The organism is Mesobacillus harenae, from assembly GCF_013343715.1.
Taxonomy (GTDB): Bacteria; Bacillota; Bacilli; order Bacillales; family Cytobacillaceae; genus Mesobacillus_A; species Mesobacillus_A harenae.
In genome coordinates, this window is sequence record NZ_JABUNR010000003.1 from 115,343 (window position 1) to 173,013 (window position 57,671).

The window sequence follows — 57,671 nt, forward strand, 5'->3', positions numbered from 1 at the left end:
TTCCCTGGTGCTTCCTGAATTAAAAGGCAAACTTCACGGAATGTCACTTAGGGTGCCTACTCCAAATGTATCACTTGTAGATCTTGTTGTTGATTTGAAATGTGACGTAACAATCGATGAAATAAACGATGTGTTTAAGGCAGCTTCGCAAGGAAGCTTAAAAGGTATTTTAGATATCACTGATGAACCCCTCGTTTCGATCGACTTTAATACAAATGAACACTCAGCAGTTATCGATGGATTATCGACGATGGTAATAGGAGCTAAAAAGGTAAAGGTACTTGCTTGGTATGATAATGAATGGGGTTATTCTTGCAGAGTCGTAGATCTTATGAAATATGTCGCCAGGGAATTGCTGCATTCCAAAACAGCAAGAGTAGGTTAAAGGTTAGATTGTAAAATTAGAGCCCGCCAAGTTTGGCGGGTGTTTTTCTGTGCATACAACAGGAAAGAAGAGAATCCGCATAATCTAGTAATCTCATGAGATAAGCATTTTTAAAAAAGTTCCCTGCATGTGTTGCAAAAGTAATATAAACTTAGTATACTAGTCATCGTGAACTTCTTAATAAAGGTACCAAATTAGCTACTTAAAGGGTTAGGACCTCTTTGGACTAACTTTCCCCCGTGGTAGCCTAAGTTACCGTTGAAAATGGGAAGTTTATGAGTAAATCCGGTTAAGGGGGAAATTGAATATGGAAACAATGGGACGTCACGTAATATCTGAATTATGGGGCTGCGATTTTGACAAACTTAACGATATGAATTTTATTGAACAAACATTTGTAGGGGCCGCACTAAAATCTGGTGCAGAAATAAGAGAAGTTGCCTTCCATAAATTTGCACCTCAAGGTGTAAGCGGAGTGGTTATCATTTCTGAATCTCACTTAACAATTCATAGCTTCCCTGAACACGGGTACGCGAGCATTGATGTATACACATGCGGCGACCTGGATCCAAATATTGCAGCTGACTTTATTGCTGATGCTTTAGGGGCACAAACACGCGAAAACATTGAAATTCCTCGTGGTATGGGTCCGGTACAAGTAAAGCAGGCAAAAGTGAAAGCACTATAAAAATGAATGAAGTTTAAGAGAGGTGTATTTATACACCTCTCTTTTAATTTTATCTGTAGTAATTAAGGTTTGACCAAAGTCCGTTAGCTTTGTAGATACAATTTTTATACTTTAAGGCACTTGCACTTTTGTTATTTCTTTCAGGGTTGTTGTAAAATGGTCTATAGAGGCACGATACATAGCTTTATATCATGGGCTGGGAGGATACGATATGTCTTTTGTTAGCGCTTTAACCACTCGGTATCAGAAATCTGGCGGGACAGAAGAAAACCATGCGGATCCAGAACTGAAAACTAGATATTATAAAGGAAAGTTTAATTCCTTATTCGAATCTGTTGAGAAGGTATTAAAGGAAGATAGCGCCTATACGATAAATTCGATATCAGCAGATCATGGTGAAATTTCTGCGGAATTAAACAGAGGCTGCCGAGGATTTGTTATAATAACAGTTATAACCACAAAGCCATTTGAAATAGCAGTGGATTTCCATATATCAACAGAAAGATTTTCCGTAACTGGTATTTATCCATCTCTTAAACAAGAAATCTTGAGATTTTATGAAGAGCTTAATAAGAAGAATACTTATATAGGATCTGGAGTAAACGGTCAGAAATAGGCCCTTTTTATTCTGGTTTCGTAAAAAAAACGCTGTTTATTTCCGGTGCAATTGCTCGCGTTTCCGCTGGCGATTCCAGGAGCCTGTCTAGTTGCGCCTCCTTGAAACTAGGCAAACTTCACTTTCTTCGTCAGAAGCAAAAACGCTTCTTTGTCTTCGAAATGCAGGAAGTACAAGTACCGATGAGCGCCTCAGGGGTTTCCTGCGTCTCGGTTCTTCCACAGTAAATTGGTTTGACATCCCTCGAATTAACCCGCACACGCAGAGAAATGTGATGCAATTGATAAGTCGAGCACTTCGCTACAAGCAGCACAGCAGCAAATAGTAACACTATTCGTAAGTCATCAGGATCACTCTCGTTCGGCGGACGCACTATTTAAAATTGGAGCTCTTAGTAAAGCACTAAAAATATATTAAATGTAGGATCTGGAGCTGATATCATGAAATGTCCAACTTGCCAGAATCAGTCTACCCGTGTGCTTGATTCCCGTCCTGTTGATGAAAACAAGTCCATACGGAGAAGACGGGAATGTGAAGCATGCGGCTACCGTTTTACAACATTCGAAAAAGTAGAGGAAACTCCTCTAATTGTAGTTAAAAAAGAGGGAACAAGAGAAGAGTTCAGCCGGCAAAAAATGTTGCGTGGATTAATTAAAGCTTGTGAAAAACGCCCAGTCGCCCTAAAGGAGCTAGAGGATATAGCGTCAGAAGTGGAAAAGGAACTTCGTAACCAAGGCGTTTCAGAAATTAAAAGCGAAGCAATTGGGGAAATGGTAATGGACAGGCTGGCCAAAGTTGACGAAGTGGCGTATGTTAGGTTTGCATCCGTGTACCGGCAATTTAAGGATATAAATGTCTTTATTGATGAACTAAAAGAGTTAATAAAAAAAGAACAATCATAGGGTTCTCAGATGGCTATAAAATTTTGATTTTTTTCAAGTGATTAGTTGTCTTTTAGTGTCCTTTCACTAACGAGAAACCTCTTCCTAAGCGGAATAAATTGAGTAACCCAGAATAGGTTTTGGTAAATAATAGGTAAGAAAGGTTTGAAGGAAATGGCAAAGCACTGGCAGGAAATACTTCCTGTTGACAGGTATCGGGTTGCAATAAACGGCCTTTTGCATGAATATGACCGTAAAGTACTTACCTTTTTATACCAGCCGCTTGTTGGTACAGCTTGTTTTAGCTTATATATGACATTATGGGCTGAGGTAGAGGAAAACAGGCTATGGTCAGGCGCTGCTTCCCATCACGGCTTAATGAATTTAACAGATCTTAATTTAAAAGACATTTATCATGCGAGGCTGAAGCTTGAAGGAATTGGTCTTTTAAAAACCTTTACTCAAACTGAACCGGAGGGCCGTTCGTTTATATATGAATTACAGCCACCATTGTCACCAGAGCAATTCTTCCTGGATGGTATGCTTAATATTTACTTATACCGAAAAATCGGGAAAAACCAATTTCTAAGACTTAAGCGATTCTTCACTGACCAAACTAAGATCGATGACGGCTCTTACAAGGAAATTACAAGGTCCTTCCAGGACGTGTATGAGTCTGCTCCCCAGGATGCTCTTAAGTATGACAGGGATACAGCGATAGATCTTGGTGCCGGGCAAGACCAGGCCTTCATTGGAAGAAAGGTTTCTTCGGAAATTAAAATCGATGAATCTCTATTTGACTTTGATGTCCTGTTGGCGGGGTTAAGGGATTCACTCGTTCCTAAAAGAGCCTTGTCAGCTAAAGTGAAGGGAGCAATCAGCACCCTTGCATTTTTATATGGAATTGATGCACTACAAATGAAAAACTTGGTTCTCAGCGCTTTGACTGCTGATAATGAAATTGAAATTGAGGAGCTTAGAAAAGCGGCAAGAGACTGGTATCAATTCGAAAATCAGGATCAGCTTCCAGACTTGTTGGACAGGCTGCAGCCTATGCAGCATAAAAGGGACAGGAATGTGCCGGAAACAAAGGAAGAGAAACTAATCCATTATTTTGATACGACCTCTCCACGTCAGTTATTAATTGATATTTCAGGGGGAGCAGAGGCATCAAAATCAGACTTGCAGATTATTGAGGATATCATGTTTACTCAGAAACTTTTGCCTGGAGTAGTGAATGTACTCGTGCAATACGTCATGCTCAAAACGGATATGAAGCTGCAAAAGGGCTATATTGAAAAGATAGCGAGCCACTGGGCGAGGAAAAAAATTAAAACGGTTAAAGAAGCGATGGAACTAGCCAAAAATGAACATCGGCAGTATTTGGACTGGGCAGAAGGTAAGAAGGGGCAGTCTGGAAGTCAGACTGCTCCGTATAAACAGGAGCCTTTACCGGATTGGGTCAAGAAAAAGCCGTCCTCTCGAAAACTTGAGACTGATGTTGAGGGTCAGGACACATTTGAGGAAGAAAAGCGAAAATTAGACGAAGAGCTAAAACGGTTTAAATCCGGAAAATAGCTGTCATCCTTACTACTATTAAGAGCCGTCCACATATGTGGCGGCTCTTTACTGTTAGTAAATGCAGAAATTGATTTATGCATTAAACCGGAATTTTCAGACAGACTTTTCCAGCTTGCTTCTAATTTGAACAAGTCCCCCATATATATAAAATCAGAGATTTGATAATAAGGGGGGATTTGGTTGATTGAAATCATCTTCCAAAAGAGCCAGGATGCCCAAAGTTTATACGATCAATTGCTCGACTGTTTTCACAATGAGCAGGAAAAACAAACTATTCTTCTTATTGAAGATCGAAATAAAGTCAAGTTAAACATAAATACAATGTCTTATGAAAGTATAAAAAAGGTGAAACAGGCATTTTATGAATTTATTATTACTACTAGAAGAGAAGATTGGTTTAAAAAAATACTGTCGGATCACTATTTTTATGATGATTCTGATGAACAGCAGCAAATTTTGGAGATCATTTATTCTATTCTGGATGGAAACAGAGAAGAACTAGCCTGTTTCCTGAAAGGGTTGGATGACGACGCATTAATTTTTGCAGCAATTGAGGATTTGTTCAGCGATAATATCTCGTTCTCCTTCGACTCATTTGTTATGTTCCGCTTAAAGTCGTTCATTGAAAAACTTGGCCGCTATGTTGAGTTGGCAATTGACGAGTACAAAATGGAACAAGAATACCAGATGTTTGTCCAAATCTTAAGAGACTTTTTAGACGGAAGAGAGCCTCAGGCTGACCATCTTCATTTAGTATTAGAAGATGGGGCTGTATTTTTTAATGCGGACTTTACAGAGATCAAACGCAGTGAACTTGTACGGGCCATTGACCGAAAGCTTATCGTGAATCATCCTGTCTATATTGATTCTGTAACGATTGCCCCCCTGCTTTCGATTGCCCCTTCCACTATATACCTTTATACAGACGAGCCTGATCAACCTTTAATACGAACGATAAAAAATATATTTGAAGAGCGAGTCAACAAGCGGAAAATTAAAGAGTTCTACGCCAGAAAGAATGCTCATTTTCAAATCAGCCATAAAAATTAGAGAGAGCTACTTGATTTTCAAACAATTACAAACTATAATTACGTACATAATAAATGCCAATTATCAGTAACATATGAAAAAGTTACGATGAGGACATGGGTGTTCTTTCAAGGTTTCCAGAGAGGGAAGGCGGGGCTGCAAACTTCCTAACACAAGAAGAATACTTACCACCTCTGAACTCCGGCTGTGAAAACAGGATGATGTGCTTTAGCCTTTCCTCCTGATAGTAGCTGCTGGCGGTGACAGCCGTTATCTGACCAAGTCGCAACAAACAGAGAAGCTATGCCTGTTTTTGCGAAAAATTGGGTGGAACCACGTGTTTAAAAACTCGTCCCTTTTCCAGGGACGAGTTTTTTTATTTTTGGCTGTGTTTAAGCCCCACGGTAAACGAAGTGCCTGGAGTGGAAACCAACAGACAATCTTAAAACAGTCTTATTTTAAAAAAACCAAAAGCTGCTAGACATGGAGGGAAGTACTTCCCCAGGCTAACAAATGATTACTTTTGGATTAGGAGGAAAAAGTGATGGCAGATGTAGTAAAAATTTCATTTCCAGATGGTTCTCTAAAGGAGTTTGATAGAGGGACCACAACTGAAGGAATCGCTGCTTCAATTAGCCCAGGTTTGAAGAAAAAAGCCATTGCGGGAAAATTGAATGGTGAAATGTATGATTTGCGCCGTCCGATCGAACAAGATGGGGCGATTGAAATTATAACTCCTGACAGGGAAGAAGCACTTGAGGTGCTCCGCCATAGTAATGCCCACCTTATGGCACAGGCTATTAAACGTCTTTACAAGAATGTAAAGTTTGGTGTAGGCCCAGTAATTGAAGGCGGCTTTTATTATGATGTTGATTTGGAAGAATCATTAACCCCAGAAGATTTGCCTCTAATTGAAAAAGAAATGGCTAAAATAGTAAATGAAAATCTTGAGATCGTTCGTAAAGAGGTAAGCCGTAATGAGGCAATCCAATTTTTTAAAGAAATTGGCGATGAATATAAGCTTGAATTAATTGAGGCGATCCCTGAAGGGGAAACCGTTACTCTTTATGAGCAGGGTGAATTCGCGGACCTTTGCCGCGGGGTTCATGTTCCGTCCACAGGCAAAATTAAAGAATTTAAGCTATTAAGCATTGCTGGCGCATACTGGCGCGGAAATAGTGATAATAAAATGCTTCAGCGGATTTATGGAACAGCTTTCTTTAAAAAGGAAGACCTTGCAGAGCATTTGCGCTTGCTTGAAGAAGCGAAGGAACGCGACCACCGTAAAATCGGCAAAGAGCTAAGCCTTTTTACTAATTCTCAGAAGGTTGGCCAAGGGATGCCTTTATGGCTTCCAAAAGGGGCAACCATCCGCCGGATTATCGAACGCTATATCGTTGATAAAGAAATAAGCCTCGGTTACGATCATGTTTATACTCCAGTTATGGGAAGTGTTGATTTATACAAAACTTCAGGACATTGGGATCACTACCAGGAAGATATGTTCCCAGTTATGGATATGGACAACGAGCAGCTTGTTCTCCGCCCAATGAACTGCCCGCATCATATGATGATTTATAAGAATAGCATCCATAGTTATAGAGAACTGCCAATCAGGATTGCTGAGCTGGGAACAATGCACCGCTACGAAATGTCCGGGGCGCTTTCAGGGCTGCAGCGTGTTCGGGGAATGACTTTAAATGATGCTCACATTTTTGTTCGTCCCGATCAAATCAAAGAAGAGTTCAAGCGTGTAGTTGACTTAGTGCTTGCAGTTTATAAAGATTTTAACTTAACTGACTATTCATTCCGTCTATCATACCGGGATCCCGCTGATACTGAAAAATATTATGATGATGACCAAATGTGGGAAAAAGCGCAAGAAATGCTGAAAGAAGCAATGGACGAGCTTGGACTCGATTACTTTGAAGCAGAAGGGGAAGCTGCTTTCTACGGACCGAAGCTTGATGTCCAGGTTAAAACAGCTCTTGGAAAAGAGGAGACTCTTTCAACTGTCCAACTTGACTTCTTGCTGCCAGAAAAATTCGAATTAACATATGTTGGGGAAGATGGCAAACAACACCGGCCAGTCGTTATTCATCGCGGAGTGGTGTCAACGATGGAACGTTTTGTCGCCTTCCTAATTGAAGAGTACAAGGGCGCATTTCCAACCTGGCTCGCTCCAGTCCAAGTTCAGGTCATTCCGGTTTCTCCCGATGTGCACTTTGATTATGCAAGAGAAGTGCAGCAAAATCTTAAAGCAGCAGGATTTAGGGTTGAGCTCGATGGACGTGAAGAAAAAATTGGCTACAAGATCCGTGAGGCCCAAATGCAAAAAATACCTTATATGCTTGTTGTTGGGGATAAGGAAGTTGGAGAGAGTGCTGTCAATGTCCGCAAATACGGGGAGCAAGCATCAGAAACTGTTCCGTTTAAGACATTCATGGAATCTCTTAAAGAAGAAGTAAAACACTAAGGAAAAGGCTGGATTTAGGAAAACTAGATCTGATCCAGCCTTTTTGTTTTAAAAAGTACTTGCTTCCTTCTTGTCTATTTGATAAAATACATTTCGTTGCAGTAAAAGTAATTCATTTGACATATCTTTTAATATTATGCTATATTAGCTTAAGTGAACTGAATACAAGTTTGAGGAAAAGAAGGAGCACCCGCTTCTCACCTGATTGACGCATCATTGCAGTTGCCAGGTTTACGGAACAAACCATTTGTGATGTTTTCGTAGTGTGGGTGTTTTTGCACCCACACTTTTTTATTGTGCGACAAGCTTGGCAAGCTGTATTATACAGAGTCTTGCCTGGCAAGGCTGAATAACCATGTTTGGAAATTCAGCTAGTACAAAAAAACAATCTTCATCCGAAACTAGTATTCGATTATCCCTTGGAGGTGGCTAACTATTAGCAAAGATATGTTGTTGAACGAAGGCATTCGTGCCCGTGAAGTTCGTCTCATTGACCAGAATGGCGAGCAGCTTGGAATTAAAACAAAAATTGAAGCACTTGAAATTGCTACACGTGTTAACCTTGATCTTGTTCTTGTTGCCCCAAATGCGAAACCCCCTGTAGCCAGAATCATGGACTACGGAAAGTTCAAATTTGAGCAGCAGAAGAAAGAGAAGGAAGCGCGTAAGAATCAAAAGATTATTAACATTAAAGAAGTTCGTCTTAGTCCGACTATTGATGAGCATGACTTTAATACAAAGCTTCGCAATGCAATCAAATTCCTTGAAAAAGGCGATAAAGTGAAAGCTTCTATCCGCTTTAAAGGTCGTGCTATTACTCATAAGGAAATCGGCCAGCGCGTTTTAGACCGTTTTTCTGCAGCATGCAAGGAAGTTGCTACGATTGAGTCCCACCCGAAAATGGAAGGACGTAGCATGTTCCTGGTTTTAGCCCCTAAAATCGAGAAGTAATGAGGAGGAAATCCAATGCCAAAAATGAAAACTCACCGCGGCGCTGCAAAGCGTTTTAAAAGAACTGGATCTGGTAAACTAAAGCGTTCGCACGCATATAGAAGCCATATGTTCGCTAACAAGTCTCAAAAGCAGAAGCGTAAACTTCGTAAAGCAACTTTAGTTTCTAAAGGTGATTTCAAGCGTATCCGTTTCTTATTAACAAACCTTAAGTAATCGTTCGATCCATATATAGGAGGGAAAAAACATGCCACGTGTAAAAGGCGGTACAGTTACTCGCAAACGTCGTAAAAAAGTTATAAAATTAGCCAAAGGTTATTACGGTTCAAAACATACATTATATAAAGTTGCTAACCAGCAGGTTATGAAATCTTTAATGTATGCATTCCGTGACCGTCGCCAGAAAAAGCGCGATTTCCGTAAACTTTGGATCGCTCGTATCAATGCAGCTGCACGCATGAACGGCCTTTCATACAGCCGTTTAATGCATGGCTTAAAGCTTGCTGGTATTGACGTTAACCGTAAAATGCTAGCTGAGCTTGCTGTTAGCGATGAAAAGGCATTTGCTGAATTAGCAAATGCAGCTAAGCAACAGTTTAATAAATAAATGAAATAAGCGTAAGCGCCTGGAACAGCCAGGCACTGAAACTTTGTTAAATAGGTAAAGCCATTCTCTGCAGAGAATGGCTTTTTCTATAGGAAGGCAGGGATTCGTATGAATTTTGGAGTTGTTTCAGGAGTATGGTTGGTCCTGAATTTAATCGGATTTTATATAATGGGAAGAGACAAGCGGCTGGCTAAAAAACATAAACACAGAGTAGCCGAGAGAGAGTTGTGGTGGCTTGCTTTCCTAGGGGGAGCAGCAGGAATGACGGCCGGAATGAGATTTTATCGTCATAAAACGAAGCATTTTCAGTTTAGCGCGGGGCTGCCAATTCTTGCTCTGCTTCAAGCAGCGGGTTTTGTCTATTTCTTTAAAATCCTGACATAACTGCCTGGACCTTTCTATAAGCTGTAATAGACAATAAGTATTACAGCGAAGGAAGGTGCATCATGAACGAAAAGCTGTCGTTGCTGCTTATCATCGCTGAATCTAGTGGTCTCTTAGCTCCGCTTTTATTTATTTTGCTGCATGTTTTAAGGCAGTTTTTATTGATTCCACCAGCAGTTCTATGCATAGCTGGGGGGATCTTGTTTGGAACTGTTTTCGGTACAGCCTATTCCTTCATCGGGTTGTTTATTTCAAGTTTATTGTTTTACTCGATGTTTGAAAAAATGCCGGGCGTCACGCAGAAGCTATCTAAGCTAAAGGCAAGACTATTTGGCGAGTACAGATATTTAACAGTGCCGCAGGTGGCTGTGCTAAGGCTGATTCCATTTATTCATTATCACCTGTTAAGCTATTGCCTGCTTGAGAGGAATAAGGGCTTAAAAGCTTATACAAAAGGGTCTCTCGCATCTAATTTGCCACTCGCCTTTTTTTATACTGTTTTTGGGCAGTTTATTACTAGCTTTACACCAACACTGATCCTTATCCTCCTGTTCTCGCTTGCCATGCTCACTTATCTTCTAAGAGAAAAAATGACAACCATAAAGTGGAGAGACTTTTTTCACGCAACATAAAAAAGTTCGGCTAACCGAACTTTTTAGGGTGAGGTGTTTGCTATTTTTCTAGAAACTCCTTTATCGGGCTTTTCCAATCAATATCGGCATTCGGATATCGGCTGTGAACCTGATCCTCAATATATTTAAAATCTTCCCTTTCAAGTCCCTGAAGTGAGGCTGTTTTCTTAGGCCAGATAAAAATAGATACCACTTCAAATGCTGCATCTGTTGTCCCCAAGTACTTTTCGCCCTCAAATAATACCCCTTTATGAGTTAACATGAAGTTTTTTCTAATATTTTCACGGTCATCAACAAAATAGAAACGCTTTTGCTCATGAGCAAGCTCAAGCTTTCTCTTTGGGCTGAAAAGATATTTAACGGCGCTGTAAACTATAAAAATGATTAGAGCTAATAACAGAAGCCTCAGGACCCACATCATATATGAACCTCCATTGATTTTTTAGATAATACTTATAATAAGTTACGTCAGTTTAGTAGGTTGACTTATTTTACGAACGAATAGGGGCAAAGGTTTCACTCCTATGGCAAATTGTTTTATAATTTTACATAAAGCTGTGGCCATGGTGCCTATATCCTTTTTTGCTTAAAAGCTCTATTTTTAATTAGTGTGAATTATTGGAGGTAATGATGAATATAAAAAAATTGTACGATATGCAGAGAGAGTTGGATAGACATATCGAAGGCCAGCATGGTCTGGACAAGGAGGATTTGTTTGATCGAAAATTGCTGGCCCTGCTGGTGGAAGCGGGTGAACTTGCAAATGAAACCAGATGTTTTAAATTTTGGAGTGTAAAATCAGCTTCAGAAAAGCAGATTATTTTAGAAGAATATGTAGATGGAATTCACTTTATTTTATCCTTGGGACTTGATTTGGGGTACGAATATTCAAGTGAGGGGCACAAAGGTGAGCCTGGTGACCATAATTTAACTGTCCAGTTTTTAAAGGTAGCTGAATCGATTATCAAGTTCCGTTCAACTAAATCAAAGGATGATTATGAAGCATTATTTTCCCAATATATTTTGCTTGGCGGCCAGCTCCATTTCTCTTGGCAAGAAATAGAAGAGGGATATATTATGAAAAATGAAGTAAATTATGAAAGACAGAGACAGGGGTATTAACCAGAATTTTTGCGCATCTATTCTGGGTTTAGTATAATGAAGGCGCAAAGTACATATTAAGGGAGTCGAAATAATGGCGAAATTAGATGAAACGTTAACTATGCTGAAAGACTTAACAGATGCTAAGGGCATCCCGGGAAATGAGCGGGAGCCGCGCGAAGTCATGAAGAAATATATTGCTCCATTTGCTGATGAAGTAACAACAGATGGTCTTGGAAGCTTAATTGCGAAAAAGACCGGAAAAGATGGCGGCCCTAGAATCATGGTTGCTGGGCACCTTGATGAAGTAGGATTCATGGTTACAAGCATCGACGATAAAGGATTTATCCGCTTTCAAACTGTTGGGGGCTGGTGGTCCCAGGTTATGCTGGCTCAAAGAGTTACCATTGTTACCCGTACAGGTGAAGTAACTGGAGTAATTGGCTCTAAACCGCCGCATATCCTTCCTCCAGAGGCTCGTAAAAAACCTGTAGACATTAAAGAGATGTTCATTGATATCGGTGCATCTAGCCGGGATGAGGTGAAAGAATGGGGAGTAAGGCCAGGAGATATGGTTGTTCCTTATTTTGAATTCACGGTCATGAACAATGAAAAAATGCTGCTCGCTAAGGCTTGGGATAACCGTATCGGCTGTGCTATTGCAATTGATGTCCTTAAGCAGCTTAAGGGTGAAGACCATCCTAACGTAGTTTATGGAGTAGGCACAGTGCAGGAGGAAGTGGGCTTGCGCGGTGCACGCACATCGGCTCAATTAATTGAGCCTGATATCGCTTTTGGTGTGGATGTAGGAATTGCCGGAGACACACCTGGTATCTCAGAAAAAGAAGCCCTTGGAAAAATGGGTGAAGGTCCGCAAATTATCCTTTATGACGCTTCGATGGTTTCCCATAAAGGGCTCCGTGATTTTGTCACAGATGTAGCGGATGAGCTTAGCATCCCTTATCAGTTTGACGTTATGGCTGGGGGCGGTACAGATTCAGGAGCGATTCATGTAACTCATAAGGGTGTACCAGCCTTATCGATCACTATTGCAACTCGCTACATTCATTCTCATGCAGCAATGCTTCACCGTGACGATTATGAAAATGCCGTAAAGTTAATTGTTGAAGTAATCAAGCGCTTTGACAAAGAAACAGTCGACAAACTTACTTTTGATTAAGCCGTTGCCTCCGCTCCTAGCGGAGGTTTTTATGTAAAGCTGAGGCAGAGTTAGAGAAAAATAAAATAACCTGCCTAAAGGGACAGGTTATTTTATCAATGATAAGCTTACTTCTTTAAGCTGCTCTCGAGTGTTGCCAGCATTTCTTTTTTATCAGGTTCAGAAGCATTGTTCCAAAGGACCTCAAACAATACACCGAGACCAGGGAGCATTTTTTCCTCTCCATTTTCAATTGCATCAACAATTGTATGTTCGAGTTCATCCTTTGTGTTGCCTGTTACATTGGTTATGACAGCATGGCGCAGGTTTAAATCCATACCAACACTCCTTTCTGTTTCCATTTCAATCTTATCATTTCAATGTTTTCAATTTATTATGTATAACAATTAGTCTATAATGAAAAAACTGCAGGAAAGTGGACTGATAATAATCTCTGAAGGAGAGACCGTGTTGAAGCACATTCACTCAGAAAAAAACCCACAAGTTAAACAATGGAAAAAATTATTATCCAGAAAGGAAAGAGACAGGTCAGGTACCTTTCTGGTAGAAGGCATTCATCTTGTAGAAGAAGCCGTATCCGGTAATATGGAAGTTTTAGGGATTATTATGAATGAAAGCTTTGAGCTGCCTCACAGCTTGGATTATGGTTCAATCCCAGTAACCACTGTCACTGACGCCATCACTAAAGAATTAACCGATACAGAAACACCACAAGGGATTTTTGCAGTTTGCAAACAGTCAGAGCCGAGAGAAGTAAATGGAAAAACCTTTTTGATGATCGACTCGGTTCAAGATCCAGGCAATCTGGGAACAATGATTCGAACAGCCGACGCATCTGGCGTCGATGCCGTTATAGTTGGCGACGGCAGTGTGGATATATACAACCCAAAGGTATTAAGGTCAGCACAAGGAAGTCATTTCCACCTTCCTGTAATTAGGGGAAGCCTTTCCGACTGGATTGATAAACTTAAAACAGCCGGAATACCTGTATTTGGAACAGCGCTTGAGAATGCGAGTGTATATCATGAAGCATCATCTGCCCTAGACAGATTTGCTTTAATTGTAGGAAATGAAGGCAGTGGAATAAATAAGGAAATCCTCGCAATAACTGATCAGAATTTATATGTTCCGATCTATGGTAAAAGTGAGTCGTTAAACGTAGCTGTAGCTGCAGGTATCCTTCTTTATTATTTAAAAGCAGGAAAATAGCAGATTTTTGTATGAAAGATTGAAACGAATGGGATATTGTACTATAATAAACAGCAAAAATACTATGATAAAAAAACAGTGACGGAGAAGAGTAGCTGGTTAAGCCATCCAGGGAGAAAATGCCTTAGATTGAGAGCATTTTTATGTGAGGGGCCAGTGAAGTTCAACTCCAGAGTTGGCATCGGGACCATGGAAACATGTAAAGATGCACCGGCAGCGCCGTTATCCGAATGAAGTGAACTCCTGCCTCTATTGGCTGGAGTTAATAAGGGTGGTACCGCGAACTAAGACCTCGTCCCTTTACCGGGATGGGGTCTTTTTGTTTTTTTATAAGTTAGTTTTCACCTATTTATTGCTTGAACAACGCCTAGCTTAATTGAACTAAGGAGGATTTTAAAATGCAGGATCGGTTAAAAGAACTTGAGGGAGAAGCTATTAGCAAAGTCGAGAGTGCTTCCAGCCTGAAAGAATTAAATGAAGTCAGAGTGTCATTCTTAGGGAAGAAGGGTCCTATTACTGAGGTTCTAAAAGGCATGGGAAAACTTTCTGCTGAAGAACGTCCAAAAATGGGAGCCCTAGCTAATGAGGTCAGGGATGTAATTTCTATGCGGATCGAGTCGAAGCAGCAGGAACTTGAAGAAGCTGCTGTCAACGAAAAGCTTGCATCAGAAACAATTGATATCACGCTGCCTGGAAGGCCGGTACGTACTGGAAGCCACCACCCATTAACTAAAATTGTAGAAGAACTTGAGGATCTGTTTATCGGAATGGGTTATACGGTAGCAGAAGGCCCAGAAGTGGAAAAGGATTATTATAATTTTGAAGCGTTAAACCTTCCAAAGGGACATCCCGCACGCGATATGCAAGATTCCTTTTACATAACAGAAGAGTTTTTGCTGCGAACACACACATCACCTGTACAAGCTCGGACGATGGAGAAAAATAACGGCCAAGGCCCTGTTAAAATTATTTGCCCTGGGAAAGTTTACCGCCGCGATAACGATGATGCAACACACTCTCATCAGTTTATGCAGATTGAGGGATTAGTTGTTGATGAAAATATCCGAATGAGTGACCTTAAAGGAACTCTCGAGGTATTTGCAAAAAAGATGTTTGGTGATGACAGGGAAATTCGCCTGCGCCCTAGTTTCTTCCCTTTTACGGAACCATCAGTTGAAATGGATATTTCCTGCAAAATATGCGGAGGAGCTGGCTGCAGTGTTTGTAAAAAAACAGGCTGGATTGAAATTCTTGGAGCTGGAATGGTTCATCCTAACGTGCTGGAGATGGCTGGATACGATTCGAAAAAATATACTGGCTTTGCCTTCGGAATGGGCGCAGAGAGGATTGCGATGCTGAAGTATGGAATTGATGATATTCGCCATTTCTATACAGATGACATTCGATTCTTAACACAGTTTTCGGTGCCAGAAGAATAAGGCAAAAGAGATACAGTTATAAATTACATAGCTGTGTTCAGCAGAATATCTAAGAACTATTAGGAGGTATAGAACCAAATGTTGGTATCTTATAAATGGCTAAAGGAATATGTCGATCTTGATGGCGTTTCTGCAGCTGAATTGGCAGAAAAAATTACGAAAAGCGGTATTGAAGTAGAAGGGGTCGAAACTCTAAATGAAGGTATTCGGGGAGTTGTGGTTGGACACGTACTAAGCTGTGAACAACATCCGAATGCTGATAAGCTGAATAAGTGTCTTGTGGACACAGGCGAAGCTGATCCTGTCCAAATTATTTGCGGAGCCCCGAATGTAGCAGCGGGACAAAAAGTGGCGGTAGCGAAAACTGGAGCCGTCCTTCCGGGGAATTTCAAAATCAAGAAAGCCAAGCTTCGCGGAGAAGAGTCCAATGGGATGATTTGCTCTCTGCAAGAGCTTGGCATTGAGGGAAAGCTTGTCGCAAAGGAATTTTCTGAAGGCATATACGTTTTTCCAAATGCAGCCGAAGTTGGCACCGATGCTTTGGAATTGTTAAATCGTGATGATCAAATACTAGAGCTTGGTTTGACGCCAAATCGTGCTGATTGCCTTAGTATGCTTGGGGTAGCTTATGAAGTCGGAGCTATCTTAGGAAAAGAAGTAAAGCTCCCTGAAACTAATACGGCTCCAGAAAATGAGAAGGCTTCTGATTACATAAAGGTTTCGGTAGCAGCTAAAGAAGATAATCCTCTTTATGTAGCCAAAGTGATTAAAAACGTAAAAATCGGTCCTTCACCACAGTGGATGCAGTCTAGGCTGATGGGTGCCGGAATTCGTCCGCATAACAATATCGTAGATATTACCAATTATATTTTATTGGAATATGGGCAGCCGCTGCATGCGTTTGATTATGATCGTCTTGGTTCAAGGGAAATTCTAGTTCGCCGAGCGGCAGACGGAGAAGAAATTGTCACACTTGATGATACTAAAAGAATATTGTCGACAGACCACCTTGTAATCACTAATGGCACGGAGCCTGTTGCTCTTGCAGGTGTCATGGGAGGGGCAAACTCAGAAGTTAATAGTCAAACCGAAAATGTCCTGCTAGAATCAGCCTATTTTACTGGTCCTGCAATTAGGAAGGCATCGAAAGACCATGGACTGCGCAGTGAGGCTAGCACTCGTTATGAAAAAGGTGTAGATCCTGCCCGTGTTAGAGCAGCAGCAGAGCGTGCGGCTGAATTGATGGCTGCATACGCACAAGGAGAGGTTCTGGCCGGAAGTGTTGAAGCTGATTCACTGGAGATCACCCCTGTAATCGTATCGGTGACACTCGAAAAAGTGAATCGGGTATTAGGAACAGACCTGAGTGAAGAAGTGGTAGCTGATATTTTCAGCCGGTTAAAATTTGACGTGTTAACCGATAATGGCACTTTTACAGTTACGGTTCCTACGAGACGCGGTGATATTACAATTGAAGAAGACCTAATAGAGGAAGTCGCAAGATTATATGGCTATGATCTCCTTCCAAAGACTCTACCGATTGGCACGTCTACACAGGGAGGCCTGACAGACTATCAGAAAAAGCGCCGAACTGTTCGCCAATTCCTTGAAGGTGCAGGACTAATGCAAGCGATCACCTACTCGCTGACCAGCGCTGAGAAGGCTGCCCAGTATGCTCTCGATAAACGGGAACCAATTACACTGGCTATGCCGATGAGCGAGGAGCGCAGTGTACTTCGATTAAGCATCGTTCCTCAGTTGCTTGATGCATTGAAATATAATCAGGCTCGCCAAAATGACAATCTGGCTTTATATGAAACAGGCGCAGTTTTCTTAAAGACAGGCAGCAGCGAGCTTCCAGAAGAACGTGAACATCTTGCGGCAGCCATCACTGGTTTATGGGAAAACCATCCTTGGCAGGGGGCTAAAGAGCCGGTTGATTTTTATGTAGTAAAGGGAATTTTGGAAGGATTGTTTACCCAGCTTGGAATCGAAGAAATGGTTAGCTTTAAGCAGGGTGCTGTTGAAGGAATGCATCCGGGAAGAACAGCGTTATTGAGTATTGCCGGTAAGCAAGTCGGTTTTGTCGGTCAAGTTCATCCAACCGTCCAAAAATCGCTTGATTTAAAAGAAACATATGTTTTTGAATTATCATTAAAAGCAATTCTTTCAGTAGAAATTCCAGCTTTAAGATACAAAACGATTCCGCGTTATCCTTCAATCACAAGGGATATCGCGCTTGTTGTCGGTGCAGAAACACCTGCAGGTGATTTGCAGGATATTATCATTGAAGCTGGCGGGTCCCTGTTAACTGATGTTAATCTCTTTGATTTATATGAGGGTGAACATATGGAAGCCGGGAAAAAGTCACTCGCTTTTTCATTAAAGTACCTTAATCCCGAAAAGACGTTAACTGATGAAGATGTTATGAAGGCGCATGATAAAGTCCTTACGGCATTAAAAGAAAAAGCAAACGCAGTTTTAAGAGGGTAAAAGAACAAAGGCAGCCAAAAATTAACGGATTCTGTTTTGAAGTACAAAATATGAATTCGTATAGTATTTTCGCACTAGAGTTAAAAGATTGATAAGTAAATTAGCAAGAAAATGCTTGGAGACATATGCTCCAAGCATTTTTTTATATCCGTCTTATGGAAGATAAGCACCCCGGCAGTTCGATTGGATTCCATAATTTTTCAAGAATCGTAATAGGTACTAATTCAGCTATTTTTACAAGACTGGGTAATGAATAACAAAATTCTTTAAACAACTCAGCGATCGCCTTATGCCTGTCGCCCCTGTGCAGTCGGCTGCGCTTTTCTTGTCTAGCTGCGCCTCCTTGAAACTCGGCAAACTTCAATTCCTCCGGCGAAGCACAAACCGCTTCTTTGTCGGAATCTCCAGTTTGCTCGTTTCAGTGCAGTCGGCTTTGCTTTTCTTGTCTAGCTGCGCCTCCTTGAAACTCGGCAAACTTCAATTTCTCCGGCGAAGCACAAACCGCTTCTTTGTCGGAATCTCCAGTTTGCTCGTTTCAATGCAGTCGGCTTCGCTTTTCTTATACCCTGGCGATTTTCATTGCTTTTTGTGTATTGGCAAAATGAAGTTTTACAAATCCAGGAAGGCATTCGGGCCCTTTTTCAATAATCAGGCGTGCTGCTGCTTTATCTACTGCGGGGCCTGCACCTTTTGGAATCGTGAAACCAGCTGATGAGCTCAGCTTTTCAAAATGTCGGACAAAAGCGTATCGTGCGATCATTGAGGCTGCAGCTACAGCTGTATGGATTCCCTCGGCTTTTGTGCTGAAGAACACGCCTTCTCTCAAGATACTTTTTTGTCCCTTTAGATAATTGTAATAAATCTGTTCCTTTGCAAATTGGTCAATTAATATTGCCTCTGGCCTCACAGGATCAATTTTTTTCAAGACATGCTGGAGAGCCTGATTGTGTAAGAGAGCCTTTATCTTGCCTTGGGACATTCCTGATTTTTGAAGAGTGTTATACTTTTCGTTATGTAGTGACAAGAGGCTATGTGGCACAATGTCAATGATCTGCTTTGCAATGGCGATGATTTTATCATCCTTTAAGTTTTTAGAATCCTGTACACCGAGTTCCTTAAGAAGCTGAATATCTTCTTTTTTAACATAGGCAGCAACAACAGTGATGGGTCCAAAGTAATCACCTGTTCCTACCTCATCCGAACCAATGACAGATAAGGATCCGATGTTGGCAGGCAGGCTGGCTGCAGTTTCTGCCGGTACTTTGCTCTTAGCCTTTGGAGCGTTCGCAGTTCCAGCCCATTTAGCACTCTCCGTTTCACTGGAATTCCCCTGAAAGAGCACCTTTCCGGATTTGTAGGCAGTAATGGCACAAGCAGGAGTTTTCGCTGCAAACACACTACCAGGAGGGCTTGAAGGCTGCAAATAATTCTGATAGTAATCCTTCATCCTTGCAATTTCAGCAGGTGTTACTGTTATAACCGAGTTTCCCAATACAAAACACTCCCAATTTAAAAATTACTTGACAAAATACTCTGAAATGCAATCTAAACAGACACCCTTTGACTTTCCAGTGTAGTAGGTTCATGTTATAGTATAGAATAGGATTCGTACGAATGGAGGCGTGAAAGTGTCAGACTTACATAAAAATCGCACGACTGTGGATATATATGGACAGCAATATACCATAGTCGGTACAGAGAGCGCCAGCCATGTGCGGCTTATTGCCTCAATGGTTGATGATAAGATGCGTGAGATCAGCTCTAAGAATCCTGCTTTAGATATTAATAAACTGGCCGTATTGACAGCTGTGAATGCTGTCAATGACTATTTAAAAGCCAAAGACCGTGCTGAACGGCTTGAGGCCGAAATTAAAAGGTTAAAGGACTGAAAGTGTCATGCTAGATCTTGCTATTATCATTATACTAATTTTCGGCTTTTTTATAGGGCTGAAAAGAGGATTTATTCTCCAATTACTTCACCTTATGGGATTTATCCTAGCTTTTATCATCGCTCATATGTTTTATGCCGATTTGGCCCCGAAATTAACACTTTGGATCCCCTATCCCAATATAAACAGCGATACGTTCTTTGGTGGGGCGTTTAGCCAGGTAAATCTGGAAGCTGCTTATTATCGCGCCATCGCTTTTGCGGCGATTTTTTTTGCTGTAAAAATCGTCCTCCAAATCATTGCTTCCATGCTGGATTTTGTAGCCAGCCTGCCGATTTTAAAACAGCTGAATGTTTGGGCTGGCGGATTGCTTGGATTCGTTGAAGTATATCTTATCATCTTTATTTTACTATATATTGCTGCGCTGCTTCCAATGGATGTCGTTCAACTCCATTTGGATCGGTCGGTTTTAGCAGAAGCAATCGTTAAACACACACCTGTATTGTCGGAACAAGTCAAACAGCTGTGGATAGAATATATGGCAGCATAACTTCTCTTCCCGGAGAAGTTTTTCTTTTAAAAATACAGATATAGAATGTCTATATATCTTGTAATGAAAATAACTGCTGAAAATGAGTGGTTCTGGGACGAAAAGCTAATAATGAAAATGTATATAAGGCAGGTGCTTTGTAATGGAAATAAATAAAAAGGATGTTGTCCAGCTGTTAGAAACAATCGCCATTTATATGGAGCTAAAGGGAGAGAATCCTTTTAAGGTGGCTGCTTTCCGAAAAGCAGCAGGAGCTCTGGAATCTGATGACAGAAGTTTGTCTGCAATGGGTGATGTAACGAAAATTTCAGGAATTGGCAAAGGGACTGCGGCTGTTATAGAGGAATTTATGAACGAAGGGACGACAAGTGTCCTTAATGAATTAAAGGAACAAGTACCAGAAGGGCTTATCCCTCTTTTACAGCTACCAGGCTTAGGAGGCAAGAAGATTGCAAAGCTATATAAGGAATTACATATAGAGAATGCAGCCGATTTGGAGAAGGCTTGCAAGGAAGGTACAGTGGAGAAACTTGCTGGGTTCGGAAAAAAAACTCAGGAAAAGATCCTTGCCGCTCTTGAAAATGCAGGAACGCGCCCGGAACGGCTGCCTTTGGCATTTATGCTTACAGCTGCGGAAATGATTGAGTCCCAGCTTAGCAACATGGAAGGCATTGAAGTATTTTCTAGGGCAGGAAGTCTTCGGCGTATGAGGGAGACCATTAAAGACTTGGATTTTATTATTGCTTCGTCTGAACCTGATAGAGTTAAAGAACAGCTTGTCGGGCTGCCTGATATAAAAGAAATTATAGCAGCAGGGGATACTAAAGTTTCGATAACTCTAGCTCTCAGTTTTGAAGTAAATGTGGATTTCCGTATCGTGCAGCCTGATGAATTCGTGACAGCTCTTCATCATTTCACTGGATCTAAAGATCATAACGTAAAAATGAGACAGCTGGCCAAGGAAAATGGCGAAAAAATTAGTGAGTATGGAGTTGAAAATGCTGAAACCGGTGAGGTTCTTACTTTTTCAACAGAAGAAGAGTTTTATAATCACTTCGGCCTTCCGTTTATTCCGCCCGAACTGCGTGAAGATGGATCAGAGGTAGAAAAATACAAGTCTGATTTACAGCTTATTTCATTAAACGCAATAAAAGGTGACTTGCACATGCATACAGCTTGGAGTGATGGAGCCTATTCTGTTGAGGAAATGGCGAAGGCTTGCCAGGCAAAGGGATATAAATATATGGCAGTGACCGACCACTCACAATATCTGAAGGTGGCAAACGGACTAACTGCAGAACGACTTAGAAAACAAATGGAAGAAATCAAAACCATAAATGAAAAGTTTGACGATTTCACGATTTTGACAGGAATAGAAATGGACATTCTGCCTGATGCATCTCTAGATTTCGATGAAGAATTGCTTAAAGAGGTGGATGTAGTCATCGCTTCTATCCATTCCTCTTTTTCTCAGCCAAGAGAAAAAATTATGGAACGGCTAAAAGCTGCTTTGCGAAGTGCTCATGTTGATATCATTGCCCATCCGACCGGCAGATTAATTGGCCGCCGGGAAGGCTATGATGTCGATATTGAGATGCTGATTGAGCTGGCCAAAGAAACAAATACAGCATTAGAATTAAATGCAAATCCGCATAGGCTTGATCTCGCACACTATCATTTGCAGAAAGCACAGGCAGCCGGTGTAAAGATTGTAATTAATACGGATGCGCATAAAATCGATACCTTAAGCCATATGGAAATTGGTGTATCTGCTGCAATGAAAGGGTGGATTCGGGAGGAAACGGTTTTAAACACTTTAAGTACTGAAAAACTAAAGGACTTTTTGCATAATAGAGACCAGCAGGACCGTTAGTTAGAGAGGAGGAGACAGATGCAGGAAAGAGTATTAAAGATACTTGAATTTGATAAGGTTAAAAGTCAGCTGTTAGAGCATGTTTCCTCACCGCTTGGTAGAGAAAAGGGGGTAAACTTGCTGCCATCAGCTGATCTGGATGAAGTCATCCGCCTTCAAGAAGAAACTGATGAAGCAGTCAATGTTTTACGTATAAAAGGGAATGTGCCTTTGTCAGGCATTTACGATATTCGAGCACATTTGAAAAGGGCTGTGATCGGGGGAATGCTGAGTCCGCAGGAACTGGTTCAGGTTGCAAGTACCGTTCACGCAGGCAGGCAGATTAGAAAATTTATAGAAGACACCGCAGAGAATTTAGATATCCCGATTTTAGCTGGCTATGCAGATGGAATCACTGTCCTTGCCCATGTTGAAGAAACTATCAAGATGGCAGTTGACGAAGGCGGAGAAATTTTAGACAGTGCCAGTGATACACTTAGATCCCTTAGAAATCAGCTGCGGACACGTGAATCAAGGGTACGGGAAAAGCTTGAGAGTATGATACGGTCTTCGAGTGCACAAAAGATGTTATCAGATGCAATTGTAACGATCCGAAATGATCGCTTCGTAATACCCGTTAAACAGGAATACCGAGGCCATTATGGCGGGACAATCCATGACCAGAGCGCATCTGGCCAAACCTTGTTTATCGAACCGCAAGCGATTGTACAGCTGAATAACGAACTTCAAACTATCCGTGTCAAAGAGCAGAGTGAAATCGAGAGAATCTTAATTGAATTATCAGATCTTGTCGCAGAGAATGATGAGGCGTTAAAAGGCAACTCTGCCATTTTGGCAGAGCTGGATTTTATGTTCGCAAAAGCAAGGTATGGGAGCAGGATAAAGGGCTCAAAGCCTTCGGTTAATAACGAAGGAAGAATCTCGTTATTTAAAGCTCGGCATCCGCTAATCCCGATTGACGAAGTAGTCCCTAATGATGTTGTCCTCGGAAAGGATTATTCGACGATCGTCATTACTGGTCCCAACACAGGCGGTAAAACAGTCACGCTAAAAACAGTAGGTCTTTGCACATTAATGGCTCAGGCTGGTTTGCCTATTCCTGCCTTAGATGGATCTGAAATCGCTGTTTTTGGGGCAGTCTATGCGGATATCGGCGACGAGCAGTCAATTGAGCAAAGCTTAAGTACCTTCTCTTCCCACATGGTAAACATTGTAGATATTTTGGAAAAAGCTAGCTTTGACAGCCTCGTTTTGTTTGATGAGCTTGGTGCAGGAACAGACCCGCAAGAAGGCGCTGCACTTGGTATCTCTATTTTGGATGAAGTTTATCGCCGGGGCTCAAGAGTGATTGCGACAACCCATTATCCGGAATTAAAAGCATATGGCTATAATCGTGAAGGGGTTATTAATGCAAGCGTTGAGTTTGATATTGAAACATTAAGCCCAACCTATAAACTCTTAATCGGTGTCCCTGGCCGAAGCAATGCCTTTGAAATCTCGAAAAGACTAGGTTTAAACGAAAGAGTAATCGATATAGCAAGAACGTATATTGATGCCGAAAGCAATCAGGTAGAAAATATGATAGCCTCCCTGGAAACCAGCAAAAGGCAAGCTGAAACGGAGCTGGAAGAAGCTGACTCTTTGTTAAAAGATGCTCAAAAGCTTCATGAAGACCTTCAAAAACAAATGGCTGAATACTATCAGAAAAAAGACGAGTTAATGGCCAAGGCAAGAGAGAAGGCTTCTGAAGTAGTTGAAAAAGCCAAGGGAGAAGCGGAAGATATAATTCACGATTTACGGAAGATGCGGCTTGAAAATGGTGCAGCTGTTAAAGAACACGAACTAATTGAAGCGAAAAGACGTCTAACTGATGCAGCCCCGGAAAAGTCTGGAGACCAGAAACAGAAACAGCCAGCTTCGAAAAAGCACTCTTTTCGGGCAGGAGACGAAGTGAAAGTCCTGACGTTTGGACAAAAGGGCCAATTGTTAGAACGGGTAACAAATGAAGAGTGGCAAGTACAAATTGGTATCCTAAAAATGAAAGTAAATGAAAAGGATTTAGAGTATATCGATAGTCCAAAACAAAAAGAAACAAGGCCGATTGCTACCCTTAAGGGTAAGGATTATCATGTTGGCCTCGAGCTGGATTTGAGGGGCGAACGGTATGAAAATGCCCTAATGCGTGTTGAAAAGTATATAGATGATGCTCTTCTCGCCGGTTATCCACGCGTTTCAATCATTCATGGAAAAGGTACTGGCGCTTTAAGGCAGGGTGTACAAGAATATTTAAAGAATCACCGTTCGGTAAAACGCAGTCGCTTTGGAGAAGCGGGTGAAGGCGGAACCGGTGTAACAGTGGTGGAATTCAAATAGTTTTTGCAGGGAGAACGGTTATGGACCAATTTTGGGGAAATGAGTATGTGCTGACCGCAGCAAACTATAGCGTTGTTATTCTTTGTATCATCTTATTTTTAGCTGTATTTGAGCTTGTAACAAAATACAAAAACTGGGATGAAATCAAAAAGGGAAATGTGTCCGTAGCCATGGCCACGGGCGGGAAAATATTCGGCGTGTCCAATATATTCCGCCATTCAATTGAGGTCCATGACTCCCTATTCACAATGATTGGCTGGGGAGTTTACGGTTTTATTCTGTTGCTGATCGGGTATTTTATTTTTGAATTTATGACACCAAAATTCAACATCGATGAAGAAATAAAAAGAGACAACCGGGCAGTTGGATTTATTTCCATGGCGATTTCAATTGGTCTATCGTATGTTATAGGTGCCGGGATTTCATGAGGGGAGAATGGTCGTGGAAACATTAGCAAAAGTCCTGCTTGTTCTTTGCGCTGGATTTGTATTGTTGGGAGTATATTATCTTGTATTTTAACGTTTGGGCACTATCCGTATAGGGTGGTGCCTTTTTTGTGGCTTGGGAAGTAAGGCAAGTTATAGTAGGTTCAAGTTTTGGATAATTGGATATGTTGTTTAGGGCTTAATGATGTACAAGATCTACTAGCTAAAAGGAACACATAGGATCACTGGTGAGAGAAGCTGAGTTCTTTCTTTTTAGAATCATTCTCGTTATGAATATAACGATTTATTATGGAATAGGTACCTCTATTCATGGAATATATTGATTTGGTTGGGAATAAAAAGAGCAAGTCCATACAGCCGGCAATTTTTCGACATGATTTGAAGCCAAAAAGCAGATCCGAAGAGCATTTTATGCATCCTGTAAGGTTATTTTGGGCAAATAATTAAAATTCCTTTCTATTTGTCTAGCTCAACGCTCTACTGGTTACAAAGCCAAGCCCTTAAAGGTATAACGGCAAAGATGTTCGTGTTGTTTTGAACTTATCAATGTGGAAGAAGGCACTTAAACCTCTCTTCCTGTTCTGCTGTGCCTCGCTTTATGAGGGTTCGCCTTGAACTTTTTGGGGTTGAACAAGACGCTTCAGCATTTCTGTTTGTCAGAATTTGTTGAATATATTATAATGAAGCGAGTATAAAGAGTTTTCTAAATATTTAAAAAGGGGGTTTTGTAATGAAAGAACAGATAACAGATCAAAAACCATGGCTAAAGCAATACCCGGCAGAGATTCCAGCGGTACTGGATTATAAAGAACAATCAGTCCAGGAATATCTTGTGCAGGCTGCAGATGAGTTTCCTGAAAAGTCAGCTATTCATTTTATGGGCAAGGAAATGTCTTATAAACAGTTATATGAAAGCGCTAAGAAATTTGCTGGGTACCTTCAGTATCTTGGTATTGAAAAGGGAGACAGGGTGGCTATAATGCTGCCAAACATGCCTGCATCAGTCATTGGTTACTATGGCATTCTATTGGCTGGAGGGATTGTAGTCCAGACTAACCCGCTGTATATGGAGCGAGAACTTGAATACCAGATGAAAGACTCGGGAGCGAAGGCTATTATTACGCTTGATATTTTATTCCCGCGGGTATCTAAGGTAAAGGACCAAACAAGTCTTAAGCATGTAATTGTAACCGCCATCAAGGACTTTTTACCATTTCCGAAGAATTTGATTTATCCATTCATCCAAAAAAAGCAATATGGTATTATAGTCAATGTGAAACATGAGGGAACAAACCACTTATTTACCGAAATTCTAAAGCAGCCACAAAAGGAGCTTCAAACACATAGTGTGGATTTTGCTGAGGACCTTGCCTTATTGCAATATACTGGTGGAACAACTGGGTTTCCTAAAGGTGTTATGCTTACCCATAAAAATCTTGTATCCAATTCTGCTATGAGCGAGGCCTGGCTTTATAAATGTAAACGAGGAGAAGAGATTGTACTCGGTATTCTTCCATTCTTCCATGTTTATGGAATGACGACAGTACTCATTTCATCTATTATGCAGGGAAATAAAATGGTGCTGCTTCCCAAGTTTGATCCGGAAACAACATTAAAAACTATACAAAAACAACGTCCTACATTGTTTCCTGGAGCACCGACTATTTATATAGGCCTTTTAAATCATCCGGACATAAACAAATATGATTTGTCCTCAATTCATTCTTGCATCAGCGGTTCGGCGGCCTTGCCAGTTGAAGTACAGCAAAAATTTGAAAAGGTGACGGGCGGTAAGCTTGTTGAAGGATACGGACTGACAGAATCATCTCCAGTTACACATTCTAACTTCCTTTGGGATCGGGAAAGAGTTTCCGGAAGTATAGGGCTTCCTTGGCCGGATACAGATGCAGCTATATTTTCAACGGAAACTGGAGAACCAGTGCCGCAAGGTGAGATCGGTGAGCTTGCAGTTAAAGGTCCTCAAGTAATGAAGGGATATTGGAATAACCCGGAAGAAACAGAAAATGTATTACGTGATGGATGGCTATACACAGGTGACCTTGGCTATATGGACGAAAACGGATATTTTTACATTGTTGATCGTAAAAAGGATATGATTATAGCAGGGGGCTACAATATTTATCCTCGTGAAATTGAAGAGGTGTTATATGAGCATCCAGCCGTCCAAGAGGTTGTCGCAGCTGGTATTCCTGATCCATACCGCGGGGAAACAGTCAAAGCGTTTGTCGTTTTGAAAGAAGGAAAAACAGTAACCACCGAAGAATTAAATGAATATGCCCGTAAGCACCTGGCAGCTTATAAAGTCCCTAGAGAATACGAGTTTAGAAGTGAACTGCCAAAAACTGCAGTCGGAAAAATTCTAAGAAGAACCCTTGTGGACGAGGAAAAGAAAAAGCAACAGAACCTTGATGAGCAAAAAAGGGCTTAAAATTCAAGGGGGATAGATTGATCTGCTTTATCAGAATAGATAGACACGTCTGTAAATTGCCCGTTTAAATTCTTGACAGCGAACACTAAGTTTACTATTATAAAATTATGAATGATGATTCATTCATTTAAATTATTTTTTAGGCGGGTCTATCTTGCATTTCCGGCTTTAGCCTGTTTTTTCTTGCCTTGGGAGGAAAATGAATTGAAAAAGAACAAACCTAAATACAGGCAAATAATTGAAGCTGCTGTCATCGTGATTGCCGAAAACGGCTATCACCAGGCTCAAGTTTCGAAAATTGCTAAACAAGCCGGTGTAGCTGACGGCACTATTTATTTATACTTTAAGAACAAAGAAGACATTCTCATTTCTCTCTTTCAAGAAAAATTGGGTATTTTAGTCGAAAATATTGAACAAAACATTGCAGGAAAAGTCAGCGCTACAGAGAAGTTATTAGTGATGGTAGAGACACATTTTAAATTGCTCTCCCAGGACCGGCATATTGCAATCGTCACCCAGCTTGAATTGAGACAGTCCAATAAGGATCTTCGCTTAAAAATCAATGAAGTGTTAAAAGACTATTTGGTTGTTATCGAGAAAATCGTCATTGATGGAATGGAAAGCGGTGAATTCTCAAACACGCTGGATGTGCGGCTTGCCAGGCAAATGATATTTGGGACAGTTGATGAAACTGTTACCACCTGGGTGATGAACGACCATAAATATAGCTTGATCGCACAGGCAAAACCAGTCCATGGTCTTTTAGTTCATGGCTGTGGATATCATGTAACCTGAAGTGCTGGGATTAGCTATATGAAGGAGGGAGTAACAATGGAACACTTGAAGTGGTCAGCACGGGACAAGGTAGCAACAGTAACAATCACCCGTCCTCCGGCTAATGCTCTTTCCTCAGGACTTTTGAGGGAGATTTCAACAGTACTGGACGAAGTTGAGACAAATGATGAAATTCGCGTGGTACTGATTCACGGAGAAGGAAAATTCTTTTCCGCCGGGGCAGATATCAAAGAATTTACCACCATTACCACCGGTGAGGATTTCGCCAATTTGTCTTCTTTCGGACAAGATTTGTTCGAACGAATGGAGTCCTATCCAAAACCAATTATAGCGGCCATACATGGAGCTGCACTTGGTGGTGGTTTGGAGCTAGCGATGGCTTGCCACTTCAGGCTTGTGACTGAAAATGCTAAGCTGGGGCTGCCTGAATTGCAGCTAGGCTTAATTCCTGGGTTTGCAGGAACTCAGAGACTTCCACGCTATGTTGGAACTGCCAGGGCAGCTGAAATGATGCTGACCAGCGATCCGATCACAGGTCTTGAAGCGGTTCAATTTGGTTTGGCCAATCATGCTTTTCCTGAAGAGGAGCTGCTTGAAAGCGCTTATAAAATTGCAAATAAAATTGCAGCCAAAAGCCCTATCTCTGTGAAAGCAGCAATAGAGCTCCTAAGTTATACGAAGACAGAGCAATACTACAAAGGCGTAAAAAAAGAAGCAGACCTTTTTGGCAAAGTATTTCTTAGTGAAGACGGCCAAGAGGGAATCAAGGCTTTTATAGAAAAAAGAACTCCGGATTTTAAAGGGAGATAAATTTTTCTGCGCCGAATCATTCCAATCTTTCGTACTGATGTATTACTGTGCAGGCTGGTTCAACCAGGAGCAGGCTGCCGGCATCAGCAATTTTACTTAAAATTAGGAGGGGAAACAATGAACATCTTTGTACTTATGAAAAGAACTTTTGATACTGAAGAAAAAATCACTATTTCCAACGGGAAAATTAACGAAGACGGAGCTGAATTTATCATCAATCCATACGACGAGTATGCAATTGAGGAAGCTATTCAGGTTCGCGATGCTAACGGCGGTGAAGTGACAGTTGTTTCAGTAGGAAATGAAGAGACTGAAAAGCAGCTTCGCACTGCACTTGCAATGGGTGCTGACAAAGCTGTCTTAATTAACACTGAAGATGATATTGAGTATGGAGATCAGTACACAACAGCAAAAATACTAGCTGAGTACCTTAAAGACAAAGAAGCAGATTTAATTCTTGGAGGCAACGTAGCGATAGACGGAGGATCAGGTCAAGTGGGTCCACGTGTAGCTGAACTGCTTGGAATTACTTATATTACTACAATCACTAAGCTTGAAATTGATGGTAACACTGCTACAGTAACCAGAGATGTTGAAGGGGATTCTGAAGTAATTGAGACAAGCCTTCCACTATTGGTAACTGCTCAGCAAGGGCTAAACGAACCGCGTTATCCGTCACTTCCTGGTATCATGAAAGCGAAGAAGAAGCCGCTTGATGAACTAGAGCTTGACGACCTGGATCTCGAAGAAGATGATGTTGAAGCAAAAACCAAAACACTTGAAATTTACCTTCCTCCAAAGAAGGAAGCAGGCAAAGTGCTTGAAGGAGAAGTTGAAGATCAAGTTAAGGAACTAGTAAAATTGCTTCACTCTGAAGCAAAAGTAGTCTAATTCGATTGGTCAAGAATAATAACGCAGGAGGTAATACAAATGGCTAGAAAAGTATTGGTATTGGGCGAAGTACGGGACGGTTCATTGAGAAACGTATCCTTTGAAGCAGTTGCAGCAGCTAAAATCGTATCAGAGGGCGGAGAAGTTGTTGGAGTACTTATTGGCGACTCTGTAAGCTCTTTCGCACAAGAACTGATTCAGTACGGTGCAGACCGTGTTATAACAGTTGAAGACGAAAAGTTAAAACAATATACATCAGATGGATTTGCTCAGGCGTTTCTGGCTGTTACTGACCAGGAAAGCCCTGAGGGAATTATCTTTGGACATACAGCTCTCGGCAAGGACCTTTCTCCAAGATTAGCAAGCAAGCTAAACTCCGGATTAATCTCCGATGCTACAAGTCTAGAAGAAACTGGCGGAAACCTTGTTTTCACACGTCCGATCTTTTCAGGTAAAGCGTTTGAGAAGAAAGTTGTTACAGACGGATTAATCATAGCAACTGTTCGTCCAAATAACATTACAGCACTGGAGAAGGATGAGAGCCGTTCAGGTGACGTTTCTTCCGTGTCTGTTGAAATTAAAGACCTTCGGACAATTATCAAAGAGGTTGTACGCAAAGCAAGTGAGGGTGTAGACCTTTCAGAAGCAAAAGTAATTGTAGCAGGCGGCCGTGGTGTTAAGAGTGAAGACGGCTTTAATCCATTAAAAGAGCTTGCAGATGTTCTTGGTGGAGCTGTCGGTGCATCCCGCGGAGCATGTGATGCTGACTATTGCGATTATTCACTTCAAATCGGTCAAACTGGTAAGGTTGTAACTCCTGATCTTTATATCGCTTGCGGTATTTCAGGCGCGATTCAGCATCTTGCTGGTATGTCAAATTCAAAAGTAATCGTAGCTATTAACAAGGATCCAGAAGCTAACATCTTTAAGGTGGCTGATTATGGTATTGTGGGTGACCTATTCGAGGTTGTTCCAATGCTTACAGAAGAATTCAAAAAGCTTAAGGTCCATTCTTAAGATATTTTCAAAAAAGGCAGAGATAAAACTCTGCCTTTTTTACTAGATAAAAAAATATACATATAGACCATTGACTACTGTCTGGTACGGTGATGGTAAATAGATAATTTATACATCCTCGAAAAGGTACGAATAAATTCTTGGAATTCGGGTATATTAGCCACGAAACATATTATTAGCTTGAATGGAAAAACGGTGATATACTGGCGGTAGTATCGAGTTAATATTAGGAGGCATGAATATGGCTATTACAAATGCAACTGATCAAACATTCTCAAGTGAAACAGGTTCTGGCGTAGTTCTAGTGGACTTTTGGGCTCCATGGTGCGGACCTTGTAAGATGATCGCTCCTGTACTAGAAGAATTAGATTCTGAAATGGGCGATAAGGTTAAAATCGTTAAATTAGATGTCGATGAAAACCAAGAAACAGCCGGAAAATTTGGAGTTATGAGTATCCCTACTTTGCTTGTTCTGAAAGATGGAGAAGTAGTTGATAAAGTAGTTGGCTTCCAACCTAAAGAAGCACTTGCTGGTGTTATTGAAAAGCACGTCTAAAAATAGTTTTCCAGCTAAATCCCCCGCCTCCATTCTTGGAGACGGGGGATTTTTTCTTCCAAAGTAAGGGAAGTATATAATTTTGGACATTGACTACTGTCTGGGCTCCAGCGCCTAGCCCCTCGAGTCGCTTCGGTCCGGCTGATGAAGTCAAAGAACGACTTCACCTTCCGGCCCTCCAGCGCAGTCGGAGCTAAACAGTCGGCTTCACATTAAGGTTTGTCGGGGCTGTTCAAGGCGCTTGCGCTTTTCTTATTATCCTTTTATTGGAAACGCCATATAAGTGCATCATCAATTGCATCCGTAAATATGTACATATATTATATAGAGGATAGATTACCTATTAAGGACAGTACCTATAGGGGGTGAACTCTTTGAATGACACGATTAAAAATAAATTAACGCTGCTTCCGGCACAGCCTGGCTGTTATTTAATGAAAGACAGGCAGGGGACAATCATTTATGTAGGGAAAGCGAAAGTTTTAAAAAACAGGGTTCGCTCCTATTTTACCGGAAGCCATGATGGCAAGACCCTCAGATTGGTTAATGAAATAGTTGATTTTGAATATATTGTAACTTCTTCTGATATGGAAGCACTTATATTGGAAATGAACTTAATAAAAAAATATGACCCTAAATATAATGTAATGCTAAAGGATGACAAAAGTTATCCCTTCATTAAGCTGACAGCTGAACGCCATCCTCGATTAATTATTACACGAAGGGTTAAAAAGGACAGCGGTAAGTACTTCGGCCCTTACCCCAATGTTCAGGCAGCGAATGAGACGAAAAAACTGCTTGACCGAATATATCCATTAAGAAAATGTCAGACACTCCCAGATCGCGTTTGTTTATATTATCATATGGGACAATGTCTAGCTCCTTGCATTAAAGATGTAGATCAGGCAGAATACCGAAAGATAACTGAGGAAATTAGCCGATTTTTAAATGGAGGCTATAAAGAGATAAAAAAAGAACTCGCAGCCAAAATGCAAGAAGCGTCCGAGGAAATGGATTTTGAAAGAGCAATGGAGTTTCGGGACAGAATTGTTCATATAGAAGCAACAATGGAAAAACAAAAAATGTCGACAACTGATTTTACTGATCGGGATGTATTTGGCTTTGCGGTCGATAAAGGCTGGATGTGTGTTCAGGTGTTTTTTGTCAGGCAAGGAAAATTAATTGAACGTGAGGCATCAACCTTTCCAATATACGGAGAACCTGAAGAGGAAATATTAACATTCCTGGGTCAGTTTTATTCGCTGCCAAACCACTTTAAGCCCAAAGAAGTACTTGTTCCCGATTCAGTGGATGCTTTCATGGCTGAGGAGCTATTGGAGACGAAAGTGCTGAAGCCACAGCGCGGCCAAAAGAAAGATTTAGTTAAGCTTGCATCGAAAAATGCCAGTATCGCACTCACAGAAAAGTTCTCGTTAATTGAGCGTGATGAAGAGAGAACAGTAAAAGCAGTTGAGAATTTGGGAAACCATTTAGGAATTTATACACCCCATCGAATTGAGGCATTTGATAATTCAAATATTCAAGGCACAGATCCAGTTTCAGCCATGATTGTCTTTATTGATGGGAAACCAGAAAAAAGAGAATATCGTAAATATAAGATCAAATCAGTTATAGGCCCTGATGATTATGAATCTATGCGTGAAGTTGTAAGACGAAGATATTCGAGAGTACTGAAAGAAAACCTTCCAGTTCCCGATCTCATCATTATAGATGGGGGAAAAGGACATGTTGAAACGGTAAGGGATGTGCTGGAAAACGAGCTTGGACTGGATATACCTATTTCCGGTCTGGTAAAAGATGAAAAGCACAGAACCTCACAGCTGTTGTATGGAGAACCGCTATCTATTATCGCTTTACCGCGGAATAGCCAGGAATTCTACCTCCTGCAGCGTATACAAGATGAAGTACACCGGTTCGCCATTACCTTCCATCGGCAGCTGCGCGGGAAAAATGCGTTTCAATCAAAGTTAGATGAAGTTGATGGAATTGGGGAGAAACGCAGAAAAATGCTATTAAAGCATTTCGGCTCAGTAAAAAAAATTAGAGAAGCCAGTATTGAAGAACTAAAGGAAGCTGGATTGCCAGCGAATATAGCCAGTCTGCTGGCGGAAAAACTAAATGAATAGTTTGCCAGTAAGCTAAGAGCTATGATATAATATAGAAAATTTCATACTATCACTTTAGAGCGTTAAAGTGAAGATAGAGGTGCGGGATTCATAAGTAAAAACCTGGAGAAGAATGAGCTTCCATGAAGGGTTTTGAAAGGGAAGATCCGCCGAAGCAAAGAGTTATCTCATGATTTCTTTGCTGGTCCTGCGTTGAATAAATGTAGGATTGTCAAGACAATGCCGTCTTGGAGAGCTATCTCACTGTGCATGCGTACATTGATATATACGTAACACAGCAATGAGAGAATCTCTCATTGCTTTTTTGTGTTTTCAAGACTACCTGAACACTTACATATCAATGTAGGCAATAAAGATCATAGTGTGACCGGAAAGAGGGGAAATGATGGGTTTAATTGTACAAAAGTTTGGGGGTACCTCTGTAGGGGGAGCTGAAAAGATAGTAAATGTTGCAGAGCGGGCCATTGAAGAGAAAAACCAGGGAAATGACATTGTCATTGTAGTATCGGCAATGGGAAAAACAACAGATCAGCTTGTCAGTCTCGCTGCTGATATTACTTCTAATCCATCAAAACGGGAAATGGATATGCTGCTTACGACAGGAGAACAGGTTACGATTGCCCTGCTAACAATGGCTCTGCAGCAAAAAGGCTATGATGCAGTTTCTTTTACAGGCTGGCAGGCAGGCATACAGACCGAGCCGATCCACAGTAATGCAAGAATCAAGAATATATCCACAGAAAAAATAAAGAAGAATTTAGCTGATGGAAAAATCGTTGTAGTCGCTGGCTTCCAGGGCACTTCTGAGTCTGGTGAGATCACGACGTTAGGAAGAGGCGGCTCAGACACCACTGCTGTTGCCCTGGCAGCTGCCTTACAAGCTGACAAATGTGACATTTATACGGATGTAACAGGAGTTTTTACAACGGATCCACGCTATGTAAAAAAAGCTAGGAAACTTTTAAATGTTTCCTATGATGAAATGCTTGAGCTTGCCAATCTTGGCGCGGGGGTCCTGCATCCGAGAGCAGTTGAATTTGCCAAAAACTATCAGATGCCTCTTGAAGTTCGTTCTAGTACGGAAAGAGAAAGGGGTACGATCATCGAGGAGGAAATTAGCATGGAAGAAAACTTAATTGTACGCGGGGTGGCATTTGAAGATCAAATTACACGGGTTACCGTCGTTGGACTTCCAGGGTCATTAACTAGCCTGTCAACTATTTTTACAACACTGGCTCAAAATAGTATAAATGTAGATATTATTATTCAAAGTACAACCCAGGCGGAAAAAGCCAACATCTCTTTCTCCATTAAAAGTGAAGATCTCAAAGAGACACTCAACGTGTTGGAGGCTCATAAGCAGGATTTACAATACGATCGCATTGAATCAGAATCAGGTCTTGCCAAGGTGAGCATTGTTGGATCTGGAATGATATCAAACCCCGGTGTTGCTGCATCTATGTTTAAAGTTCTAGCTGATAATAAGGTAGAAGTTAAAATGGTCAGTACATCCGAAATAAAGGTATCGACTGTAATTGAAGACAGCCGTATGGTTGAAGCGGTTGAGGCTATCCATACTGCCTTTGATTTGGCTGGTACACCAGTAACTGCATAATATGATACAAAAGCATTCAAAGGGGAATCCCTTTGAATGCTTTAAGTTTAATTTTAAAAAATCATTAGACTAATCTGCAAAGGCTTAGCCCGAACATTATTTATCCCATTTAACAGTAATTAATACCTTGCCGGATTTTTTGGCTGGCTGCTCGAAAGCTTCGGCTGCCAGCTGCTTCTGTAGAACGAGCTGTTCAGCGAGGAAGCCTGCTTCTAATGTGAAGCTGGTTTCTTTGTTATTTTTTAACCGCTCTGTTATTAAACTGCTCGTTAACTCAAACACGATTTCTTTTCGAGTTTCTTCTTTCAAGGATAATGTTCCCCAATTGGCGTCAACGAAGAAACGACTTAGATCGTCAATGCTGGTCAATGGATATTTCCTGGCAAGACGCTTTCCAGCCCAGTACAGGATTTCTTTTGTGTCTTTGCCAAGCAGGTCTGGCAGCAGCACCTCCCTGATCAACTCATAACCAAAAGCAGCGATTTCAGCAGGTTCGTTAGTAGGCGTTTTATCAGAAGTTGTTAGTTTGCTCAAAGTGCTTCCCCTCTTTCTATGAGTCTATTATATACAAATTAATGGTTAATTTGCAGGGGGCTCGAGGCGAAATTTTACCTTGTTACCCCATAGTTGCCTTAAAACATAATGATTATGTTGGTGAATTATGGAGAGCAGGATATAAAATCCATTTGTCAGATAACAGATTGTGTAATCAGTTTTTAACAGCCATCACAATGGTTACATGAAAATTACCTTTATATTTATTACCCTTATTCTGAGAGATTAAATTTGAAATTGAACAAACTTATAAAATTATTCAAAAATCTTTTCGAATTGCTATGTCAATATATTCTTTCTCAGCCGTTTTTTATTAGGGAAATCGGGTGCGTTCATAATGTATTTTCATTAAAAATTTTATTTATATAAGTCATTTTTATGTATACGTTTTCTTGACGCTCCTAGATGATGAGAGTAAAATGGACATGTCACATAATTGTAAGAAATACAAAAAAATTTTCAGGAGATGGCAGATTCGCCTAAACAGGTATCAAATTTATGACTTGCAAAGGCAGACTGAACCATCATTTTTAAAATCAGGGGGGTATCAAGGTGGCAGCAAATCAAGAGTTTTACTGGCGCAGACTGCATTCATTAGTTGGTGTAATTCCAGTCGGGATTTTTCTACTGCAGCATTTAGTCGTCAACAATTTCGCAACAAGGGGGCCCGATGCATTTAATAAAGCGGCTCACTTTATGGAAAGTCTTCCATTCCGTATAGGGCTGGAAGTGTTTATTATTTACTTGCCATTATTATTTCATGCTATTTACGGGCTTTATATCGCTTTTACAGCTAAAAACAATATTGGAAAATACAGTTATTTCCGGAACTGGATGTTTATGCTGCAGCGTGTATCTGGGGTAATTACCCTTATCTTCATTGCGTGGCATGTGTGGGAAACGCGGGTGGCGGCTGCATTTGGTGCTGAAGTAAACTTTAATATGATGGCAGATATTCTGTCCTCGCCATTTATGCTTGCTTTCTATGTGGCAGGGGTTGTTTCGACAATTTTCCACTTTGCAAACGGGCTTTGGTCATTTGCTGTTAGCTGGGGGCTTACTGTTACACCAAGATCACAGCTTATTGCGACCTACGTGACAATTGGTATCTTTTTGCTGCTTTCATTTGTAGGCCTCAATACCATTTTTGCATTTGTTTAATTTTATAATTCTAGCTTTATAGAAAGAAAGATTAAGTATTAAGGGAGTGAGTCACATTGAGTAAAGGAAAAATCATCGTAGTCGGCGGTGGACTGGCTGGCTTAATGGCAACAATAAAAGCTGCCGAAGCAGGAACTCCGGTAGAACTATTTTCACTTGTACCTGTAAAACGATCTCACTCTGTTTGTGCCCAGGGTGGTATTAATGGAGCTGTAAATACAAAGGGAGAGGGAGACTCTCCATGGGAGCACTTCGATGACACTGTTTATGGCGGAGACTTCCTTGCTAACCAGCCTCCAGTCAAGGCAATGACAGAAGCTGCGCCAGGAATTATTCATTTATTAGACCGAATGGGAGTTATGTTTAACCGTACTCCTGAAGGCCTTTTAGATTTCCGCAGGTTTGGCGGAACTCAGCATCACCGTACAGCATTTGCAGGTGCAACGACTGGCCAGCAGCTTTTATATGCGCTGGACGAACAAGTTAGACGCTATGAAGTTTCAGGCCTCGTAACTAAATTTGAGGGCTGGGAATTTCTAGGGACAATTGTAGATGATGAGGGAGTTTGTCGGGGAATTGTTGGGCAAAACTTAACATCAATGGAAATAGTATCCTTCCCTGCCGATGCGGTTATTTTGGCAACAGGTGGACCAGGAATTATTTTTGGGAAATCAACTAACTCTGTTATTAATACGGGATCAGCCGCGTCTATTGCATACCAGCAGGGTGCCTATTATGCGAATGGCGAGTTTATTCAGATTCACCCAACTGCCATTCCAGGAGACGATAAGCTGCGCCTGATGAGTGAGTCGGCTCGCGGAGAAGGCGGCCGTGTTTGGACATATAAGGATGGCAAGCCTTGGTACTTCCTTGAAGAGAAGTATCCTGCTTATGGAAACCTTGTACCGCGTGATATCGCTACGCGTGAAATATTTGATGTTTGTGTTGAGCAAAAGCTTGGAGTTAACGGCGAAAATATGGTTTTCCTCGACTTGTCTCATAAAGATCCAAAGGAACTCGATGTTAAGCTTGGCGGAATCATTGAAATTTATGAAAAGTTCATGGGGGATGACCCGAGAAAAGTTCCAATGAAGATTTTCCCTGCTGTTCATTATTCAATGGGCGGACTATGGGTTGACTATGATCAGATGACTAACATTCCTGGACTGTTTGCTGCTGGAGAATGTGATTATTCACAGCATGGAGGTAACCGCCTGGGAGCTAACTCTCTTTTATCCGCTATTTATGGTGGAATGGTTGCCGGACCGAATGCAATCCGCTACATTAGTGGACTTGAAAAGACCACAGAATCTGTTTCATCTTCTGTGTTTGACCGTCATGTTAAACTTGAAGAAGAGAAATGGAACAATATTATGTCATTAGATGGCGACGAAAATGCCTACGTTCTTCATAAAGAGTTAGGTGAGTGGATGACTGATAATGTGACTGTTGTCCGCCATAATGCAAAACTGTTAAAGACGGATGAAAAGATTGTTGAGCTTCTTGATAGATACAAGCGCATAAATATAAATGATACTGCTAAATGGAGCAACCAGGGTGCTGTATTCACAAGGCAGCTTCAAAATATGCTTCAGCTGGCAAGGGTAATAACAATTGGTGCTTATAATCGTAATGAAAGCCGTGGGGCGCATTACAAGCCAGAATTCCCTGATCGTAATGATGAAGAATTCTTGAAGACAACTATGGCTAAGTTTACGGGAGAATCTTCAGCGCCTCAATTCCATTACGATGAAGTTGATACAAGTTTAATTGCCCCACGTAAACGTGACTATTCTAAAAAGAAAGGGGAATAACAAGGTATGTCTGAAAAAAGAACAGTTCGATTTATAATTAGCCGTCAGGATAGCACTGAGTCAGCCCCTTACGAGGAAGAGTTTGAACTGGAATATCGCCCAAATATGAACGTTATCTCCGCTCTGATGGAGATTCGCCGTAATCCGGTAAATACAAAAGGTGAAAAGACAAGCCCAATTGCCTGGGATATGAACTGTCTTGAAGAAGTATGCGGGGCTTGTTCAATGATTATTAACGGTCGTCCACGTCAGTCTTGTACTGCATTAGTGGATAAGCTTGAACAGCCGATTCGCCTTGAGCCTATGAAAACATTCCCTGTGGTGCGTGACCTGCAGGTTGACCGCAGCAGAATGTTTGATTCTCTGAAACGCGTAAAAGCTTGGATCCCGATTGACGGAACCTACGACCTTGGTCCAGGACCAAGAATGCCTGAAAAGAAAAGGCAGTGGGCGTATGAGCTATCAAAATGTATGACATGCGGAGTGTGCTTAGAAGCTTGTCCGAATGTCAATAGCAAATCTGATTTTATTGGACCACAGGCTCTTTCTCAGGTGCGGTTGTTTAATTCTCACCCAACTGGTGATATGAATAAATCTGAGCGTTTAGAGACGATTATGGGAGATGGCGGACTTTCAAATTGTGGTAACTCACAAAACTGCGTTCAGTCTTGCCCGAAAGGCATTCCATTAACGACATCTATTGCAGCATTAAACCGTGATACAACAATTCAAGCGTTCCGCAGTTTCTTCGGAAGCGATCAGGCATAACAGCCTTCCTGAATTGTGTTTAATGCAATTGACTTATTAAAACCTCTTTTCCAGAATAGGAAAAGAGGTTTTTTCTATTACTTGAAAAGTTTAGTGTAATTGGTATCCTTTAAACACTAATTATACGGGCAGATTCAATCTCTGTTAAACGAAGAATAAAAGTGCTTCATCTTGCTAAATCAATTTAATATTACTATAATGAAAAAATGAATAGTGATTCACTTTTAAGCAGTAGGAGGAATTTGTAATGAGCAAGCTGAACTACATAGATGAAATAGTGGGCTGGGAAGAAGAATTTACTTTCTATCATCCTGTTAGTGTACGTTTTTCGGAAACGGATATGTTTGGGCATTTAAATAATACAGTGCCATTTGTTTACTTTGAAGAGGCAAGGATCGAGTATTTTAAGAGTCTAGGATTCATGCAAACTTGGCTTCAGCCTGAAAATGAAACAATTCCTGTTGTTGCTGACCTTCAATGTGATTTTTTAAAACAAGTGTTCTTTGGAGCAAACTTAAAAATATATGTTAAAGCAAATACAATTGGTAACTCCTCAGTTGATATCCACTATATGGGGAAGGGGAATGATGGAAAAATATATTTTACAGGCAGAGGAACGGTTGTTCAAATGTCAAAAAGGACAGGTAAAGGGTTTCCCTGGACGGACGAGATGAAAAATACAATGGCTAACAAAGTCAAAGCAAGAGCATAAAAGATCTCAAGAATTAAAATAAAATAACCTTCTCCTAAATGTTTGTCACTTCGTATCCTGCTTTTACATAGGATGTAATGACTAAATTTATACCCACCCCGCAGTTCACAGCTGGCGAAGGCAAGGAGGGTTACAATACTTGAAGGAGAATGAATATACTCACAAGCCGTTACTCACCAAACGAGAAAGAGAAGTGTTCGAACTGTTAGTACAAGATAAAACAACAAAGGATATCGCAGGTGAATTATTTATAAGCGAAAAGACGGTTCGGAATCATATTTCAAACGCTATGCAAAAACTTGGCGTTAAGGGGCGTTCACAAGCAGTTGTAGAGCTCCTTCGAATGGGAGAGCTAGAACTTTAATCTAGACCGGCCAACCTGAAAAGGAAGGCCGGTTAACACATTTTAGAAGCTATAATGGATCACCTGTCATTGATGGGTGTATTTCCTTCTTGAAATTTGTTCGAAAAAAGTAGAAAATAAGAACACTAGGTCGAAAGTTTTGGGACAAATTGATAGATTACCCTTGTCAGGGACAGGAGTTGATCCATAAATGAAGAATCAAGAGAAGGACAAATGTGCAGAAGAACTAGAACTCTTTGCAGATATTGAGAAAGATTTACGGTACATATCAGGAATCATTAAGCAAAAGGGCCGGGTTATATTAAGTAACTATACAATTACGCCTCCCCAGTTTCTCGCTCTTCAATGGCTTTTTGAAGATGGTGACATGACGATTGGTGAACTTTCCAATAAAATGTATTTGGCGTGCAGTACCACGACAGATCTTGTCGATAGAATGGAAAAGAACCAGCTCGTAGTTCGAGTCAAAGATCCGAATGATAGAAGAGTCGTCCGTATCCACCTTCTACAAGAGGGAGAACGGGTTATTGAAGAAGTGATTAAAAAAAGGCAAGTTTATTTACAGGAAGTTTTGAAGAATTTTTCTGCTAACGAAGTTCTGCTCTTACAAAATAGTTTAGCGAAATTACATCAAGAAATGCGAGAAGATTGAGGCGAGAAAGTTGATACAACCAATAGGCATTATTGATTCAGGCGTAGGCGGGCTTACCGTTGCCAAAGAAGTGATAAGGCAGCTGCCATATGAACAAATAATCTATCTTGGAGATACGGCGAGATGTCCATATGGTCCCAGACCAGCAGACGAAGTAAAAAGGTACACTTGGCAGATGACCCGTTTTTTGCTCGAAAAAGAGATAAAAATGCTGGTTATTGCATGCAATACAGCAACAGCCGTTGTGTTAGATGAGATAAGAGAGGCACTCCCAATACCTGTGCTTGGTGTGATCTATCCGGGAGCCCGTTCGGCTATCAAAGTTACAGGCAATTATCAGATCGGCGTTATTGGTACGGAAGGAACAATCAAAAGCAAAGCCTACGAAAAAGCGCTAAAGTCGATTAGCCGAGGCACGAGTGTTTTGGGTCTGGCTTGCCCGAAATTTGTTCCGCTGGTTGAAAGCAATGAGTACAGCGGAAAACTTGCTGAAAAAATTGTAGCAGAAACATTGGAACCTATAAAACAAAAAGAAATTGACACGCTGATTCTTGGGTGCACTCACTATCCTCTTCTAGAGCCTCTAATAAGGTCTTTTATGGGCCAAGCAGTCAATATAATCAGTTCAGGTGAAGAGACAGCCAGAGAGGTTAGTACCATTCTGTATCATAGCGAAATGTTGAATGAGATGGAACACGAACCTGCCCACGAATTTTATACAACAGGCTCTAAAGATTTATTCTCTAAAATAGCATCTCACTGGCTTGAACAGCCGATTGAACAAGTTAAAAAAATTAAGCTAGACCGGTAAGCTCCTTTCAAGGAGTTTCAGACCGCAGCCAACTCGAAGAATTTGAGTTTGGCTGCGGTCTTTTTTATTTAAAAATGAAGATAGAATAACCGGTGTGGTTAGATTCTTAGTGGACGCTTTCCGCGGGCGGGGCCGAGCCTTTTCCCTCGCTACGCTCAGTCCAGGGTCTTAAACGTCCATTCTTCCCGCCGCATCCTCCGCTCCAATCCATTTTATTAAACTTACTCAATAAATAAACCTTGGCATGGCTTTTTGAATGTGCGAATTACAGAATACCAAGTACTGCTTGCGCTGCAGGATGTGGCGCAGTTAGTCGGCCAGTTTGGTCGTTTCTTTCCACGTAGGATGCTTACGTAAATTCTAAGCGGGAAATCTGTAGTCTGCTCGGCTTTCTAGTAAAAAACTTTTCAAAGACGGTCTAATTTGAATAAAGGCTCGTATACATGTAGTACAAACTGTCTTTGGAGGGATGTATATGTCTAAAAATAAAAAAGTGCTGATTATTACTGCTGCTACAATGGCAGCCTCTGTATTTTTATCCGGCTGCGGCCTATTTGGAGGAGATGAGAAGAAAGAAATTGATCCTCCTCAAGATTTTACGTATGTTGATGAAGGGAATTCCGAAGTTACTGGACAGACTCCCGATCTAAAGGATGGTGAGGGTGGGGAGGAAGCATCAGAGAGTACCAGGATGACCGAATTATATTTGATCGATAAGAATGGCTATGTTGTTTCTCAAACAATGGGTCTTCCAAATTCAGAAGGTGTAGCTAAACAGGCGCTAGAATATCTTGTAGAGAACGGCCCAGTTACTGATATTCTCCCGAATGGCTTTAGGGCTGTGTTGCCTGCAGATACACAAATTTCAGTGAATATAAAGAATGGGACCGCTACTGTTGATTTTTCTAAAGAATTCCAAAATTATAAAGCCGAAGACGAAGAGAAAATTCTTCAGTCAATCACATGGACACTAACTCAGTTTGATACAATTAATAAGGTAAAAGTTCAAATGAATGGCCATGAATTGTCTGAAATGCCGGTAAGCGGCACTCCAATTGGTGAGGAGCTAAGCCGGGCAAATGGGATAAACATGACAACCGCTGATGTTGTTGATATTACGAACACTAGGCCGGTGACTGTGTATTATCTTGGCGGCAGTGAAGAGAATTACTACTATGTTCCTGTGACACTCCGAGTTTCCAATAAAGAAAAAGATAATATTACAGCAGCAGTCAATGAACTGATTCAAGGACCTGCCTTTACATCTGCTTTAGATACTGATTTCCTTCCAACTGTAAAATTGCTTGAAAAGCCCAAATTTGAAGATGGTAAAGTTACCTTGAATTTTAACGAATTTGTTTATGGGAGCTTTGAGGAAAAGGTTATCTCACAGCATGCTTTAAACTCTCTTGTTTTATCCTTAACAGAACAGGCTGGGGTAGAAAGTGTAACCGTCTTAGTTAATGGCAAGGCTGACATTGTAAACGAACAGGGGCAGCCTATAACAGAGCCGGTAATACGCCCGGAAAGAGTGAACACAGAAAATCTATAAATAGATTAAGCTGAACAAAAGCCTGTACGCGTGTTATACGATTCGTGGAATGAGATGGAAACCACAACGCATATGAATTTTCCGACACAATAAAGGAGAGGCGGGCATTTTGCCGTCTCTTCTTTATTGTTATACAATATGTATGTTTACATAGAAAAGATTTGTTTGTAAGTGTGACATTCCCCTAAGAACTTTTCGTTTTGGGCATTATAAGGAGGCTAATCAATTGCGAGTTGATGGCAGAGAAAGTCTGCAGTTAAGACGAGTACATATCGAAAGCGATTATTTAAAACATCCTGAAGGGTCAGTGTTAATTTCTGTTGGTGATACTAAAGTTATTTGTTCAGCCAGCATTGAAGACCGGGTTCCCCCGTTTATGAGAAACTCTGGAAAAGGTTGGATTACAGCAGAATATAGTATGCTCCCCAGAGCAACTGAACAAAGAAATATCCGGGAATCTTCAAAAGGCAAAGTGACAGGGCGTACCATGGAAATACAACGGTTGATTGGGCGTGCATTAAGAGCTGTCGTGGATTTGGATGCTATAGGCGAAAGAACCATCTGGATAGACTGTGATGTTATACAGGCTGACGGAGGAACTAGAACAGCTTCCATTACAGGGGCATTTGTAGCGATGGCTTTAGCATTAGATAAGCTTCATTCTGCAAAAAAAATCAAGAAAATCCCGATTACAGACTTTTTAGCCGCAACTAGTGTTGGAATCCTCGATAACAGTGAAGTTGTAGTTGATTTAAATTATGTAGAGGATTCTAGTGCCCATGTTGATATGAATATTGTTATGACTGGTAATGGGGAATTTGTTGAACTGCAGGGGACTGGCGAAGAGGCCACTTTCTCCTACCAGCAGCTTCAGGAATTGATAAAGGCTGCACAGGAAGGTTTACTTGAATTATTTGATATCCAAAAGCAGGCACTGGGCGAAGGGTTAGTAGAAGCCATTTTAAAAGCGAAAACGAATAGGAGCAGTTAGAATGAAAGAAGTTATTATAGCAACAACGAACCTAGGAAAAGCCAGGGAATTTGAACAGCTGTTACATTCAAAAGGGTACACTGTTAAAACACTGCAGGATTATCCGCAGCTAGAAGATGTAGAGGAGACTGGAAGCACGTTTGAAGAAAATGCCATTATTAAGGCAGAATCAGTTTCCAAGGCTCTTGGAGTCTTAGTTATTGCAGATGATTCCGGGTTGGAAATTGATGCACTTGGCGGCAGGCCAGGGGTATATTCGGCGAGGTACGCAGGTCCAAGCAAGAACGATGATGCAAATATAGATAAAGTCCTAGATGAGATGGAAGGGATTGATGAGTCTGAAAGGACAGCTCGGTTCCGGTGTGTCTTGGCAGTTGCCGCTCCATATGAGAAGCCTGTTACTTTCAGCGGGAAATGTGAAGGTCGAATCCTTTCTGAGCGCAGAGGAACACATGGATTCGGCTATGATCCGATATTTTATGTGATCAAAGAGGGAAGAGCGATGGCTGAGCTTGGTGCTGAGGAAAAAAACGCAATTAGCCATCGTGCCATGGCACTTAAGGAATTGGAAAAAGAACTTCATATATTCGATACAGATGGTAGGAACTCATGACAAAGGTTTTGATCGTTAGCGACAGCCATGGATCTGCTGCCGTTCTTCAGGAATTAAAAGAACGCCATGGAACCAGCACCGACTTATTCATACATTGTGGAGATTCAGAACTCCAGCCTACAGACGAAGCAATAGTTGGCTTTGTTGCTGTGAAAGGAAATTGTGACTATAAGGGTTCCTTTCCTGAAGATTTGGTGCAAGAAGCCGGCGGGAGACGAATTCTGATTACTCACGGCCACCTTTATTCAGTGAAAACATCTCTAAACAGTCTTTCCTATCGTGCAGCTGAAGTGGAAGCTGATATAGTTTGTTTCGGGCACTCGCATATTCTCGGAGCTGAACAAATTAATGGCAAGCTATTCATTAACCCTGGCAGTATTCTCCTTCCAAGAAGCAGGAGGGAAAAAACGTATGTAATTTTAACCTTGGAGAAGGATAGTGCCATTCTAGATGTTTTCGACTTCGATAATGGAGAGCTGCCCGAACTTAGGCAAATATTTCCCTTTTAATATTAGAGCAAATCTCGTATAATTATGTGAGGAGAGAGACTTTAACAGAGTTATTCTCCTCGCATTTAAAAATATTATATATATTGTTGACATTCAGTTATTAACTTAGTATAATAATACTTGTCGTTGAAAATGATAAACACAATGATGAAGGTGCCGATCATAAGTTAAATAATTATTATTTAGCTAAGAAGGTCTTCATAGAGTGTTTGAAAACTTCATACTTTTTAAAGTGTCCCAGTAGCTCAGCTGGATAGAGCAACGCCCTTCTAAGGCGTCGGTCGGGAGTTCGAATCTCTCCTGGGACGCCATTACACTACATATTACTCGCCACTTGCTGGCGAGTTTTTTTGCTTTCAAAAGCTCAAAGAAAAGTCCTCTCTTAGTATTATTCCCCTCCCACTTTACTCCCCACCTTTTATCGGAAGGCCAAGTTAAAGAATTTGCTACTGTGTTGAGTGTAGCGGAAGGTGCTAGACTCATCGAAATGCTTGGGCATTTCCTTCGTGCGGGTCTTACTCGAAGATGTTAAAAAAATGTCCTGAGGGAGGTCGGGTCCCGAAAGACACCGAAGGCGCTTTGCGACGAGGAGGCTCCCGGACTTGCCAGCGGAAAGAGAGCAACTGTAGCGGAGATTAACAGCCAATTTTAACAGAGCTAATTGCAAAGAGAATGTTTGAAAAGCTTGAGCCTGCTAAGATGCTTATATCCACATACGAAAGGTGCTTTTTGTTCCCTTCTTCTAATGGTTTTTTAGCTAGACTAAACTTGATCTGCAGATATAGGCAATGCTGATTAACATCAGAAAAAAACTTAAATTAATAATTCAAAAAAATTTTTTTATTCATGAATGTGAATAGATCAACATTGTAAGCGGATACAACCAATCCGACTAATTGGAATTATCAAATAATTCACAAAAACCGGTTGACGAAGGGGTAAAATGAGCGTAAGATAGTCCTCAAATATAAAAATTTCTTTAGGTGAAACCCTAATAGACGATAGATGTAAGGGAGCGAGGGCATAAACCTTCTTGTGAAAAATTAAAATTTTTTAACCCGTTATTTTATTGGTTTAAAGCGTTTAAAGATTAAAAAGGAGTGTTTCTTGTGCCCGATCAATGGATTTATTTAAACGGGGAGTATGTAACAAAGGAAAACGCGAAAATCTCTGTTTATGATCATGGATTTTTATACGGAGATGGGGTATTCGAAGGGATCCGGGTGTACAGCGGAAATATCTTTCGGATGGAAGAGCATATGGATCGGCTCTATAATTCAGCCAAATCAATTATGCTCAGCATTCCATATTCCAAGGATGAATTTACAGCTATTGTCGTTGAAACCGTTCAAAAGAACATGATTGAAGATGCTTATATTCGTATCGTGGTGTCTCGCGGAGTTGGAGACCTCGGTCTGGACCCGAAAAAATGCAAAATAGCGAATGTGGTGATCATCGTTGAACCACTAGCCATATTCCCTAAGGAACTATATGAAACTGGGCTGGAAATCGTGACAGTTGCAACACGGAGAAATCGTCCGGATGTTCTAAGCCCAAAAGTAAAAAGTTTAAATTACCTCAATAATGTACTGGTTAGAATTGAAGCGCATCTTGCTAATGTAAGCGAAGCCCTTATGCTAAATGATCAGGGCTATGTAGCAGAAGGCTCAGCTGACAATGTGTTTATCATTAAGGGTGATTGTTTTTATACCCCTCCAGGCTATGTTGGGGCCCTTGAAGGAATCACAAGGAATGCTGTGATTGAAATTGCAAAAGATCTGGGATATCAGGTAAAGGAAGAACCTTTTACAAGGCATGATGTTTACACGGCCGACGAAGTTTTCTTAACCGGAACAGCTGCTGAAGTTATTGCAGTTGTCAAAGTGGATGGAAGAACCATTGGTGAAGGCGAGCCAGGGGCACATACGAAAAGAATTTTGGAACAATTCAGAGAACGTGTTGTATCTGAAGGAGTTCAGGTTTATTCACAGGCAGCCTCGAACGTCAGCTAGACTGAAAAATCGATAATGTTAAAAGCAACGATGAGGACAAGTAATTTCGGGAAAAGGGATCTTCAGAGAGCCGGTGGTGCTGCGAACCGGTGATACCCGCTTTGAAATGAACTCACCTCTGAGTACTGGTTTGAAAAGCGATTAGTAGAACCGGTCGGGTGGATGCACCCGTTATCAAAACGGACAGCATAGCTGTCCATAAGTGCACGCTAATAGCGTGAAAAAGGGTGGTACCGTGGAACAGGCAAAAGAAGCCTTTTCATCCCTTGTCTTACGATTCAGTAGGCATGTGGAATGGAAAGGCTTTTTGTTTTGAAATTTTATTTACCAGGAGGGAACTAAATGTTGCAGGAAGCTGCTTTTACAGAGGCGAAGGCCAAAGCAAAGTCGATTAGCGGAGCGGAATTAATGTTGGAGGCTTTGGAGAAGGAAAACGTCGAAGTTATTTTCGGGTATCCCGGCGGTGCGGTTTTACCTATCTACGATAAGATTTATGATTCGAAAATACTTCATGTTCTTCCCCGGCATGAACAAGGGGGCATTCATGCAGCGGAAGGCTATGCGCGTATTAGTGGAAAACCAGGGGTTGTCATTGCTACATCTGGACCTGGTGCGACAAACGTAGTTACAGGGCTGACTGATGCAATGATGGATTCTTTACCTTTAGTTGTTTTTACTGGACAGGTAGCAACAGGTGTTATTGGAACAGATGCTTTTCAGGAAGCAGACATATTAGGGATTACAACACCCATTACAAAGTACAACTATCAGGTCAGAAACATAGAAGATATCCCGAGGATTGTTAAAGAAGCGTTTTATATCGCCTCAAGTGGAAGGCCCGGACCAGTCGTCATTGATATTCCTAAAGATATTGCAGCGACGATAACTGACACACCAGCAGAACAGGAGATGGATTTACCCGGTTACCAGCCAACAGTCGAGCCTAACTATCTCCAAATCAGGAAGCTGACAGAAGCGATAAGCAGAGCAAAGAAACCAGTGCTGCTCGCAGGGGCAGGAATCCTGCATGCAAAGGCTTCAGGGCTGCTAAAGGAATATGCTGAGCAGCAGCAGCTTCCAGTCGTGCATACGCTCCTTGGACTAGGAGGTTTCCCTGCGGAACACCCGCTCTTTCTAGGATTGGCAGGAATGCATGGGTGTTATACAGCCAATATGGCCCTTTACGAATGTGATCTTCTTGTTAATATTGGAGCCCGATTTGATGACCGGCTCACTGGAAATCTGCAGCATTTCGCACCAAACGCTATGATCGCCCATGTGGATATTGACCCGGCCGAAATAGGGAAGAACATTCCGACGCAGATTCCAGTTGTGGCCGACGCTGGTGAGGCTTTGAGCCAGCTGGTAAAACAGAATGGAAAACAGCCAGAGCATTCAGAATGGATGGAAAGACTCGACGGATGGAAAAAGGAATACCCATATTTCTATGATGAAGAAGCACCTAGCCTGAAGCCGCAAAAAGTAATGGAGCTTTTATATAAAAAGACAAATGGCGAGGCAATCGTGGTAACAGATGTTGGCCAGCATCAAATGTGGGCAGCACAGTATTACAAGTTCAGTAATGCGGACAGATGGGTTACATCAGGAGGCTTAGGAACGATGGGATTTGGCCTTCCAGCAAGCATTGGAGCTCAGCTAGCGGACCCTTCGGCATGTGTTATAGCTGTTGTTGGGGACGGAGGGTTTCAAATGTCCACCCAGGAGCTAGCCGTCATCAAAGAACTTAACCTGCCAATTAAAATCGCAGTTTTCAATAACATGGCACTAGGGATGGTACGGCAATGGCAGGAGATCTTCTATGATTCCCGCTATTCCCATAGCAAAATTCCAGTTCAGCCTTCTTTTGTAAAATTGGCTGATGCATACGATATTAAAGGGTATGTCATCAACAATAATGAGGAAGCCGAGAAAATACTTGATGAAGTATTAAACAACAATGAGCCGGTCTTGCTGGATTTTAGAATTGAGCCTAATGAAAATGTCTATCCAATGATAGCTCCAGGAAAAGGGATTCATGAGATGGTAGGAGTGAAGAAATGAAAAGAATAATTACACTCAGCGTACGTAATCGGCCAGGAGTACTGAACAGGATCACCAATTTGTTCTCAAAGCGAAATTACAATATTGAGAGCATATCGGTAGGCCCTACCGAGCTGGAAGGGGTTTCCAGAATTACCTGTGTAGTTCTGGTCGATAATGACAGAATTATTGAGCAGATCACCAAGCAGCTCAACAAGCAGATTGATGTGTTGAAAGTAGCTGACATAAGTGAGCAGTCTGTTGTAGCCCGGGAGCTAGCCTTGATTAAGGTAATGGCTCCACCGCAGGCTCGAAATGAAATCAACTCACTGATTGAACCGTTCAGAGCCTCGGTTATCGATATCGGCAAAGACAGCATGATTATTCAAATCACAGGCGAAACTGAAAAAGTAGAAGCATTTATCGAACTGGTTAAACCATATGGAATTAAAGAACTGGCACGAACAGGTACTACGGCATTTCCGCGTGGAACCCAACGTACCAATTCTTCTAAAACATATTCTATTGTTTAAATATAAAACTACTAAAATTAAGGGAGAGAAAAAACATGGCAAAAATGTATTATAACGGGGACGCAAACGACAATTATTTAGCAGGTAAAACAGTAGCTGTAATCGGATATGGATCTCAAGGGCATGCACATGCACTTAATATGAAAGAAAGCGGCGTAAATGTAGTAATCGGATTAAGAAAGGGAAATTCATGGAACAAAGCTGTAGAAGATGGATTCGATGTTTATTCTGTATCAGAAGCTTCAGCAAAAGCTGATGTTATCATGATCCTTTTACCAGATGAGCAGCAAACAAAGGTTTATAAAGAAGAAATTGAACCAAACGTAACAAATCAGGCATTAATGTTTGCTCATGGTTTCAACATTCATTTTCACCAAATCGTACCGCCTAAAACATCAGATGTCCTATTAGTAGCACCTAAGGGTCCAGGACACCTTGTAAGAAGAACATATCAGGAAGGCGCCGGTGTTCCAGCATTGTTCGCTGTCTATCAGGATGTGAGCGGAGAAGCGAGAGAACTAGCGCTTGCCTATGCAAAGGCGATTGGTTCACTAAGAGCTGGAGGGCTAGAAACTACGTTCAAAGAAGAAGCTGAAACAGATTTATTTGGAGAACAAGCTGTTTTATGCGGTGGTCTTACTTCTCTTGTAAAGGCTGGGTTTGAGACACTAGTTGAAGCGGGATATCAGCCAGAACTTGCATACTTTGAATGTTTGCATGAGCTGAAGTTAATCGTTGACCTAATGTATGAAGGTGGAATGGAAGGAATGAGATATTCCATTTCAGATACAGCTCAATGGGGTGACTTCGTCAGCGGCCCGCGTGTTGTAAATGATTCAGTGAAACAGGAAATGAAGGCTATCCTTAAAGATATTCAGGAAGGCAAATTTGCAAAAGGCTGGATCTTAGAAAACCAGGCGAATCGCCCTGTTTTCAATGCAATCAACGAAAGGGAGAGCCTGCATCAAATCGAAGTAGTAGGAAAAGAACTTCGTAAGATGATGCCTTTTGTTAATAAAGACAAACAGAAGGAAGTGGTTGCTGGTGCAAAGAGTTAAGATATTTGATACGACACTTAGAGACGGAGAACAATCAGCAGGAGTCAATTTAAATTTATCTGAAAAACTCGAAATTGCCAGACAGCTCGAAAAATTAAATGTCGATATAATTGAAGCTGGTTTCCCGGCTGCATCTAAAGGAGATTTCCTTTCAGTCCAGAAGGTAGCTGAAGCTATCAAGGGCTGTTCAGTTACAGGTTTAGCACGTTCTGTTTACTCAGATATAGACACAGCGTGGGAAGCATTGAAAAATGGGGCGGATCCACGCCTCCACTTATTTATTGCGACCTCACCTATTCATATGAAATATAAGCTGCGACAAACACCGCAAGAGGTAATAGAAACTGCTGTACAAACGGTAAAATATGCCAGCTCCAAGTTTCCAATCGTCCAATGGTCTGCAGAAGATGCATGTCGGACAGAATTGCCTTTCCTTGCTGAAATTATTGAGGAAGTCATTCAGGCAGGAGCAAGGGTTATTAATATTCCGGATACGGTCGGTTATATAACTCCTGAGGAGTATGGACAGATATTTCAATATTTAAAACAAAATGTTCCTTCTATTGATAAGGTTTCATTATCGACTCATTGCCATAATGACTTAGGTATGGCGATCGCAAACTCACTTGCAGCTGTACAAAATGGGGCTACCCAAGTTGAGGGGACGATCAATGGAATTGGGGAGAGAGCTGGAAACGCAGCACTTGAGGAATTTGCAGTAGCTCTTCAAATCAGAAAGGACTATTACCAAGCTGACACCAGAATGAAATTGGATGAAATCAGCCGGTCAAGCAGTCTGATCAGCAAGCTTACAGGTATGCCAGTACCAGCTAATAAAGCGATTGTCGGCAGAAATGCTTTTGCCCATGAATCAGGGATCCATCAGGATGGTGTATTAAAAGAAAAAACAACCTACGAAATCATTTCACCTCAACTGGTTGGCTATCAGACCAACAGCATGGTACTAGGAAAACACTCTGGCCGTCACGCTTTTAGAAATCGCTTGAGTGAAATTGGATTACATGTACCAGAAGAGGATATTTCAAGACTGTTTGCTGTCTTTAAAGATCTTGCAGATCGGAAAAAAGAGATGACTGATGAAGATATTACTGCAATTGTCCTGGAAGAAAAGCTATCAAAAGATCCTAGCTTTTATGAGTTTCTTTCCATCCAAGTACAGTACGGCACGAATCAAGTTCCAACTGCAACTGTCACTCTGTCAGGCCGGAATAATGAACTTATTCAGGAAGCTGCTACTGGAGCTGGAAGTATTGAAGCTCTGTACAATACACTGGAAAAGTGTATGGGTAAAGATAAAGCTAATCTCCTCGATTATAGAATCCAGTCGGTTGGGGCCGGCCGGGATGCTTTAGCGCAGGTATTCGTAAAGCTTCGGTATGCAGGGACAGAAACAAGCGGCAGAGGCCTGGCTCAAGATGTGCTGGAAGCGTCAGCGAAAGCTTATTTAAATGCTGTCAACCGTATTCTATATATGTATGAAAATGACAATTCAAAACTGCCTGTACATGGCTGATATTTTAATAGAAATGGAGGAGTAGACAATGAAAAAAAGAATCGCAGTCTTGCCTGGCGATGGAGTTGGGAAAGAAGTGGCCAGAGGGGCTATTGAAGTTCTGCAGGCCGTCGGCGAAAGGTTTGGACACCAGTTTTACTTCTCCTATGGAAGAATTGGCGGCGTGTCAATTGACCAAGATGGTACTCCACTTCCAGATGAAACAATTGAACTATGTAAAGACAGTGATGCTGTACTATTAGGTGCAGTAGGAGGGCCAAAGTGGGATAGCCTTCCAGGGCATCTTCGTCCAGAAAAGGGCCTGCTTAAGATCAGAAAAGAGTTAAATTTATATGCCAACCTTAGGCCAACTAGTTATTATCCCAGCTTGGCAGATTCATCCCCTCTTCGTAAAGAAATTATTGAGGGTGTGGATATCTTAATGGTCCGCGAACTTTGCGGAGGCCTGTATTTTGGTAAGCCGAGTGAAAGAAGGCAGCAGGGAGATAAGGAAACTGTTGTTGATACACTTTATTACGAGAAGACAGAAATGGAAAGAGTTATTCGCCTGGCATTTGAGCTAGCGGAAAAACGCAGCAAAAAGGTCACTTCTGTTGATAAAGCCAATGTATTAGAATCAAGCCGAATGTGGCGGGAGACAGCAGAGGAAGTGGCTAAGGACTTCCCTGAAGTAGCGCTTGAACACATGCTTGTTGATAATGCAGCCATGCAAATGATTAAGAATCCACGACAGTTTGACGTCGTTGTTACGGAGAATATGTTTGGAGATATTTTAAGTGATGAAGCTTCTGTTTTAACAGGCTCACTTGGAATGCTTCCTTCTGCCAGTATCTCTACAGATGGTCCATACTTATATGAGCCAATTCATGGATCGGCTCCTGATATTGAAGGCAAGAATATTGCGAATCCGATTGCGATGATTCTTTCAGCTGCAATGATGCTGCGCATATCCTTTGGTTTAGAGCAAGAAGCAGAGGCTGTAGAAAATGCTGTTAAAGAAGTACTTGAAGGTGGCGGCCGAACGAGCGATATCGCAGCGAAAGGCAAGAAAAACGTATCAACTACAGAAATGGTAGAAGAAATTAAGGCTACTATTTTGGATAACGAAGCCATCTTGAATATCATGGGTGCTTACGCATAAATTTTCAGCGGAAATATTAAAGATAATGCTTGCCGAACATTCGGAGACAGGGGGGAGACAATGGGAAAATCGATCATTGATAAAATCTGGGAACAGCATGTTGTTTATAAGGAAGAAGGAAAACCTGATCTGCTCTATATTGACTTACATTTAGTACATGAGGTCACTTCTCCGCAGGCTTTTTCGGGATTAAGAATGAAAAACCGCACGGTCAGACGTCCTGATAAAACATTTGCAACAATGGACCACAATGTTCCAACGGTTAACCGCTATGACATAAAGGACCCTGTTGCAAAAAACCAGATGGAAGCATTAAGGAAAAACTGTTCAGAGTTCGGCGTCCCACTAGCAGATTTAACAAGTGCTGAACAGGGGATCGTCCATGTTATCGGGCCAGAACTGGGTTTAACCAAACCAGGTATGACAATTGTTTGCGGTGATAGCCATACTTCAACACACGGTGCATTTGGCGCATTGGCTTTTGGAATTGGAACAAGTGAAGTCGAGCATGTGCTTGCTACTCAAACCTTATGGCAGACAAAACCGAAAACCCTTAAGCTTCAAATTGATGGAAAGCTTGGTGTTGGTGTAAGTGCTAAAGATGTCATCTTATATGTCCTATCCAAATATGGAATTAAGTTTGGAACCGGCCATGTGATTGAGTTTTGTGGTGAAGTAATTGAAAGCATGTCGATGGAAGAACGAATGACAGTCTGTAACATGTCCATTGAAGGTGGAGCAAAGGCAGGCTTAGTGAGTCCGGACGAAACTACTTTCGCGTACATCGATGGAAGAAAATATGCGCCTCAAGCTGATGAAATGGAAAGCTGGAAGTCAAGATGGAAAGAACTGGCCTCTGATGAAGATGCTGTATACGACCGAGTGATTGTCATTGATGGCAGCGAGATCGCTCCAATGGTTAGCTGGGGTACAAACCCATCTATGACAGCTCCTGTAACCGGCCGTGTACCGTACTTAAGTGAAACAAAAAGTGAAACCGAGAAAAAATCAATTGAGAGTGCTCTTGCCTATATGGGATTAGATGAGGGTCAGCAAATAGAAGATATTAAGATTCAAAAGGTCTTTATCGGTTCTTGTACAAATTCACGTCTAGAAGACCTACGTGCAGCTGCTGAAATTGTTAAAGGCAAGTCCGTACATGAAGGAGTTAGCGCAATTGTTGTTCCAGGATCACAGCAGGTCAAAAAGCTTGCTGAAGCGGAAGGGCTTGATCAAGTCTTTTTGAGTGCCGGTTTTGAATGGCGGGAATCTGGCTGCAGTATGTGCCTGAGCATGAACGATGATATTGTCCCTGCAGGAGAACACTGCGCATCAACTTCCAACCGCAATTTTGAAGGGCGGCAGGGGTCAGGGGCACGAACCCACCTAGTTAGTCCAGAAATGGCTGCAGCAGCTGCTGTGTATGGAAACTTTGTTGATGTTCGCAGACTGTCACCAGCAGTTGTATAAACTACATTCCCTATTATAATGCAATAGGATCATTCATGTTGTTATTCAGTGTGTAGTTTTATAGAAGGGAGACAAAGATGGCTGGATTTAAGGAATATACAGGAAAAACTGTTGGAATGGATAGAACTAATGTAGATACAGATCAAATTATTCCAAAGCAATTTTTAAAAAGAATCGAAAAGACTGGCTTTGGAGAATTTCTTTTTTATGACTGGCGCTATAAATCTAATGGAGAATTAAATCCGGAATTTGAATTAAATCTCCCTGAAAATCAAGGTGCTACCATTTTAGTCACGAATGAAAACTTTGGCTGTGGGTCTTCAAGAGAGCACGCACCCTGGGCTCTGCTAGACTTTGGCTTTCAAGTTATAATTGCTCCTTCTTTTGCAGATATCTTTTATCAAAACTGTCTAAAGAATGGGATTTTGCCAATTGTCTTAAGTGAGCAAAAGGTACAAAGCCTGCTTGAACGCTCCAAAAACCAGCCATATACATTAACCGTTTCCCTGGAAAGGCAAACTGTAAGTGATGAAGAGGGCTTAAACGAATCATTCGAGATTCACCCCTACTGGAAAAAACTTTTGATAAACGGCTGGGATGAAATTGAAATTACTCTTAAGCTGGATGAACAAATAAAACTGCATGAAGAGCTTCAATTAAATAAGTAGAACAGAGATTCACAGGTTATCTGTGAATCTTTTTGTATTTGATCTAATTCATGCTAAACTAACCTCATCCATTCTTCAGAAGGCGGTATAAGCATGAAAAATGACCAAAACAAACAGGATAATGTCATCCTTTTTCCAGACCTCGACAGGCGCCTGATGGCAAAGGGGCTGGACCTGCTTCAGCAGAAAAAGTATAAAGAAGCAATCCGGCTGCTAGAACAAGCGCTTGAATTCGATAGCGGCAATGCGGATGTTTATACCGGTTTGATTCTGGCAAACTTTGAATCTGGCCGGCTTAACGAAGCTAGACAATTTGCAGATGAAATGCTTAATAAAGGAATAGGCGATTATTTTCAAGTGGCAGATTTGTACATCATGATCCTTATTCAGCTGAACCAATTTGAAGAAGTGATTACAACAATTGAAGTTTTATTACAGGAACATAAGGTTCCTGCAGAAAAATTTGAACATTTCACAAAAATGCTTCACTATTGCCGCAAGATGGCAAAGGAGAAACCAGCTTACAAACAAGAAGAACAGCACCCCATGGAGGAGCAGGAAAATGAATTGGAGCTGCTTTCAAGCATGGATCCTAATGAGCAGGTTCTTTTTGCAGCCCGCTTGGCCAATGAAAACATTAGGCCCTATGTTAATGAATTGAAAAAGCTAATGGAAGCTGAAGATGGACACCCTTTTCAAAAAACTTTATTTATAAATATTTTAAGAGAGCAGGAATATGACAAAGAAATTGTGCTTTCGAAGTTAGGGCGAACTGAGACGGTCATTCCTGCAAATCTTCCTGAACTTAAGGATATGGAAAGTCTAAGGGAAGTGATTAAGCTGCTAAGCGAGGTAGTGGAAAATGAAAATCCGGTTTTATACGAAAGCATAAAGAGCCTCGTTGAGAGAAATTACTTTATTATGTATCCTTTTGAATTGGAACCAAAAGACTCTAGGGTGCTGGCTGCAGCCTTCCATTATATTGCCGGACTTTATTTTGGAATGGAAGATACCCCTGGATCTACAGCCGACTTGTACGGGGCCGACTATATTCTTGTAGAAAAGGCGATTAACCTCATAAGAAGGTTAGAAGAAATTTCTTATCCGAATATATAGGCTTCTCAGTTGAAAGAAAACCAACCTGTGTTATAATGTAGTGGTTGCATTATGTAAAAAATTATATTTTACATTTAAATTGGGTATTGCTTACATAACAAAGCATATTCATCATCGAATGAAAATGACAATAGATTGTTGGAGGGAAATGTATGTCTGCAAATTGGGAAAAGTTAGAAGGGAACCAAGGGGTTCTTACAATTGAAGTAAGTGCGGAGAAGGTTAATGAAGGCCTTGACGCTGCTTTTAAAAAAGTAGTAAAAACTATTAATGTACCAGGATTCCGTAAAGGGAAAATGCCGCGCGGTATGTTTGAAAAGCGTTTTGGTGTAGAATCGCTTTACCAGGACGCCATCGATATCCTGCTTCCAGATGCTTATGCTAATGCGATTGATGAAACGGGTATTGAACCAGTTGACCGCCCTGAAATTGATGTTGAACAAATCGAAAAGGGCCAAAGCTTAATTGTTAAAGCAAAGGTTACTGTTAAGCCTGAGGTAAAGCTTGGCGAATATAAAGGACTCGAAGTAGAAG

Annotated in this window: 55 protein-coding genes, 1 tRNA gene, 1 riboswitch and 3 other annotated features (2 of these 60 running past the window's edge); of the genes, 52 read left to right on the plus strand and 4 right to left on the minus strand. The window is 41.3% G+C overall.

The features are described 5' to 3' along the window. The 12 genes from HRJ06_RS04580 to HRJ06_RS04635 form a co-directional block, all read left to right on the plus strand. Positions 1–385: the end of a glyceraldehyde-3-phosphate dehydrogenase gene (locus HRJ06_RS04580; protein WP_174729614.1), read on the plus strand. Its footprint begins 647 nt before the window's first position; the window shows 385 of its 1,032 coding nt (coding positions 648–1,032); the start codon falls outside the window, past its left edge; the stop codon is at positions 383–385. Positions 386–692: 307 nt separating this feature from the next. Continuing rightward, entirely contained in the window at positions 693–1,073 is a 381-nt protein-coding gene (gene speD, locus HRJ06_RS04585; RefSeq protein WP_174729617.1) for an adenosylmethionine decarboxylase, read from the plus strand. Positions 1,074–1,284: 211 nt separating this feature from the next. Beyond that, a complete protein-coding gene (locus HRJ06_RS04590) occupies positions 1,285–1,689 on the plus strand; it encodes a hypothetical protein (protein WP_174729620.1) in 405 nt (134 codons plus the stop codon). A 440-nt stretch (positions 1,690–2,129) separates the two neighbouring features. Further along, positions 2,130–2,591, plus strand: a complete 462-nt coding sequence (nrdR, locus tag HRJ06_RS04595) for a transcriptional regulator NrdR (RefSeq protein WP_174729623.1) — start codon at positions 2,130–2,132, stop codon at positions 2,589–2,591. A gap of 153 nt (positions 2,592–2,744) precedes the next feature. Further along, the gene (locus HRJ06_RS04600; RefSeq protein ID WP_174729626.1) at positions 2,745–4,148 is read left to right on the plus strand and encodes a replication initiation and membrane attachment family protein; all 1,404 of its coding nucleotides are present in this window, start codon (positions 2,745–2,747) and stop codon (positions 4,146–4,148) included. A gap of 183 nt (positions 4,149–4,331) precedes the next feature. Further along, positions 4,332–5,201, plus strand: coding sequence for a putative sporulation protein YtxC (ytxC, locus tag HRJ06_RS04605; RefSeq protein ID WP_174729629.1), 870 nt, complete (start codon positions 4,332–4,334; stop codon positions 5,199–5,201). Positions 5,202–5,724: 523 nt separating this feature from the next. Further along, a complete protein-coding gene (gene thrS / locus HRJ06_RS04610) occupies positions 5,725–7,656 on the plus strand; it encodes a threonine--tRNA ligase (protein WP_174729632.1) in 1,932 nt (643 codons plus the stop codon). 172 nt (positions 7,657–7,828) lie between these two features. Further along, positions 7,829–7,955: a sequence feature (ribosomal protein L20 leader region), on the plus strand. Between the two features lie 148 nt (positions 7,956–8,103). Further along, entirely contained in the window at positions 8,104–8,607 is a 504-nt protein-coding gene (infC, locus tag HRJ06_RS04615; protein WP_174729635.1) for a translation initiation factor IF-3, read from the plus strand. Positions 8,608–8,622: 15 nt separating this feature from the next. Then, positions 8,623–8,823, plus strand: coding sequence for a 50S ribosomal protein L35 (gene rpmI / locus HRJ06_RS04620; RefSeq protein WP_174729638.1), 201 nt, complete (start codon positions 8,623–8,625; stop codon positions 8,821–8,823). Positions 8,824–8,854: 31 nt separating this feature from the next. Continuing rightward, a complete protein-coding gene (gene rplT / locus HRJ06_RS04625; RefSeq protein ID WP_174729641.1) occupies positions 8,855–9,214 on the plus strand; it encodes a 50S ribosomal protein L20 in 360 nt (119 codons plus the stop codon). 108 nt (positions 9,215–9,322) lie between these two features. Continuing rightward, positions 9,323–9,598 carry a DUF1294 domain-containing protein gene (locus HRJ06_RS04630; RefSeq protein WP_174729643.1) on the plus strand — a complete coding sequence of 92 codons (276 nt, stop codon included), beginning with the start codon at positions 9,323–9,325 and terminating at the stop codon, positions 9,596–9,598. Between the two features lie 62 nt (positions 9,599–9,660). After that, positions 9,661–10,230, plus strand: a complete 570-nt coding sequence (locus tag HRJ06_RS04635) for a TVP38/TMEM64 family protein (RefSeq protein WP_174729646.1) — start codon at positions 9,661–9,663, stop codon at positions 10,228–10,230. A gap of 40 nt (positions 10,231–10,270) precedes the next feature. Here the strand turns inward: HRJ06_RS04635 and HRJ06_RS04640 are convergent, their stop codons facing one another. Then, positions 10,271–10,651, minus strand: coding sequence for a sigma-w pathway protein ysdB (locus tag HRJ06_RS04640; RefSeq protein WP_174729648.1), 381 nt, complete (start codon positions 10,649–10,651; stop codon positions 10,271–10,273). Positions 10,652–10,860: 209 nt separating this feature from the next. On the opposite strand from HRJ06_RS04640, the gene HRJ06_RS04645 reads away from it, so the two are divergent. Continuing rightward, entirely contained in the window at positions 10,861–11,352 is a 492-nt protein-coding gene (locus tag HRJ06_RS04645) for a dUTP diphosphatase (RefSeq protein WP_174729651.1), read from the plus strand. Positions 11,353–11,425: 73 nt separating this feature from the next. Further along, the gene (locus tag HRJ06_RS04650; protein WP_174729654.1) at positions 11,426–12,511 is read left to right on the plus strand and encodes a M42 family metallopeptidase; all 1,086 of its coding nucleotides are present in this window, start codon (positions 11,426–11,428) and stop codon (positions 12,509–12,511) included. Positions 12,512–12,618: 107 nt separating this feature from the next. Here the strand turns inward: HRJ06_RS04650 and sspI are convergent, their stop codons facing one another. Further along, entirely contained in the window at positions 12,619–12,828 is a 210-nt protein-coding gene (gene sspI, locus HRJ06_RS04655; RefSeq protein ID WP_174729657.1) for a small acid-soluble spore protein SspI, read from the minus strand. Positions 12,829–12,961: 133 nt separating this feature from the next. Here sspI and HRJ06_RS04660 point away from each other — a divergent pair, with 133 nt between their 5' ends. The 3 genes from HRJ06_RS04660 to pheT all read left to right on the plus strand — a co-directional run bounded on the left by HRJ06_RS04660 (position 12,962) and on the right by pheT (position 17,652). Continuing rightward, positions 12,962–13,720 (plus strand): TrmH family RNA methyltransferase, encoded by a 759-nt coding sequence (locus HRJ06_RS04660; protein ID WP_174729660.1) that lies wholly within the window; start codon positions 12,962–12,964, stop codon positions 13,718–13,720. Between the two features lie 69 nt (positions 13,721–13,789). Next, positions 13,790–14,023: a binding site (T-box leader), on the plus strand. Positions 14,024–14,118: 95 nt separating this feature from the next. Further along, a complete protein-coding gene (pheS, locus tag HRJ06_RS04665; RefSeq protein WP_174729662.1) occupies positions 14,119–15,159 on the plus strand; it encodes a phenylalanine--tRNA ligase subunit alpha in 1,041 nt (346 codons plus the stop codon). Positions 15,160–15,237: 78 nt separating this feature from the next. Next, complete coding sequence (pheT, locus tag HRJ06_RS04670) at positions 15,238–17,652, plus strand: phenylalanine--tRNA ligase subunit beta (RefSeq protein WP_174729664.1); 2,415 nt, start codon at positions 15,238–15,240, stop codon at positions 17,650–17,652. A 559-nt stretch (positions 17,653–18,211) separates the two neighbouring features. On the opposite strand, the gene rnhC is transcribed toward pheT, so the two are convergent. Continuing rightward, the gene (rnhC, locus tag HRJ06_RS04675; RefSeq protein ID WP_174729666.1) at positions 18,212–19,144 is read right to left on the minus strand and encodes a ribonuclease HIII; all 933 of its coding nucleotides are present in this window, start codon (positions 19,142–19,144) and stop codon (positions 18,212–18,214) included. Between the two features lie 136 nt (positions 19,145–19,280). Between rnhC and zapA the strand changes: the two genes are divergently transcribed. From zapA to HRJ06_RS04740, 13 genes are all read left to right on the plus strand, one after another. Beyond that, on the plus strand, positions 19,281–19,541 hold the full coding sequence (zapA, locus tag HRJ06_RS04680) for a cell division protein ZapA (protein WP_174729669.1): 261 nt from the start codon (positions 19,281–19,283) through the stop codon (positions 19,539–19,541). Positions 19,542–19,548: 7 nt separating this feature from the next. Beyond that, positions 19,549–20,091: a CvpA family protein gene (locus HRJ06_RS04685; RefSeq protein ID WP_174729671.1), complete on the plus strand. Its 543-nt coding sequence runs from the start codon at positions 19,549–19,551 to the stop codon at positions 20,089–20,091. Between the two features lie 142 nt (positions 20,092–20,233). Then, positions 20,234–21,964, plus strand: coding sequence for a DNA polymerase/3'-5' exonuclease PolX (polX, locus tag HRJ06_RS04690; RefSeq protein ID WP_174729674.1), 1,731 nt, complete (start codon positions 20,234–20,236; stop codon positions 21,962–21,964). Between the two features lie 18 nt (positions 21,965–21,982). Next, positions 21,983–24,337 carry an endonuclease MutS2 gene (locus HRJ06_RS04695; protein WP_174729676.1) on the plus strand — a complete coding sequence of 785 codons (2,355 nt, stop codon included), beginning with the start codon at positions 21,983–21,985 and terminating at the stop codon, positions 24,335–24,337. A 20-nt stretch (positions 24,338–24,357) separates the two neighbouring features. After that, complete coding sequence (locus HRJ06_RS04700) at positions 24,358–24,765, plus strand: DUF350 domain-containing protein (protein ID WP_174729679.1); 408 nt, start codon at positions 24,358–24,360, stop codon at positions 24,763–24,765. A 748-nt stretch (positions 24,766–25,513) separates the two neighbouring features. Continuing rightward, complete coding sequence (locus HRJ06_RS04705) at positions 25,514–27,232, plus strand: long-chain-fatty-acid--CoA ligase (RefSeq protein ID WP_197969850.1); 1,719 nt, start codon at positions 25,514–25,516, stop codon at positions 27,230–27,232. 204 nt (positions 27,233–27,436) lie between these two features. Then, positions 27,437–28,027 carry a TetR/AcrR family transcriptional regulator gene (locus tag HRJ06_RS04710; RefSeq protein ID WP_174729682.1) on the plus strand — a complete coding sequence of 197 codons (591 nt, stop codon included), beginning with the start codon at positions 27,437–27,439 and terminating at the stop codon, positions 28,025–28,027. Positions 28,028–28,063: 36 nt separating this feature from the next. Continuing rightward, a complete protein-coding gene (locus HRJ06_RS04715) occupies positions 28,064–28,837 on the plus strand; it encodes an enoyl-CoA hydratase (protein ID WP_174729685.1) in 774 nt (257 codons plus the stop codon). A 117-nt stretch (positions 28,838–28,954) separates the two neighbouring features. Then, positions 28,955–29,728 carry an electron transfer flavoprotein subunit beta/FixA family protein gene (locus tag HRJ06_RS04720; RefSeq protein WP_174729687.1) on the plus strand — a complete coding sequence of 258 codons (774 nt, stop codon included), beginning with the start codon at positions 28,955–28,957 and terminating at the stop codon, positions 29,726–29,728. Positions 29,729–29,767: 39 nt separating this feature from the next. After that, entirely contained in the window at positions 29,768–30,745 is a 978-nt protein-coding gene (locus HRJ06_RS04725) for an electron transfer flavoprotein subunit alpha/FixB family protein (protein ID WP_174729690.1), read from the plus strand. Between the two features lie 241 nt (positions 30,746–30,986). Next, complete coding sequence (trxA, locus tag HRJ06_RS04730; protein WP_174729693.1) at positions 30,987–31,301, plus strand: thioredoxin; 315 nt, start codon at positions 30,987–30,989, stop codon at positions 31,299–31,301. Between the two features lie 374 nt (positions 31,302–31,675). Next, positions 31,676–33,448: an excinuclease ABC subunit UvrC gene (gene uvrC / locus HRJ06_RS04735; protein WP_174729696.1), complete on the plus strand. Its 1,773-nt coding sequence runs from the start codon at positions 31,676–31,678 to the stop codon at positions 33,446–33,448. A 66-nt stretch (positions 33,449–33,514) separates the two neighbouring features. After that, a riboswitch (Lysine riboswitch) is annotated at positions 33,515–33,694 on the plus strand. A gap of 139 nt (positions 33,695–33,833) precedes the next feature. Continuing rightward, positions 33,834–35,063: an aspartate kinase gene (locus tag HRJ06_RS04740; RefSeq protein WP_174729699.1), complete on the plus strand. Its 1,230-nt coding sequence runs from the start codon at positions 33,834–33,836 to the stop codon at positions 35,061–35,063. A 96-nt stretch (positions 35,064–35,159) separates the two neighbouring features. Here HRJ06_RS04740 and HRJ06_RS04745 read toward each other — a convergent pair whose 3' ends face one another. Beyond that, entirely contained in the window at positions 35,160–35,597 is a 438-nt protein-coding gene (locus HRJ06_RS04745; RefSeq protein ID WP_174729702.1) for a YslB family protein, read from the minus strand. 573 nt (positions 35,598–36,170) lie between these two features. Between HRJ06_RS04745 and HRJ06_RS04750 the strand changes: the two genes are divergently transcribed. The 22 genes from HRJ06_RS04750 to tig form a co-directional block, all read left to right on the plus strand. Continuing rightward, positions 36,171–36,779, plus strand: a complete 609-nt coding sequence (locus tag HRJ06_RS04750; RefSeq protein ID WP_174729705.1) for a succinate dehydrogenase/fumarate reductase transmembrane subunit — start codon at positions 36,171–36,173, stop codon at positions 36,777–36,779. A gap of 56 nt (positions 36,780–36,835) precedes the next feature. Further along, a complete protein-coding gene (sdhA, locus tag HRJ06_RS04755) occupies positions 36,836–38,593 on the plus strand; it encodes a succinate dehydrogenase flavoprotein subunit (RefSeq protein ID WP_174729708.1) in 1,758 nt (585 codons plus the stop codon). Between the two features lie 6 nt (positions 38,594–38,599). Further along, entirely contained in the window at positions 38,600–39,361 is a 762-nt protein-coding gene (gene sdhB / locus HRJ06_RS04760; RefSeq protein ID WP_174729711.1) for a succinate dehydrogenase iron-sulfur subunit, read from the plus strand. A gap of 247 nt (positions 39,362–39,608) precedes the next feature. Continuing rightward, complete coding sequence (locus tag HRJ06_RS04765) at positions 39,609–40,073, plus strand: acyl-CoA thioesterase (protein ID WP_174729714.1); 465 nt, start codon at positions 39,609–39,611, stop codon at positions 40,071–40,073. Positions 40,074–40,212: 139 nt separating this feature from the next. Then, a complete protein-coding gene (locus tag HRJ06_RS04770) occupies positions 40,213–40,437 on the plus strand; it encodes a helix-turn-helix domain-containing protein (protein WP_174729717.1) in 225 nt (74 codons plus the stop codon). Between the two features lie 190 nt (positions 40,438–40,627). After that, positions 40,628–41,089 carry a MarR family winged helix-turn-helix transcriptional regulator gene (locus HRJ06_RS04775; protein ID WP_174729720.1) on the plus strand — a complete coding sequence of 154 codons (462 nt, stop codon included), beginning with the start codon at positions 40,628–40,630 and terminating at the stop codon, positions 41,087–41,089. Positions 41,090–41,099: 10 nt separating this feature from the next. Further along, positions 41,100–41,900: a glutamate racemase gene (racE, locus tag HRJ06_RS04780; RefSeq protein ID WP_174729723.1), complete on the plus strand. Its 801-nt coding sequence runs from the start codon at positions 41,100–41,102 to the stop codon at positions 41,898–41,900. Between the two features lie 475 nt (positions 41,901–42,375). Further along, positions 42,376–43,452: a GerMN domain-containing protein gene (locus HRJ06_RS04785; protein ID WP_174729726.1), complete on the plus strand. Its 1,077-nt coding sequence runs from the start codon at positions 42,376–42,378 to the stop codon at positions 43,450–43,452. Between the two features lie 226 nt (positions 43,453–43,678). Then, positions 43,679–44,443 carry a ribonuclease PH gene (rph, locus tag HRJ06_RS04790; protein ID WP_174729729.1) on the plus strand — a complete coding sequence of 255 codons (765 nt, stop codon included), beginning with the start codon at positions 43,679–43,681 and terminating at the stop codon, positions 44,441–44,443. Position 44,444: 1 nt separating this feature from the next. Beyond that, on the plus strand, positions 44,445–45,056 hold the full coding sequence (locus HRJ06_RS04795; RefSeq protein ID WP_174729732.1) for an XTP/dITP diphosphatase: 612 nt from the start codon (positions 44,445–44,447) through the stop codon (positions 45,054–45,056). Continuing rightward, positions 45,053–45,565 carry a metallophosphoesterase gene (locus HRJ06_RS04800; protein ID WP_174729735.1) on the plus strand — a complete coding sequence of 171 codons (513 nt, stop codon included), beginning with the start codon at positions 45,053–45,055 and terminating at the stop codon, positions 45,563–45,565. The genes HRJ06_RS04795 and HRJ06_RS04800 overlap by 4 nt, the downstream gene beginning before the upstream one ends. Positions 45,566–45,799: 234 nt before the next feature. Then, positions 45,800–45,876 (plus strand) — tRNA-Arg (locus HRJ06_RS04805). Positions 45,877–46,674: 798 nt separating this feature from the next. Beyond that, entirely contained in the window at positions 46,675–47,577 is a 903-nt protein-coding gene (gene ilvE, locus HRJ06_RS04810) for a branched-chain-amino-acid transaminase (protein WP_174729738.1), read from the plus strand. A gap of 18 nt (positions 47,578–47,595) precedes the next feature. Beyond that, positions 47,596–47,847, plus strand: a binding site (T-box leader). Positions 47,848–47,919: 72 nt separating this feature from the next. Beyond that, positions 47,920–49,638, plus strand: a complete 1,719-nt coding sequence (gene ilvB / locus HRJ06_RS04815; RefSeq protein WP_174729740.1) for an acetolactate synthase large subunit — start codon at positions 47,920–47,922, stop codon at positions 49,636–49,638. Continuing rightward, positions 49,635–50,150: an acetolactate synthase small subunit gene (gene ilvN, locus HRJ06_RS04820; RefSeq protein ID WP_174729743.1), complete on the plus strand. Its 516-nt coding sequence runs from the start codon at positions 49,635–49,637 to the stop codon at positions 50,148–50,150. The genes ilvB and ilvN overlap by 4 nt, the downstream gene beginning before the upstream one ends. A 35-nt stretch (positions 50,151–50,185) precedes the next feature. Continuing rightward, complete coding sequence (ilvC, locus tag HRJ06_RS04825) at positions 50,186–51,208, plus strand: ketol-acid reductoisomerase (RefSeq protein WP_174729746.1); 1,023 nt, start codon at positions 50,186–50,188, stop codon at positions 51,206–51,208. Then, complete coding sequence (locus HRJ06_RS04830) at positions 51,195–52,742, plus strand: 2-isopropylmalate synthase (protein WP_174730232.1); 1,548 nt, start codon at positions 51,195–51,197, stop codon at positions 52,740–52,742. The genes ilvC and HRJ06_RS04830 overlap by 14 nt, the downstream gene beginning before the upstream one ends. Positions 52,743–52,770: 28 nt before the next feature. Continuing rightward, positions 52,771–53,883 (plus strand): 3-isopropylmalate dehydrogenase, encoded by a 1,113-nt coding sequence (leuB, locus tag HRJ06_RS04835; RefSeq protein WP_174729750.1) that lies wholly within the window; start codon positions 52,771–52,773, stop codon positions 53,881–53,883. A gap of 60 nt (positions 53,884–53,943) precedes the next feature. After that, positions 53,944–55,353, plus strand: a complete 1,410-nt coding sequence (gene leuC, locus HRJ06_RS04840; RefSeq protein WP_174729753.1) for a 3-isopropylmalate dehydratase large subunit — start codon at positions 53,944–53,946, stop codon at positions 55,351–55,353. Positions 55,354–55,430: 77 nt separating this feature from the next. After that, positions 55,431–56,021 (plus strand): 3-isopropylmalate dehydratase small subunit, encoded by a 591-nt coding sequence (leuD, locus tag HRJ06_RS04845; protein ID WP_174729756.1) that lies wholly within the window; start codon positions 55,431–55,433, stop codon positions 56,019–56,021. 93 nt (positions 56,022–56,114) lie between these two features. Further along, complete coding sequence (locus tag HRJ06_RS04850) at positions 56,115–57,137, plus strand: tetratricopeptide repeat protein (protein ID WP_174729759.1); 1,023 nt, start codon at positions 56,115–56,117, stop codon at positions 57,135–57,137. 152 nt (positions 57,138–57,289) lie between these two features. Next, positions 57,290–57,671 carry the 5' end (the start) of a trigger factor gene (tig, locus tag HRJ06_RS04855; RefSeq protein WP_174729762.1) on the plus strand. It continues 905 nt past the right edge of the window, so only the first 382 of its 1,287 coding nucleotides appear in the window; it begins with the start codon at positions 57,290–57,292; its stop codon lies off the right edge, out of view.

Coding starts and splice junctions, on each gene's coding strand:
- HRJ06_RS04765 (WP_174729714.1), top strand. CDS start 39,609: ATGAGCAAGCTGAACTACATAGATGAAATAGTGGGCTGGGAAGAAGAA.
- HRJ06_RS04705 (WP_197969850.1), top strand. CDS start 25,514: ATGAAAGAACAGATAACAGATCAAAAACCATGGCTAAAGCAATACCCG.
- ilvB (WP_174729740.1), top strand. CDS start 47,920: ATGTTGCAGGAAGCTGCTTTTACAGAGGCGAAGGCCAAAGCAAAGTCG.
- pheS (WP_174729662.1), top strand. CDS start 14,119: ATGCAGGATCGGTTAAAAGAACTTGAGGGAGAAGCTATTAGCAAAGTC.
- HRJ06_RS04795 (WP_174729732.1), top strand. CDS start 44,445: ATGAAAGAAGTTATTATAGCAACAACGAACCTAGGAAAAGCCAGGGAA.
- HRJ06_RS04800 (WP_174729735.1), top strand. CDS start 45,053: ATGACAAAGGTTTTGATCGTTAGCGACAGCCATGGATCTGCTGCCGTT.
- ilvN (WP_174729743.1), top strand. CDS start 49,635: ATGAAAAGAATAATTACACTCAGCGTACGTAATCGGCCAGGAGTACTG.
- leuB (WP_174729750.1), top strand. CDS start 52,771: ATGAAAAAAAGAATCGCAGTCTTGCCTGGCGATGGAGTTGGGAAAGAA.
- HRJ06_RS04700 (WP_174729679.1), top strand. CDS start 24,358: ATGGACCAATTTTGGGGAAATGAGTATGTGCTGACCGCAGCAAACTAT.
- trxA (WP_174729693.1), top strand. CDS start 30,987: ATGGCTATTACAAATGCAACTGATCAAACATTCTCAAGTGAAACAGGT.
- HRJ06_RS04650 (WP_174729654.1), top strand. CDS start 11,426: ATGGCGAAATTAGATGAAACGTTAACTATGCTGAAAGACTTAACAGAT.
- speD (WP_174729617.1), top strand. CDS start 693: ATGGAAACAATGGGACGTCACGTAATATCTGAATTATGGGGCTGCGAT.
- infC (WP_174729635.1), top strand. CDS start 8,104: ATGTTGTTGAACGAAGGCATTCGTGCCCGTGAAGTTCGTCTCATTGAC.
- HRJ06_RS04720 (WP_174729687.1), top strand. CDS start 28,955: ATGAACATCTTTGTACTTATGAAAAGAACTTTTGATACTGAAGAAAAA.
- leuD (WP_174729756.1), top strand. CDS start 55,431: ATGGCTGGATTTAAGGAATATACAGGAAAAACTGTTGGAATGGATAGA.
- HRJ06_RS04640 (WP_174729648.1), bottom strand. CDS start 10,651: ATGATGTGGGTCCTGAGGCTTCTGTTATTAGCTCTAATCATTTTTATA.
- sspI (WP_174729657.1), bottom strand. CDS start 12,828: ATGGATTTAAACCTGCGCCATGCTGTCATAACCAATGTAACAGGCAAC.
- thrS (WP_174729632.1), top strand. CDS start 5,725: ATGGCAGATGTAGTAAAAATTTCATTTCCAGATGGTTCTCTAAAGGAG.
- HRJ06_RS04775 (WP_174729720.1), top strand. CDS start 40,628: ATGAAGAATCAAGAGAAGGACAAATGTGCAGAAGAACTAGAACTCTTT.
- polX (WP_174729674.1), top strand. CDS start 20,234: ATGGAAATAAATAAAAAGGATGTTGTCCAGCTGTTAGAAACAATCGCC.
- leuC (WP_174729753.1), top strand. CDS start 53,944: ATGGGAAAATCGATCATTGATAAAATCTGGGAACAGCATGTTGTTTAT.
- HRJ06_RS04630 (WP_174729643.1), top strand. CDS start 9,323: ATGAATTTTGGAGTTGTTTCAGGAGTATGGTTGGTCCTGAATTTAATC.
- sdhB (WP_174729711.1), top strand. CDS start 38,600: ATGTCTGAAAAAAGAACAGTTCGATTTATAATTAGCCGTCAGGATAGC.
- HRJ06_RS04635 (WP_174729646.1), top strand. CDS start 9,661: ATGAACGAAAAGCTGTCGTTGCTGCTTATCATCGCTGAATCTAGTGGT.
- rplT (WP_174729641.1), top strand. CDS start 8,855: ATGCCACGTGTAAAAGGCGGTACAGTTACTCGCAAACGTCGTAAAAAA.
- HRJ06_RS04850 (WP_174729759.1), top strand. CDS start 56,115: ATGAAAAATGACCAAAACAAACAGGATAATGTCATCCTTTTTCCAGAC.
- HRJ06_RS04590 (WP_174729620.1), top strand. CDS start 1,285: ATGTCTTTTGTTAGCGCTTTAACCACTCGGTATCAGAAATCTGGCGGG.
- ilvC (WP_174729746.1), top strand. CDS start 50,186: ATGGCAAAAATGTATTATAACGGGGACGCAAACGACAATTATTTAGCA.
- HRJ06_RS04600 (WP_174729626.1), top strand. CDS start 2,745: ATGGCAAAGCACTGGCAGGAAATACTTCCTGTTGACAGGTATCGGGTT.
- HRJ06_RS04695 (WP_174729676.1), top strand. CDS start 21,983: ATGCAGGAAAGAGTATTAAAGATACTTGAATTTGATAAGGTTAAAAGT.
- rpmI (WP_174729638.1), top strand. CDS start 8,623: ATGCCAAAAATGAAAACTCACCGCGGCGCTGCAAAGCGTTTTAAAAGA.
- nrdR (WP_174729623.1), top strand. CDS start 2,130: ATGAAATGTCCAACTTGCCAGAATCAGTCTACCCGTGTGCTTGATTCC.
- HRJ06_RS04715 (WP_174729685.1), top strand. CDS start 28,064: ATGGAACACTTGAAGTGGTCAGCACGGGACAAGGTAGCAACAGTAACA.
- HRJ06_RS04725 (WP_174729690.1), top strand. CDS start 29,768: ATGGCTAGAAAAGTATTGGTATTGGGCGAAGTACGGGACGGTTCATTG.
- pheT (WP_174729664.1), top strand. CDS start 15,238: ATGTTGGTATCTTATAAATGGCTAAAGGAATATGTCGATCTTGATGGC.
- HRJ06_RS04740 (WP_174729699.1), top strand. CDS start 33,834: ATGGGTTTAATTGTACAAAAGTTTGGGGGTACCTCTGTAGGGGGAGCT.
- HRJ06_RS04685 (WP_174729671.1), top strand. CDS start 19,549: ATGCTAGATCTTGCTATTATCATTATACTAATTTTCGGCTTTTTTATA.
- HRJ06_RS04785 (WP_174729726.1), top strand. CDS start 42,376: ATGTCTAAAAATAAAAAAGTGCTGATTATTACTGCTGCTACAATGGCA.
- HRJ06_RS04645 (WP_174729651.1), top strand. CDS start 10,861: ATGAATATAAAAAAATTGTACGATATGCAGAGAGAGTTGGATAGACAT.